Source organism: Segatella buccae ATCC 33574 (assembly GCF_000184945.1).
In the GTDB taxonomy this organism is placed as follows: Bacteria; Bacteroidota; Bacteroidia; order Bacteroidales; family Bacteroidaceae; genus Prevotella; species Prevotella buccae.
The window spans coordinates 2,118,298-2,168,328 of sequence record NZ_GL586311.1 but is presented as its reverse complement, the minus strand read 5'-3'; the positions used below and the strand labels follow the sequence as shown (position 1 = coordinate 2,168,328).

General features: G+C 47.6%; 44 protein-coding genes, 1 tRNA gene and 1 pseudogene (1 of these 46 only partly in view). 13 read left to right on the top strand and 33 right to left on the bottom strand.

Annotated elements, in window-relative coordinates; translation table 11 throughout:
- Positions 1-28: 28 nt before the first annotated feature.
- The 7 genes from HMPREF6485_RS08465 to HMPREF6485_RS08435 form a co-directional block, all read right to left on the bottom strand.
- Positions 29-796, bottom strand: a complete 768-nt coding sequence (locus tag HMPREF6485_RS08465) for a hypothetical protein (RefSeq protein ID WP_248622264.1) — start codon at positions 794-796, stop codon at positions 29-31.
- A gap of 136 nt (positions 797-932) precedes the next feature.
- Complete coding sequence (locus HMPREF6485_RS08460; RefSeq protein WP_004345973.1) at positions 933-1,511, bottom strand: hypothetical protein; 579 nt, start codon at positions 1,509-1,511, stop codon at positions 933-935.
- Positions 1,511-4,984 carry a hypothetical protein gene (locus HMPREF6485_RS08455; protein ID WP_004345972.1) on the bottom strand — a complete coding sequence of 1,158 codons (3,474 nt, stop codon included), beginning with the start codon at positions 4,982-4,984 and terminating at the stop codon, positions 1,511-1,513. The genes HMPREF6485_RS08460 and HMPREF6485_RS08455 overlap by 1 nt, the downstream gene beginning before the upstream one ends.
- 19 nt (positions 4,985-5,003) lie before the next feature.
- Entirely contained in the window at positions 5,004-6,488 is a 1,485-nt protein-coding gene (locus HMPREF6485_RS08450) for a hypothetical protein (RefSeq protein ID WP_052296818.1), read from the bottom strand.
- A 113-nt stretch (positions 6,489-6,601) separates the two neighbouring features.
- On the bottom strand, positions 6,602-7,048 hold the full coding sequence (locus HMPREF6485_RS08445; protein ID WP_004340871.1) for a hypothetical protein: 447 nt from the start codon (positions 7,046-7,048) through the stop codon (positions 6,602-6,604).
- 15 nt (positions 7,049-7,063) lie between these two features.
- Complete coding sequence (locus tag HMPREF6485_RS08440) at positions 7,064-8,419, bottom strand: hypothetical protein (RefSeq protein WP_004345969.1); 1,356 nt, start codon at positions 8,417-8,419, stop codon at positions 7,064-7,066.
- A 143-nt stretch (positions 8,420-8,562) separates the two neighbouring features.
- Positions 8,563-8,880: an MGMT family protein gene (locus HMPREF6485_RS08435; RefSeq protein ID WP_044126363.1), complete on the bottom strand. Its 318-nt coding sequence runs from the start codon at positions 8,878-8,880 to the stop codon at positions 8,563-8,565.
- A 253-nt stretch (positions 8,881-9,133) separates the two neighbouring features.
- Here HMPREF6485_RS08435 and HMPREF6485_RS08430 point away from each other — a divergent pair, with 253 nt between their 5' ends.
- Complete coding sequence (locus tag HMPREF6485_RS08430) at positions 9,134-10,024, top strand: YitT family protein (protein ID WP_004340867.1); 891 nt, start codon at positions 9,134-9,136, stop codon at positions 10,022-10,024.
- Positions 10,025-10,131: 107 nt separating this feature from the next.
- Here HMPREF6485_RS08430 and HMPREF6485_RS08425 read toward each other — a convergent pair whose 3' ends face one another.
- The 4 genes from HMPREF6485_RS08425 to HMPREF6485_RS08410 form a co-directional block, all read right to left on the bottom strand.
- Positions 10,132-10,626, bottom strand: coding sequence for a GNAT family N-acetyltransferase (locus HMPREF6485_RS08425; RefSeq protein WP_004345967.1), 495 nt, complete (start codon positions 10,624-10,626; stop codon positions 10,132-10,134).
- Between the two features lie 737 nt (positions 10,627-11,363).
- Positions 11,364-13,466 carry a tetratricopeptide repeat protein gene (locus HMPREF6485_RS08420; RefSeq protein ID WP_044125976.1) on the bottom strand — a complete coding sequence of 701 codons (2,103 nt, stop codon included), beginning with the start codon at positions 13,464-13,466 and terminating at the stop codon, positions 11,364-11,366.
- A gap of 88 nt (positions 13,467-13,554) precedes the next feature.
- Positions 13,555-14,490, bottom strand: coding sequence for an ABC transporter substrate-binding protein (locus tag HMPREF6485_RS08415; RefSeq protein ID WP_004345963.1), 936 nt, complete (start codon positions 14,488-14,490; stop codon positions 13,555-13,557).
- Entirely contained in the window at positions 14,491-14,709 is a 219-nt protein-coding gene (locus tag HMPREF6485_RS08410) for a hypothetical protein (protein ID WP_044126362.1), read from the bottom strand.
- A gap of 240 nt (positions 14,710-14,949) precedes the next feature.
- On the opposite strand from HMPREF6485_RS08410, the pseudogene HMPREF6485_RS08405 reads away from it, so the two are divergent.
- A pseudogene (locus tag HMPREF6485_RS08405) lies at positions 14,950-15,105 on the top strand (anaerobic C4-dicarboxylate transporter); the annotation flags it as partial.
- A gap of 494 nt (positions 15,106-15,599) precedes the next feature.
- Here HMPREF6485_RS08405 and HMPREF6485_RS08395 read toward each other — a convergent pair.
- Positions 15,600-16,001 carry a 2-amino-4-hydroxy-6-hydroxymethyldihydropteridine diphosphokinase gene (locus HMPREF6485_RS08395; protein WP_004340854.1) on the bottom strand — a complete coding sequence of 134 codons (402 nt, stop codon included), beginning with the start codon at positions 15,999-16,001 and terminating at the stop codon, positions 15,600-15,602.
- 175 nt (positions 16,002-16,176) lie between these two features.
- On the opposite strand from HMPREF6485_RS08395, the gene HMPREF6485_RS08390 reads away from it, so the two are divergent.
- The 3 genes from HMPREF6485_RS08390 to HMPREF6485_RS13630 are packed head-to-tail and all read left to right on the top strand — an operon-like array spanning position 16,177 to position 19,187.
- Positions 16,177-17,094: a glucosaminidase domain-containing protein gene (locus tag HMPREF6485_RS08390; protein ID WP_004345959.1), complete on the top strand. Its 918-nt coding sequence runs from the start codon at positions 16,177-16,179 to the stop codon at positions 17,092-17,094.
- Positions 17,095-17,151: 57 nt separating this feature from the next.
- Complete coding sequence (locus HMPREF6485_RS08385) at positions 17,152-18,423, top strand: M64 family metallopeptidase (protein ID WP_004345957.1); 1,272 nt, start codon at positions 17,152-17,154, stop codon at positions 18,421-18,423.
- Between the two features lie 5 nt (positions 18,424-18,428).
- Positions 18,429-19,187: a tetratricopeptide repeat protein gene (locus HMPREF6485_RS13630; protein ID WP_004345954.1), complete on the top strand. Its 759-nt coding sequence runs from the start codon at positions 18,429-18,431 to the stop codon at positions 19,185-19,187.
- On the opposite strand, the gene cdd is transcribed toward HMPREF6485_RS13630, so the two are convergent.
- Positions 19,124-19,603, bottom strand: coding sequence for a cytidine deaminase (gene cdd, locus HMPREF6485_RS08375; RefSeq protein ID WP_004345953.1), 480 nt, complete (start codon positions 19,601-19,603; stop codon positions 19,124-19,126). The genes HMPREF6485_RS13630 and cdd overlap by 64 nt on opposite strands.
- A gap of 635 nt (positions 19,604-20,238) precedes the next feature.
- Here cdd and ettA point away from each other — a divergent pair.
- Positions 20,239-21,939, top strand: a complete 1,701-nt coding sequence (gene ettA, locus HMPREF6485_RS08370) for an energy-dependent translational throttle protein EttA (RefSeq protein WP_004345951.1) — start codon at positions 20,239-20,241, stop codon at positions 21,937-21,939.
- Between the two features lie 156 nt (positions 21,940-22,095).
- Here ettA and HMPREF6485_RS08365 read toward each other — a convergent pair whose 3' ends face one another.
- The 3 genes from HMPREF6485_RS08365 to HMPREF6485_RS08355 form a co-directional block, all read right to left on the bottom strand.
- Positions 22,096-24,387: a glycosyl hydrolase 115 family protein gene (locus HMPREF6485_RS08365; protein ID WP_004345949.1), complete on the bottom strand. Its 2,292-nt coding sequence runs from the start codon at positions 24,385-24,387 to the stop codon at positions 22,096-22,098.
- A gap of 668 nt (positions 24,388-25,055) precedes the next feature.
- Positions 25,056-25,126 (bottom strand) — tRNA-Cys (locus tag HMPREF6485_RS08360).
- A gap of 144 nt (positions 25,127-25,270) precedes the next feature.
- Positions 25,271-25,963 carry a J domain-containing protein gene (locus tag HMPREF6485_RS08355; RefSeq protein WP_004345947.1) on the bottom strand — a complete coding sequence of 231 codons (693 nt, stop codon included), beginning with the start codon at positions 25,961-25,963 and terminating at the stop codon, positions 25,271-25,273.
- A gap of 121 nt (positions 25,964-26,084) precedes the next feature.
- On the opposite strand from HMPREF6485_RS08355, the gene HMPREF6485_RS08350 reads away from it, so the two are divergent.
- Together HMPREF6485_RS08350 and nudC are read left to right on the top strand one after the other, a co-directional pair.
- Positions 26,085-27,824 carry a bifunctional metallophosphatase/5'-nucleotidase gene (locus tag HMPREF6485_RS08350; protein WP_044125971.1) on the top strand — a complete coding sequence of 580 codons (1,740 nt, stop codon included), beginning with the start codon at positions 26,085-26,087 and terminating at the stop codon, positions 27,822-27,824.
- 16 nt (positions 27,825-27,840) lie between these two features.
- Positions 27,841-28,614, top strand: a complete 774-nt coding sequence (gene nudC, locus HMPREF6485_RS08345; RefSeq protein WP_004345944.1) for an NAD(+) diphosphatase — start codon at positions 27,841-27,843, stop codon at positions 28,612-28,614.
- An 83-nt stretch (positions 28,615-28,697) separates the two neighbouring features.
- On the opposite strand, the gene HMPREF6485_RS08340 is transcribed toward nudC, so the two are convergent.
- Together HMPREF6485_RS08340 and HMPREF6485_RS08335 are read right to left on the bottom strand one after the other, a co-directional pair.
- Positions 28,698-29,282, bottom strand: coding sequence for a DUF417 family protein (locus tag HMPREF6485_RS08340; protein WP_004345943.1), 585 nt, complete (start codon positions 29,280-29,282; stop codon positions 28,698-28,700).
- A gap of 607 nt (positions 29,283-29,889) precedes the next feature.
- Positions 29,890-30,639 (bottom strand): tetratricopeptide repeat protein, encoded by a 750-nt coding sequence (locus HMPREF6485_RS08335; RefSeq protein WP_004345942.1) that lies wholly within the window; start codon positions 30,637-30,639, stop codon positions 29,890-29,892.
- 70 nt (positions 30,640-30,709) lie between these two features.
- Here HMPREF6485_RS08335 and HMPREF6485_RS08330 point away from each other — a divergent pair, with 70 nt between their 5' ends.
- Positions 30,710-31,525 carry a hypothetical protein gene (locus tag HMPREF6485_RS08330; RefSeq protein WP_007412052.1) on the top strand — a complete coding sequence of 272 codons (816 nt, stop codon included), beginning with the start codon at positions 30,710-30,712 and terminating at the stop codon, positions 31,523-31,525.
- Positions 31,526-31,639: 114 nt separating this feature from the next.
- Here the strand turns inward: HMPREF6485_RS08330 and HMPREF6485_RS08325 are convergent, their stop codons facing one another.
- From HMPREF6485_RS08325 to HMPREF6485_RS08270, 12 genes are all read right to left on the bottom strand, one after another.
- Positions 31,640-32,611: a F0F1 ATP synthase subunit gamma gene (locus HMPREF6485_RS08325; protein ID WP_004340819.1), complete on the bottom strand. Its 972-nt coding sequence runs from the start codon at positions 32,609-32,611 to the stop codon at positions 31,640-31,642.
- A gap of 34 nt (positions 32,612-32,645) precedes the next feature.
- A complete protein-coding gene (atpA, locus tag HMPREF6485_RS08320) occupies positions 32,646-34,232 on the bottom strand; it encodes a F0F1 ATP synthase subunit alpha (protein WP_004340818.1) in 1,587 nt (528 codons plus the stop codon).
- Between the two features lie 5 nt (positions 34,233-34,237).
- Positions 34,238-34,774 carry a F0F1 ATP synthase subunit delta gene (locus HMPREF6485_RS08315; protein WP_004340814.1) on the bottom strand — a complete coding sequence of 179 codons (537 nt, stop codon included), beginning with the start codon at positions 34,772-34,774 and terminating at the stop codon, positions 34,238-34,240.
- Between the two features lie 10 nt (positions 34,775-34,784).
- Entirely contained in the window at positions 34,785-35,303 is a 519-nt protein-coding gene (atpF, locus tag HMPREF6485_RS08310) for a F0F1 ATP synthase subunit B (RefSeq protein ID WP_004345939.1), read from the bottom strand.
- A gap of 14 nt (positions 35,304-35,317) precedes the next feature.
- The gene (atpE, locus tag HMPREF6485_RS08305; protein WP_004340808.1) at positions 35,318-35,557 is read right to left on the bottom strand and encodes an ATP synthase F0 subunit C; all 240 of its coding nucleotides are present in this window, start codon (positions 35,555-35,557) and stop codon (positions 35,318-35,320) included.
- Positions 35,558-35,652: 95 nt separating this feature from the next.
- Positions 35,653-36,696 (bottom strand): F0F1 ATP synthase subunit A, encoded by a 1,044-nt coding sequence (atpB, locus tag HMPREF6485_RS08300; RefSeq protein ID WP_004345937.1) that lies wholly within the window; start codon positions 36,694-36,696, stop codon positions 35,653-35,655.
- A gap of 40 nt (positions 36,697-36,736) precedes the next feature.
- On the bottom strand, positions 36,737-37,129 hold the full coding sequence (locus HMPREF6485_RS08295; RefSeq protein ID WP_231294224.1) for a hypothetical protein: 393 nt from the start codon (positions 37,127-37,129) through the stop codon (positions 36,737-36,739).
- A gap of 17 nt (positions 37,130-37,146) precedes the next feature.
- Positions 37,147-37,401, bottom strand: a complete 255-nt coding sequence (atpC, locus tag HMPREF6485_RS08290) for an ATP synthase F1 subunit epsilon (protein ID WP_004345935.1) — start codon at positions 37,399-37,401, stop codon at positions 37,147-37,149.
- A 41-nt stretch (positions 37,402-37,442) separates the two neighbouring features.
- Complete coding sequence (atpD, locus tag HMPREF6485_RS08285; protein WP_004340797.1) at positions 37,443-38,969, bottom strand: F0F1 ATP synthase subunit beta; 1,527 nt, start codon at positions 38,967-38,969, stop codon at positions 37,443-37,445.
- Between the two features lie 186 nt (positions 38,970-39,155).
- Positions 39,156-40,133, bottom strand: coding sequence for a 6-phosphofructokinase (gene pfkA, locus HMPREF6485_RS08280; protein WP_004340794.1), 978 nt, complete (start codon positions 40,131-40,133; stop codon positions 39,156-39,158).
- Between the two features lie 56 nt (positions 40,134-40,189).
- Positions 40,190-41,656, bottom strand: a complete 1,467-nt coding sequence (locus HMPREF6485_RS08275) for an SLC13 family permease (RefSeq protein ID WP_004345930.1) — start codon at positions 41,654-41,656, stop codon at positions 40,190-40,192.
- A gap of 159 nt (positions 41,657-41,815) precedes the next feature.
- On the bottom strand, positions 41,816-43,312 hold the full coding sequence (locus tag HMPREF6485_RS08270) for an oligosaccharide flippase family protein (RefSeq protein ID WP_004340785.1): 1,497 nt from the start codon (positions 43,310-43,312) through the stop codon (positions 41,816-41,818).
- A 75-nt stretch (positions 43,313-43,387) separates the two neighbouring features.
- On the opposite strand from HMPREF6485_RS08270, the gene HMPREF6485_RS08265 reads away from it, so the two are divergent.
- From HMPREF6485_RS08265 to HMPREF6485_RS08255, 3 genes are read left to right on the top strand one after another with little or no spacing between them, the layout of a single operon-like run.
- Positions 43,388-44,278 carry a glycosyltransferase family 2 protein gene (locus HMPREF6485_RS08265; RefSeq protein ID WP_004345928.1) on the top strand — a complete coding sequence of 297 codons (891 nt, stop codon included), beginning with the start codon at positions 43,388-43,390 and terminating at the stop codon, positions 44,276-44,278.
- A complete protein-coding gene (locus tag HMPREF6485_RS08260; protein ID WP_004345926.1) occupies positions 44,230-45,213 on the top strand; it encodes a glycosyltransferase family 2 protein in 984 nt (327 codons plus the stop codon). Before HMPREF6485_RS08265 ends, HMPREF6485_RS08260 begins: the two co-directional genes overlap by 49 nt.
- Positions 45,210-46,310: a glycosyltransferase family protein gene (locus HMPREF6485_RS08255; RefSeq protein ID WP_004345925.1), complete on the top strand. Its 1,101-nt coding sequence runs from the start codon at positions 45,210-45,212 to the stop codon at positions 46,308-46,310. Before HMPREF6485_RS08260 ends, HMPREF6485_RS08255 begins: the two co-directional genes overlap by 4 nt.
- Positions 46,311-46,733: 423 nt before the next feature.
- On the opposite strand, the gene HMPREF6485_RS08250 is transcribed toward HMPREF6485_RS08255, so the two are convergent.
- Together HMPREF6485_RS08250 and HMPREF6485_RS08245 are read right to left on the bottom strand one after the other, a co-directional pair.
- Positions 46,734-47,282 (bottom strand): 30S ribosomal protein S16, encoded by a 549-nt coding sequence (locus tag HMPREF6485_RS08250; RefSeq protein ID WP_004345923.1) that lies wholly within the window; start codon positions 47,280-47,282, stop codon positions 46,734-46,736.
- Between the two features lie 161 nt (positions 47,283-47,443).
- Positions 47,444-48,247 (bottom strand): MBL fold metallo-hydrolase, encoded by an 804-nt coding sequence (locus tag HMPREF6485_RS08245; RefSeq protein WP_044125969.1) that lies wholly within the window; start codon positions 48,245-48,247, stop codon positions 47,444-47,446.
- Between the two features lie 153 nt (positions 48,248-48,400).
- Between HMPREF6485_RS08245 and HMPREF6485_RS13625 the strand changes: the two genes are divergently transcribed.
- Positions 48,401-48,886, top strand: a complete 486-nt coding sequence (locus HMPREF6485_RS13625) for a hypothetical protein (protein ID WP_004345918.1) — start codon at positions 48,401-48,403, stop codon at positions 48,884-48,886.
- Here the strand turns inward: HMPREF6485_RS13625 and tamL are convergent.
- Positions 48,834-50,031 carry the 3' portion of a translocation and assembly module lipoprotein TamL gene (gene tamL / locus HMPREF6485_RS08240; RefSeq protein ID WP_456154108.1) on the bottom strand. Its footprint extends 1,007 nt past the window's final position, so the window shows 1,198 of its 2,205 coding nt (coding positions 1,008-2,205); its start codon lies beyond the right edge, outside the window; the stop codon is at positions 48,834-48,836. The genes HMPREF6485_RS13625 and tamL overlap by 53 nt on opposite strands.

The following is a 50,031-nucleotide window of genomic DNA, read 5'->3' as shown; positions in this document are numbered from 1 at the left end:
TTTGGATGATTGCGGATATTCATTTTCTTTATTCTTTTATCATTCGTTGTCCGTCACCAGTGATAATCTGTTGCTTGTCAAAATCCAGTCGATAATCCTGTATTTTACCTTCCGAGAAACGGCAGTGGAGCATTCCTTCGCTATAAGACAATGTACCCGAACGCATTTTTTTGTCAACCCTTATGGTTATTTGATTTCCGCGTATCAACATGATAATACGACCATAAGGTGCTTCTCCGTACCAAATGCCTTCTACCCACGCGGGTAACTCCTCTTCTAGAACAGCTTCCTGCGCAGTTGTATCAGCATTGTCTTTTTGCCCCCTCTGTCCCTCCAAGACCGAAAGAGACAATGTTTTCGGTTCTTTGGTTGCATTATCTGTCTGGTCTTCCACTGTTTCCCTTGTCTCGACAGGTGCATCGTCTTCATCCTCCGCAGAATGACGGTTGCAACTTTTAGCTCCCCAAATCAGCAATGCCAATAAAACGAAGAAAATCAGACACCCTTTCATACAAGAGCCTTCGCTCCCTTTACGGTTGTTTGTGGGAGGAAATGAAGTTCCCTTCGGGGAAGGATTTGGAGGTGGGATAGTCCTCAAGGGAATTGCCGGAGGAACTGGAGGGGGCAATGAAATTTGGGAAGAACCATCAACCGGTGTAGACACTTCAGACCCTTCCACTACATTCATAGCAGATGGAGAGGCAAACTCCACCTCCGAAATGCTCTCTTGACTTATATACGGCTTGTCTTCCGTTCCGTGAGATAGATTGTCTCCCCGCATATAATCGTCAGGCATAACATATTTAAATGGAGTGCCACATCGGGGACAAACGCAATCCAACTCTTTCTGTCCGAGGCCAATCTCCACCTCATAGCGGAATCGGCATCGTTTACACTTCACTTCCAACATGCTTTTCATCTACATTTTATCATTATCCAAAGCGAACCGTTGCTTTTTTTATCACTCTCCACACACCATTTTCCATGACAGCACTTCCCCTTTCAAGGATCGTCACATGATGAAGAAGTCCGGTGGTATTGCCTTCTATCTTGCAAACAGGTTTCACAAACTGGCTGAGACTAATCATCGCTGTGGCCAAAGCATCCGGAGTGTCCAGCATTTCAAAAGTTGCTGTCGCCCCATCGCCTGTGACGAGTTTGTAGAGACTTTTACCTATACGCTCCTTTTTCGCCACATCGGAGAATAAACCGTCAATAGTCGGTGCACCGGCAAACAATTCTGTCTTGCCACCATGAGAACTATAAGAATGGTCATCTCCTTGTTCGTTCTGTATAGCTTCCGAAGCGTCTAGCATCATTTCTTCTTTTCTATACTGTCCGGACAAGGCACTTTCGAGTTTGTCAATACGCTCGCAACATACATCTATCTTTGCAGCAAGCGATTCCACTTGCTCTTTTAAGTCTGTATTAGCCGTTTCCAACGCTGCAATTCTCTCCAACAAGGGAGCGACACTCTCCTCTATTTGTTTTGCGACCTTACTACCAAACATCAGTTCAGATTTTCTATAAGATTATCACGAATACTGCCAATAATGGGATAAAAGAACATGGTGTCTTCAATGGCGTCACCACCATTCTTGTCTTCTTGATTTTTGTTAACAAAATTCCAACCATTCACAAGATGATGCTCCAAATCCTTATTAACCAGTTCTTTAAACAAATTCAGGCTCTTTAAATCTACCAAGAAACGATCTGTGACATGGATATCATCACACAAAGAGATGAAAAAGTTGTTGAAGCGTCTAACTTCATCCACAAGTTTGGCTCTGAGGGCATCTGACTCCATGTCGTCATAGACCAATCGTTCTTTGTCTATCATGGAATAATTCATCTTCAGGGGGTTGTCAAAATTATCCATCAATCGGTTGAGCTCAAAAACCTGCGCAGTTCCTCCATTGTCTCTGACTTGCAGCAACGCGCCCCGACATGTAATCTGCTTAGGTTCTCTCTTTTCCATAACGACGGCAAAGCCGTCAGCGTCATACTTTTTGTCATAAACACGTTCAAAAACCATTTGTGTGAGTAAATCCAGGTCACGCTGTTGTCCGACGATGTCTAAAACCTTTGCCCCTGTTCCACTGAACATTACGCTACGTGGCATTTCCAGCCGATGATGTTTCATCAAATTGGCCACATAATAGATCAGCGTGACATAGAAATAGATAAAGATGATCTTACGCGCCCCATCTTCATTCAACCGTTGGTTATATGAAAAGACATCATTGTCTTTTATCACCTTATTGTTGATCACCGAGAAGAGGAAAGCATTGATGTCTTCCGACTTCTTCTTTGATGTAATGTCATCAAGAATGCCATTCAGTTCTCCATACTTATCATCATCGGCATCGAAAAGGCGTTTGAAGTAATCGACATATTTTACCAACATGGGATTGGTATCGCCATGCGGTATTTCGGAAAAACCATCACCAAACAGCACATTGGCAGCAAAGCGAAATGATGTCAAAACCACCGGCTGCCGGGCATTACTCTCGTAAACAACCACGTCACTCGACCCACCTCCTATATCTATGGATGCGACTGTTGATGCTGCACCGCGGAATCTACTCGACCCCTTATAGAAATAATAAGGTGCCACTGATTCAGGCATTTGGATAAGATTATGATCATCGGCCGACACACCGAACACTTCTTTAAAAATCTTGGCCCAAGTCTCCTGCATTTTTCTGACCGTGCCGACCTTCATGCTCAATGGATAGAACCACACAAGACGGGTCTTCTGTAGGTCGCCATTCTCAAGCAAAACTTTAGTACGCATCAGTAAAGCGACCTCCGTGAGATAGGCCTTTACACGCTTGGCTGTGGATATATCCGTACTCCACTTCAGATTGGGAACCACCCTGTTGCCGTAGCCTATACTCTCTTTCTCATAGATGAAGGGAATGTTGGCATCACCCAATGCTATGATATTATCCACATTGCGCGCATCCATACGTTCGCATTCGCTGAGCACTGTGCGCTGCGGGAAACCGTAGTCTTCACCTATCACCTTTGGCAAGAATTCTTGCTTAATGATGACATCATACAGAATGCTTTCACCATTATATAATGTAGCCAACAGCCTGTCTTTTCCCGTGGAGTCCACTCGTATTGGTTCGGGCATTCCTTCTCCCTTCATACATTCTACATGGGTGTTGGTCGTTCCAAAGTCGACAGCAAAGGTAAACGCGTCATAACCGGGAATATATTCAGCCCACTTAGGACAAACTGTGCCCACTGCAACCTGATTGCCACGTTCATCGGTCAGCACAACATTCATGTAATCGAAATCCGTCTCCAAACGATAGTAACTGGAACCTACCCGCTTGTCATTTTTCAGAGAACGATCTCTAACGACAACCTCTTGTTCATCAAGACGTTGCAGATATCCATTCTTAAAGAACTCCAAAGATAACCGGCTGTTTTCCAATGCTCCTAAAGCCCTGTCGACCAACTGTACATTGTATTGTCCCAATCCGGGTGCTCGGACAAACGGGAACACACTTAATGCAAATGGAACTGTCACAAAGCGACCACGGTCGTTAGCAACATCATAGCTCAACTCCCCATCCGGTGACTCAATATAGGTACGCTGCAAAGTGATGTATGACCCATTTTTCTGAACGGGGATTCTGAGGACAGCCTTCACAGTATCTACACTGCCCAGCCGTCCATGAACCAATTCAAAGCGAGGACGCCCCCCTATCGTTCCCCACAAATCATTTACATTAAAGTATTTAAAGTAAAGTGGCTTCAAGGGTAATAGAAAATCGCAATTATCAACTTCTCTATTGGCAATGGTCAAATTCCCATCAAAGAAACTATCACGGTCAAGGCTGTAATCGAGCTTGATCATAGACGGTTGAAGAAAATCGTTGACTGTAAGCCACGGGTATTGATGAGTTGTTCCCGGAAGCACACGCTTCTCAACCGGTATTGCATAATCGGTCGGGCGAATCTCAATGCTATCATCCCACGCCCCCGTAACATAACGGAAAGCATCGCTCGAAGGAGCATTCAAATGATTTTGGAGCACCAGTGGCAGACAATCGTCCACCTCCCGTGAGGGCACTATTCGAAAATCACTGGCCTGAATGGCTGCTTGGATATCTTCTGCGCGTGCGCAAAAAAACGGAATACCCAAAGCTTCCACCCCGTCATCCATCCGCGAATAGTTGGATTCAAGAAAGGTCTTGGCCTTCTCTACGCTTTCTGTATCAAGTGCCGTTGGATTGCCTATTTCTTTCAAGATAATCTCTTGCAGCTGTTGCTTAAGTAGAGGGAAGCACGTGATGAGATATCTGTTCACCTCTCCACAAAGTTTCTTCAATTCGGGATAGGCGGTAAACAAAGCATAGATGTACTTGATGAACGGTTCATTGCGCTCCCAAAGCGGCCGCCATTCATCAAATATGTTGATATTCTGCTCCACCGGAATCTTATACATCCCTTCACGTGCATTGGGAGATGCCATAAATAATGTGACAGGAGAAGTGGAACCTACCACCTGATTGCCATAGACCAGAAAGAAAAGTCTGTCCATCCTATCAAAATTGAAAGCATCTTTGTCCTGCTCAAGATACATCTCAAGGGTGTCGCCGAGCAGCCGATGCTGGGGCTCTTGCTTCAAGGCTTCCAATTCTGTGGTTTTGTTCCACTCGACAATGCGCAACAAATTGTGCAACTCCCCATAATTGAAAAACAGTTGGGCTACATCGAGTGCATTGGCCACCAGCTTCTCATCCATCAGTTCGCCTTGCAGATTGGCATGGGCAGCCAAACGGGAAAAGGCGTTTTTCACCAAGTCCATTTGGGCGAAAGGTGACGGGATGGCCGTTCGGGGAGTCTGTGCAAGCCCCCCGTTGGGATCAGCTATCATCTCTATTTCATCCGCATTGTACTGACTGTTTAAGGATATCCAACCTTCTCCTGTGGTTTTCTTGTTATAGCTTAATATCTTCGACATAAATCTGATATTCTACGAATTAAACAACCCCATTGAATTTTTCATCTACCAATGTGTCCAGTGTCTCTTCCAACAGACTCAACAGTTTGAGACTTACCTTGTCACCCGCAAAGCGATTGGCTTTAGTTGCTGCTTGACTCGCCTTGTTCATGGACGAAAGAATGGATTTGTAGTCAAGTGCTGATTTGAAGAATCCCGATTTAGGGAGCATATCGACAGACACATCTGCCAACTTTTCTGCACTCAAATCAAAAGGTGCAAAACTGCGCTGATTGCCTTTGAGCTCTTTCAACCAAGTGAGATAGCCCACAAAAAAATCGTTGGTCAGTGTAGTAAAGAAACTTGTTGTCAGGAAACCATTTGTCAGTTCCGGCTTATCTTGGGTATATCCGCGGCCTATGTCCTGACGCAGTTGGTGTGTGATGTACATATAAGCCAAGTGAAACTTGAGCATTTGCTTGTTGACAAGCACGCGTGTCGGAAGTCCGAAATCTTTCAGACTGAGCTGCATCTTGTCGTTGGCCAGTCCGTATTCCTTGTATATCGGATTCTGCGCATTGCCGCCAACCGTTACAAGCCGTTCATCGGGAATGCCCATAAAGTCAAATATCGACAAAGCTCCCACGTATTCCACCACATGGGCATCGTTGCGTTGCCCGTTACCTCCAGGATCATTGAAGTAGGGATTGCTGGGTATCTCATCTCCCACATAGTAGCAGGCATTGAGTTTCGATTCCGGCCGCTCCACTCCACCCTGCCTGAGACCAGTCAGATTGTCATGGTAGTAGAATAGTGCCGACTTGGTTTTAGAGATAAAGTCAGCCCGGGATATCGGACTGTTCTCGTCTTGCTGGACATTAAAATAAGGTAATACCGTGAGCGCTCCAATGCGGGCATCGCGCAAATCTCCCCGGTTATTGATGTTGGGATTGCTGGCGGCATTGCGTATGTTCTTCACAATGATGGGGTAACCGGCCGCCCCGGTACCTCCGAAGATGGAAGAGACAACAAAAATGCGATCTTGCTTCTGAAACACATTGGAAAATTGGCGGAACTCTTCACTGTCCTTAAATTGGTTGAGTGCCACACTTCCGATGTTCGGCGAACCAACAAAGCCTATATCCATCTTGGTGTCCAGTTGATAATTGGAAAACATCATTGAACACAGCGCCTGATTACCGGTGTCAAGTGTGGAATATGAGATAAAATCCTGAAACTTCTTGGATGCGATGCTCCCCATATTAAAGAGGAAAGTGTCACTCAAATTGGAGCCTCCCGGCAGAATGTCGCTTAACGTTGACACTTTCACAGAAAAAAAGCCCCGTGTCTCATCCGGCGAATCGCCATACAGGGAACGGCGAATCTGTTTATACCAACGAAGGAGATTGTCGGTGCGCTTCAAGTCTTCATTGGCCTTATGTGGGTCGACAATAATGGGCACCACTTCCAACGGCATAGGCACCCCCTGTTCATTGAGAGGATGCACACCAGCGGCAAACTGCATGATCAGGGGCCTTAGCACCCGCGAACCGGTTCCGCCAACCAGAAAGAGAAATAATCTCATATTTGTTTTTACTTTTGATACATTTGTTGCTTCATAGGTTTACGTTTGTCCACCTATTCGGGAATAGGTGTATGGCGACAATTGCTACTCCACCAACGCATAGAGAAAGAAGCTACCACAAAAAGGACGACTTCCACCAACATGTTTACGACGGCAAACGAAAAGAGCTGATGCCCGAAATCATAGTCCATAGCCGCAAAGACACCATCGGCGTAGAAATAATTGATCGTTGGTGTCACGAGGGCAGCTACTGCCAGCATAATGAGCCAATGATACCAACGGGAAAAACTTACACTGTTGATCACATAGTAGAAAACCCCTGCTACGGCCCAGGCAACAATAGCAGTAACAACGCTCACCAGCATATAGATATTCTCATCATACATAGCTGTAGAAAATTCTCTCTCATAATACATCGCCTCAAACAGAGGAATGGCTAAAATGATGAAAAGTAGCGTGACAACAACGCCTGCAATCAATAATATTGTATTCTTTTTCATTTCACTTTGATGATGTTATTTCTCCAAAATCAGTTTTATCTTGAAATAGCAGGGTTCTCCCCATCCCGAGTTGACCGATGTCCGCCTGTAGCTGTCGTAGATGCCCCCAAGGATATATTTAAGTCCGAAAGTTGTTTTCGAGAACTTTGTTCCTGAAAGGTTTGTATCGTCGTCACTGTTGCTTTCTCCTATCCAATCAGCCAATTTATCCGGCAATGAAATGGTCACTTCCTCCTTGGAGGCTATATCAGAGACCTTCAATATAAATATGTGGGTGGCCGACAAGGCGCGGTTGCGCTCGGGCTTGGAAAGTTTGGTCTTGTCTATGGAGATGATTTTCTCAATCTTCACGCCCTTCCTGTCAATGGCATAGTTGGCCGGATTGGTCAATACCGATGCCGGAATGAACTTTCTCCCCAAGTCAACAGCCAGAGCCAAGCGGACATTCCCCGTCTCTTTGTCGGCTTCAAGCCCGGTGACGCAATTCAAGTTGTCACTGTCCGGCTTAAAACGGCCCCTGATCTCCTCATGACTCAACATGAATTCCGAATAAGGTATAAAGGCTTTGTCGCTCCCACTCCCATTTCCAAACAACTGGTAGAGATACATGTCACGATAGCCTTTGAGCCGTGTAAAGTCACAAAAAGCAGCATACCTGTCATCGGCTTCCAGTCGTTTCATAGCCTGCCGATTTCCGGCAACAATAATATAATAAGGTCTGACACCGGTATATTGCTGTCCGGAAAAGGGAGAATTGTAAGGGTAATAAGCCCCATCATAAGAGCCCTGCATCTGAACGACCAACAGCGACATGTCTCCCACGCGCTGCTTGAACACCGAACTAATCATGCCGGTGGCATCCGAAAAGATTTTCCGAGGGTTTGTCCCTTCCATCGTCTTGACCGAATAAATCATATCTGTGAACAAAACAGAAATTTCGTTCTTTTCGGTATTTTCAAGAATCGCCTGAAAAATGCGTTGAAAATCTGTATAGGAGGGGTCTCCAATACCTTTGGAAGATGCGAAAATATTATCGTCACTGATAAATTGACGGATTCCCTTGGGATACCGGTAGATGCTGTCATTGACGATATAGAGCCTGTTTGCATCTCCAGGCACACTATTCAACATCGATACAAAGGCGGCTTTGAAAGAACCGTCCCCCCGGGGGCTGTCATAGGGAGTCATCGAACCGGAACGCTCCAAATAGAAGTTCACGCGTAAGGGTTCTAATTTCTGATAACTTTGTTGACCCACCTCAACCGTTGATTCCTCCCGGGAAGTCCCATGATGGCGGCCGGCACACTGCGCAAAGCCTAAAATCACCATAAGAGCCAGTCCCGATATGACTGAATTGAAAGGTAGCTTCATGCTATTTAGACGTCTTTTAGAATATACTTAGTTGCAAAAGTACAAAAAAAATAGAACCTACCGAGGAATCTCTTATAATTTAATATAAAATACGAATTTGCAGGCAGGGGCAATACCTGTCTCTTATCGCCAATGCCTGTAAACTATCCTTCTGCCATAAAATTCCACCGACAGGCACGCATATCCACACACCCGTCAATTTTGAACGACACGCCTTCTGCCTCAAGCATCCCACGTTGTTCGTGCCAATTCGGAACTGTGCACCCACGGCTGTTCACCACTCTGTGGCAAGGCAACCGGCGTATAGCTGGTGCTTCGCCCATTATGCGCCCCACCAGTCGAGCGTGGTGAGGTCTGCCCACAAGCAGGGCAATATCACCATAGGTGACGACCTTACCCATAGGGATGGCCTCCACCACACTATACACTTCGTCACGAAAGGTTGCTATATCTGTCTTCATCGCTTGTTTTTTGATACTTTCGGAGCACTGCCCCCCTACAACAGCCGTTCTGTCTGCAAAGATGGCGCAGATGCAAGATTGCCTCCATCTTGCAGAATACAGCCTGTCTTGATGCAAAGATAAACTATTCTTCGTCAGCAGGACATATTTATCAAGATTTTTGTTTGTTTTATACAGCACTTTTTGTTAAATTTGCAATTTGAAACAAACGTTACGGATTGTCTGAACCTTTAACCCTGTTACCAAAAAGAAAATGAGACAAAAGACCAAACGCAGAGAGATACTCGACTATCTCGTTATCGCCCTATCCATGTTTATGGGTAGTGTGGGCCTTGGTGTATTCCTCTTGCCCAATCACATCACGATGGGTGGTGTGGGAGGATTGGCCTCCATTCTTTACTGGGGCTTCCACATCCCCCCACAAGTGAGTTATTTGGTACTCAATCTGATACTCCTTGCCGTTGCCCTCAAAGTGTTGGGGTGGCGTTTCTGTGTGAAAACCATCTACGCTGTAGGATGCTTCGCCATCGGCCTTTCGCTCACCCAGCACTTCATGGCGGGGCGGACCTTCTTGGCCGACGAACCGTTTATGGCAACTGTCGTGGGTGCCTTCTTTCTTGGCATCAGTTCGGGACTGGGACTTTCCTACAACGCCAGTACGGGCGGTACGGACACCATAGCGGCCATGGTGCAAAAATACCGCGACATCTCGCTGGGTAATGTCATTATGATCTGCGACACGGTCATCGTCACATCAAGCTATCTGGTGCTCAGAGATTGGGAGCCGGTGATCTACGGATATGTCTACCTCTTTATCTCTGCGCTGTTTGTCGATCGCGTGGTCAACTCGCTACGCCGCTCAGTACAGTTTTTTATCATCTCCGACAAGCATGAAGAAATAGGCCATGCCATCAATACGACCGCCGAACGAGGATGCACCGTCATCGACGGACGCGGTTTCTACTCCGGCAAGGAGATGAAACTGCTCTTCGTGCTGGCTCGGCAGAACGAATCGGCCAAAATCTTCCAACTCATCGAAGAAATTGACCCCACGGCCTTTGTATCGCAGAGTGCGGTGATCGGGGTTTACGGATTAGGGTTCGACCGCTTTAAAGTGAAACGCAAAAACACTCGCTCCACTTAATCCGTTCCACACCATCATGTCGGTTTCATCGGCATGTTTGTGGCTGTGTCCGGTGTGTCGATATTTCCTTGCTGTCTATTTCCGGATGGTGCTTTTGCCTCGTCATTTTATCCTAACCACTGAAAGGCCAATCGCTCGGAACCGTCAGACAGGTATATGATGCCACAATAAGTAAATCCATGCCTGTCAAGCAGACGACGCATGATGGCATTGTCGCGATGTGTATCTACCCGCAAATTATCGCTTTGCGACTTGCAAAAGTCAATGATGGCGGCAAACACCCCATGTGCAGTGCTGTCGGAAGCCACACGATGAAGCACATAATAGGCTCTGTCTTCATCTATCCAGCGACCACCGGTGATATGGGCGTATGTTGGTTCAGGCCCTGGCACCAAGGCAAAGGTCCCCACGGTGCATCCCTCTTCTTCACAAAGATAGCTTGTGCCATGCTCTATATCACGCTCGAAAGTCTGCTTCGCCGGATAGTTTTCCGGCCATTGGTCGGGATTTCCCGTTGTCTGCATAATCCGACGCGCATCGTCGCGCAATCGTAAAATGGTGCTGAGGTCTTCCTTCCGGGCCTTTCTAATTGTTATTTTCATATAAAAGTCTTGAGTTAGGATATATACCGAGCACTTGCTGTGTATCTTGCAAAGATAGTGAAAAAACGGATAAAAAGATACTCTCGTACATCTTTTTTGTCGAATTTTCTTCAGGTAATACCGGTCTTTTATAAGTTTGTAAGGGGGAGAATAAAGAACGAAAAAACAGGGTGGTGACTCGTTAACGGCTCATTTCCGCCCTGCAAAAAAGAACATTTTGTACCTTTAGCCATATATGAAGCCCCTATTGCCAAATCTGAAAATCCTAATTTTGCATAACTTTGCTTCCAAGAAAGCGAAAGCCGAATAACATTATCACCAACAGACAAAAATATTTCAATCGTGTACCGTGAAACTTACAGCAAACAACATGAAGACTTGTAAGAGTCTCGCAGCAACAAAACCTTATCAACACATCTAACAGTATATCGCTTAAAAAAGACGAGATAATAACACAACTCAGGGTTTTGTGCCACATATTCTCCGCACAAAGACTGGCACACCTCTCCCCTTCATTGGGGAGAGGCGGAGTTTTTAACCATACTTGGAAGTTCAGGAAAGCCCTTTTTCCCGCCCCCGTCTTTTCGTCCTAATACTGAATTTAAAAAGGGGTGGAATGCTTGATTAGCACTGCATTCAACCCCTTCTGTTTGAAGTAAAACTTTAAGCCGAGTCAATATCCTTCTACGTATGATCTCTATGATGCTATCCGGAATAGTAAAAGAAAACTGGTGAAATCAATCTGCGTCCACCAATTCGAGCATAAGTTCGCAATCTGTCTCCACAATGCCGAGCTTTTTCAAGTAAGGAAAATCTTGTTTGAATTCCCGTTCCAAATGGTGAAGGCCGCATTCCTCTGCATAACTGCGGAACAGTCTGACAGCCTCCTGAATATTGTTGTCCAACCAATGGCAGTATCCACAGTTGAGATGATCGCCGGGTATCGGGGACTCGAGTTTGCCATATTCTGCGATGGCTTCGGCGGTTTTGCCCTGTAAAAGATAGCCCCAAGCCAATACGCGCCTTACATCGGCATCATTTGGGTATTCATATTCCAAACGGAAAATGTCTTTCATGGCCTGCTCCACTTCCCCACTCTTGAGGCGGGCTATAGAGTAATTGAGTAGCAGACCGCGACCGGGAGGCGTTTCCAATAAAAGCAACAGTTGGTTATAAACGGTAGCGGCACCGGTATTGTCGCCTTCCATGAGCAGGGCCTTGCCCAATAGCCGCAGGGCCTTGGTGTCAGTGGGATCCACATTGAGCGCGCGGCGCAGACAGACAATAGCCGAGGCATAGTCCTCACAACGCAACGCGCCACTCGCACAAAGCAGCTGGTAGTTCTTGTCTGTGTCGCTCCCATAAGTGGAAAGCAAATTGTCAAATTCCTCAAAGCGTTCGCGTTTCAAAAGGAAATGGGCCAAATCTCCCTTTTTATCGTCAATAGCCGTACCCTTGAAGGCCGCATTCATGAAAAAGAACGAGGGGCCGACACCGTCATAACGGCTATCAAAAGGATTGGATAGCTCATTATGTTGGTTGTAAAGACGAAAGAAACGGTAAAGGTCTTGCAGATACATCAAACGTACAAAAGCCGGGCGGGCAGCATCTTCGGGATGCACAGATTCATGACCGACAAACATGGCATCACCATCAAGCATTTCTTTCACGCTGTCGGGCATTTTATCGTAGACATTGACCATGGCCAGCACAAAGGAATATTTGTCGCTATCGCAAAAGGGAGAGGCCGTGAGCATGGTGCGGAAAAATCCTTTGTCTTTGATTTTGTCGCTCACATGGGCGAGATCGGGATGTTCCTGATAGAATGGTACAAACCAATTCATCATGGTGTAGAAAAAGCCGAACTTCTTCATTTGCGAAAAGCCGCCAAAGTAGATATCGCTCCCCTGCTTCTGCATGTCAAGCATCCGATGGAAATGTTTCTCCATGTCTTCCATGGCTTTTTCCTCGGCCTCGGGATGCAGAATGTCGTTGAGCGTGTCATCTTCCTTCTCTGTGATTCCAAACCGGGTGATGTTGAGATGGCTGTTTTTCACAAGATCGGGCATGATATCACGTTGGATGGTACGGGTGTCTTTCTCTGCATCTTGGCAGTAGAATACCTGTATTTGCAGTTCGAGCAACTCGCGACACACCTCGGAACTGGATGTAAGCTCATCGACAATCGCCTGGCCGGCAGGAAAATCTACCCTATTGGAATATAAGGTGAAAGCCCATCCCACAAGCGCACGTTGCCGCACTTGGAGGTCGGTCGACCGACGGTAGAGTTCTACCAGTAACCGCCATTTGTTGATATCGTAGACTGCCATGCACGAAAGCGTAATGGCACTCGTCATCACTTGTGCGTCCATACTCTCTACTGTCGGTGAAAGCAGCAGCTCCAGAAAAGCCTCCCTTTCGGCATTGCTCCACTGCGGAGCTACCACCAATGTGGCAAACACGGCTTTCATCAGCTCGTGGTGCTGACGGTATATTTCAGTCGAGCGGACGGCTTTCTGTTCTTCAGGAAGCAGTGTGAGCATGGTACGCTCCCCCACAAAGGTTTCCAAACGTTCGCGCATGGTCTCAACACTCAGTTGTTCGCGCTCGGTAAGCAATGCCAAACTACGATAGACAGAGTTGTCGTGGCAGAGATGGCGCATCGTCATATCGCCCAAACAACGGAAAGCACGGCCGACAAACTTGGCAAACACTTCGTCGCGTTTCTCGTCGCGCACCCCTTTCATCATATAGTCGAGCATGAGCCGATAGTCACGTTCGAGTGCATCAAGATTGCCGTTGTCGCGCAGCCAGGAGCATTCGTCACGACGGTTACGCATCAGCCGAATAGCATCATTTAATTTGTGATGAGATATCTTATGATGGATTTCATCCAAGTTTTGAGAAGTTATGGGCATGGGGTGAAATTTATAAGTATTTGCGGGCTATCAGAATGTCGCGCTCCCGAGGCGCAGCGGCGTGCCGGAAGCGCAGGACAGGCAAAGCCTTGAGAGTCTTTTCGTTGGCATTGCAATATTTGCCAACAAGCGCAGCATAGTGTTGCAGGCCGTTTTTATTGATGCTGTCTACAGCCATGTTGTAGCCTTTGATGAAGCGGTTGAGTTGGTCACGCCGACGAGGCTGGGTGAGTTCACGGCTCCGAAAAGCGAACACACCGAAACGCAGTTGCTTGTCGCGGCTGTCCATGAGCACGGGATGCCCCATCGTACGGGCCGTGGTGGCCTGTGGTTCGGGGAGCAACATGGCATCCATCTCATTGTTGAGCAACATGTGGAGACGCACATCAAGGTCGTTTATCTGAACGCGGTAGACATCATATTTGGGTTTTACACTATCTATTGCCATCGTGGCCAAAGCCTCAGTGGCCGAGTAGCGAGTGATGGCTATCATCTTGTCGCTCAACTGTTTCAGTTCTTTGATACGAGCGAGACGGTTGGTGATGAGCTGCCAATAGGCATCTGTGGCTATAGGATAGCGCAAGGAGATGCCTTGGCGTTGCAGACGCTCGGCCCGTACAAGGTCGGTCACAGTGCCTTCCACGCTTCCACCGATAACAGCCGTGTCACAATCCATCTGCGCGCGGAACATACGAAGTCTCACCGACACGCCAAGTGTATCGAAGATTCCTGCCTCGCGGGCCACGAAAAGCGGCAGACAGTCAAGCGTAGGCATCACCGCCACCTTGAAGGCGGCGCGGTTGATGCTGTCGAGACGAGCCCGTTCGGCTTTTCCCATGCGCCGGCGCTCCTCATAGGAGTTGCCACCTCCACACGCAACGAGGCTTGCAACAACCAACACTACAACTACCAGGACATGCAGAGCAGACGTAAAATGATTTTTCATTCAGACTGCCTGATAGCCTTTGGTGCTGTTGTGTGCCAGAAGATCCTTCAAATTCATCTCCCGATAGTCGTTTTTCCGCTTCTCGGCCTCAATGATAGCACTTTCTTCTGCTTCCTCTTCCGAATGGGTGAAAGTAAACATGCGGGTCTTTAATTCGGCTACAGCCCATCCTGTGAGTGCGACTGCAATAAACAGGATAAATACCACTTGAACTGACATAAACTTATTTTTTATTACCTTTATATTATCATATATAATTATGTGGAAAGCGGTAATCATCCAAGACAGATGGCCGGATGCATGTTTCAGACATGCGTCTTGCCGCTTTTTACATATAGTCTTATCAGTGCAAAGGTAGGCAGAATTTTGGGAACAACAAAATAATCAATTAAAACTTTTTCTCCCGTGTGCGCCAACATGGCAACAGCTCTTCAAAAAGCCAGCCATCCTTCGGACATTGCGACGGTAAATTTCGACCGATCAGGCACTACCGTGATTGGCAAATACCTGCTCAACCACTCATTCATGCTCCCCGGACTGGTACATGTGGTAGTGGCAACAATAGCGGGTTACGGCATATCCTCGCTCTATCATTTCGCCTTCGGTCTGTATTGAGACGGGGATTGTCAATTCTGCAAGAGCTCGGGCATGAAGAATAATATTAACAAAATCACCTCCGCCGGAACTCTCCAGCCAGAATGAAAAGTAGGCTTTAAACCACTGAAAAAACTTGCTGACATTCTCGTTCGGGCCCTCCGGACTCGCAAAAGAGCCACAGTTGGGATGTGAAAGGGCCACAGTTGCGCTGCAACTGTGGCCCTTTTACCAGCTCGGTGGGGCCCTTTCAGGCCCGTTTTTGGGATCAAATCGGTGTCAATAAAATTCAGGTAGCTGATTGTCAGCACTTTAAAAATGTCGCCAAATTCGCCTGTATGCACAGAGCGGAGTTGCTTGTCGCAAATATTGCAAGCAGAGAGTCTGAAAACGGACAAATAGTTTGACAACTGTTATCAGGAAACCTCCCACTTCAACATTACTTGGGCCGCTACCGCCGTGTAGCCCTTTATTTCTTCAAAGAGCATCCCACAGATGGTCGTTTGCAGGATTTTTCAATCATGGGGATGCGCTTGCTCCTCCTTCAGCAGGGCGAGCAATGTGTGGATATAAGGCCGCTGCCAATCACACTCATGATATCGTGTGTCACCATAGAGCAGTATATCAATATCCATACTCACCACTCCTTGCTTGCTGTCAACTTCCATACGACCGCACTCCCGCTCTATTTCCTTTAGTATTCGTTCCACAGCAGCCAAACTCTGATGTGTCATAGTCGTGGCCAACCGATTGAGATATTTGTCTGGAAGGGGATTGTCGATTGGGTCTGTCCATACGGTCGGGGTGAATACGATACCGCCAAAAAAGTGGCGCAGCAAGCCTTCGGCCTTGTTCATATTGCTCTGCTGACTGAAATTGCTTCCCAAAGCTATTAGTAATCGTCGTTTTTCTTCCATTGCGAACGCATGTCTATTGATACTGCAAATATAACAATAAACCTGCTGACAGCCACTCCCAACTGATTGATTTTAGCATTTTTAAAGGACGCGGATTGCAAAAATGCGTTAAACGCTATCTTTATTGGAGAAATATTGCTAATTTTGTCACTCGAATATTCGTTTTATATCCTGAATGAAGAAAATACTTTTTTTCTGCTTTCTTTCCATGACCGTCATGGCGGCTTCGGCCCAGATGAGGTGGAATGAGGCCTATCAAACATACATTTACCAATATAAGGATCTGGCCATTGAGGAGATGCTCCGTTATCGTATTCCTGCCAGTATCACGCTGGCACAGGGACTTCTTGAGAGCGGGGCGGGACGAAGTGACCTCGTGAGACAGGGAAACAACCACTTCGGCATCAAGTGCCACGACTGGACAGGGCCCACACAATATCACGATGATGACGAAAGGGGGGAATGTTTCCGGGTGTATGCCGATGCCAAGCAGAGCTATGAAGACCACAGCAAGTTCTTGGCCCGGCAGACGCGTTACAGCCGACTCTTCCAACTTTCACTCACCGACTATCGCGGCTGGGCCTACGGACTGAAGGCTTGCGGCTATGCCACCAATCCCAATTATGCCAACAAACTGATTGAGATTATCGAACTGTATAGGCTTTATGAATTCGACCGCGCCACGAGCTATGACCGCTTCATGGCCTCACACAGTGGTACCGACAAACCGGTGAACCGAAGGGGGACGCTCCATCCTATCCATATATTCAATGACAATTACTATCTGCTGGCGCGCGATGGCGACACGTTCCGCAGTATAGGTAAGGAAGTGGACATTAGCTATCGCAAACTGGCCCGTTATAATGAGCGCGATAAGTATGACAGACTGGTTAGAGGGGATATTGTGTTCTTGAAGAAGAAACGTAAAAAGGCTCCTAAGCAGTTCAAGAACCGGCCACATGTCGTACAGCCAGGGGAAAGCATGTACTCCATTTCCCAAAAATACGGTATGCGGCTCAAGAGTCTCTATAAGCTCAACGAGCTCTCGCCCGACTATCAGATACGTCCCGGAGCAATACTTCGGGTGAGGTAGACGGGATGTTACACACTTGCCCACCACACTTGAAATACGTTTCAAAATACAAAGAATATGATAAAAATTGTTCTGACCGTCTTTGTTTCGGTATTGACTTTCCATGCTTCCGCCCAGTCATTTGAAGAATATTTCGAGCACAACACATTGCGCATCGACTACATTTTTGCAGGTAACAAAGACCATCAACTCATTGCCGTGGATGAGCTTAAGAAGATGAACGGATGGTATGGCAAGAGCCGGCGATTGGGAGAAGTGCCTGTAGAGGGAAACGGACAAATTATCGTGTGCGATCACCGCTCCGGAAAGGTTATTTATCGTAATTCGTTCTCTACCCTATTCCAAGAGTGGCTATCCTATCCCGAGGCTGAAACCACAAACAGGTCGTTTGAGAACGTATTTCTTGTGCCCATGCCCAAAGACACGGTAGATGTAACACTCAAGTTGATGGACAACCGCCGCCGTGTGGTGACTTCACTCACACACCAAGTTGTGCCCACCGACATACTGATACGGAAAGTGGGAAACCATCCCACTCCCTACCGCACATTGCAGCAGTCTGCCGACACTTCGCACTGCATACACATTGCTTTTGTAGCCGAAGGCTACCGGCCGGAAGAGATGGACAAGTTTGTCGGTGATGCCCGTCGGGCTACCGACGCGCTCTTCGAACACGAACCTTTCAAGGCGACCCGCGACCGTTTCAATGTGGTGGCAGTGATGTCTCCCTCTGAGGAGTCAGGACCCAGTGAGCCGTCGAAAGGGATATGGAAGAATACGGCACTACATTCGAATTTCGATACATTTTACAGTAATCGCTATCTCACTACACTCCACCTCAAAGACCTGCACGACAAGTTAGCCGGAACGCCATACGAACACATCATTGTGTTGGTGAACACGGCTGAATATGGTGGAGGTGGCATTCTCAATTCTTATAATCTCTCCATGACCGACAATCCTTGGTTCCGTCCGGTAGTGGTGCATGAATTCGGTCACTCGTTTGCAGGATTGGGCGATGAATATGCCTACGAGGCCGAACAGATACCGATGTATCCTCACAATGTGGAACCGTGGGAACCGAACTTGACGACACTTGCTGATTTTAAAGGTAAATGGGAAAACCTCATAGACAAGAAGACTCCCGTTCCCACTCCTGCAACGGGCAAGTATAAGAATAAGGTGGGTGTATATGAAGGGGCAGGCTACAGTCTTAAAGGTGTGTATCGCGGTATGCAAGACTGTCGTATGCGTACCAACCAATATCCGGAGTTCTGCCCCGTATGCCAGCAGGCAATCCACCGATTGATTGACTTCTACACCAGATAATCACCTTGAGTAAGCGTCTGCTTTCATTTCTTTTCCTGCTCATGGCGTTGTTTCCGGCCTGCAGGTTGTTCGCCCAACGCTCACAGGATGTCGAACAGTTGGGGCGTGCTATCGAGTATTTTTCTTCGGCTAAATACCATGAGGCATTGCTCATCTTGGATCGCTTGAACAAGCAATACACGCTCAATCCACGTTATTTGGCCTATCTTGGTGTATGTCACTATTATGAATGGAACTATGCCGAAGCCATCCAATACCTCGACAAAGCCATTCCGCAGCTTTCGGCTTTCTCCCCTCATGAGCGTTCGTTTTACTATTGGAGCAATGCCGAGAGCCACTTCTTGCTCGGGCGATACGATGAAGCCATACCGCTCTATGAGAAAATGCTTAACTTGTGCTATGAAAATGAGAAAGCGGATGCTTTCTATCGGCTGGGCTTTTGCCACATGTTTGCCGAGGATTGGCAAAAAGCCTGCGACAATTATAAGCAGGCTGCCCATTATTATACCTACTATCGACCGGAAGAACGGGCCCGGTTGGTACAAATAAACAATATGATTGCCGGTTGTGAAAAGCACATTCCACAACCTACAATTCCTTCTCTATCGGCCGAAGTTGCCGACACCACAGCGACAAAAATCGTGGCATCTTCCACTACTTCGGCACATACCGTTAGCCGCAAGATGCTGTATGAGGCCGTTCAGCGCATGTTGGCATCAACAAAACTGAATGGCATCAAGTCTTTCACCGAATCGAAACAATAGATACCCCGTGTGCCATAAAGGAAGACTCTGACGGGGTGTTTATATCTGTCTTCCACCTCAAGCATTACCTGTCGGCAAGCTCCACAAGGCGTGATGGGGTCTTCAAGCAGACCTTTGTTGTTCTTGGCCGCTATGGCAATGGCTGTTATGGCTTGTTCGGGGCATTGCGACTGAGCGGCAAAGATGGCCGAACGCTCTGCACAGAGACTTGATGGGAAGGCCGCATTCTCCTGATTAGCACCTATCATCATCTTTCCATTATCAAAAAGCAGGGCCGCTCCCACGTGGAAGTGGCTGTAATTGGCATAACTGTTGGCTGTAGCGGAAATAGCTTTCTGTACCAGTTCCTGTTCCTGACCGTCCAACTCGTCGAGTTGGCAAAATCGGTATTCTATCTCGAGTTTCAAGTTTTTCATACGGCTTTTATGTTGATTGACAGATGCAAATATAGCAAAAAGTTTTTACTTGCGTGCATAATTATCCTAAAAAATGTTCTAACACCCCTAAAACAGCTCCTTAAAGGGACAAAAAGAAGGTTCTTAGGGCATTTAGAAAATGAGATATTACCACACTCAACGATTTTCTTCCATCATGTGTTTCTACGCCACCAGTAACGTTGCCAACACCCTCCATGGGGCATATTAGGCTTTCTCACTCTGAAATGAGATGTCATTCGGCCTAAGTGGGCTTTAAAAGTGCATCTTTTGCTTTCTCGTTTTGGCCGAATGGCGATGTGCTGATACTACAAATGTTTATCCAAACAATAGAGTTCAAATAGTAGTATCGGGGGTCCTTTGAAACTTTTAATGCTTCTGACTATAATATACTTTCTGAACAAAGAAGGGGGCTGCGGGAGAAGAAGGAGCGACACTCTGAACAGATAGTATCGCCTATGATTTATGTCAGTTTCCGACAAGCATCCGATAGGCAAAGAAAACTTTTTTGTTTTCTCAAGAAAATGTCGTATCTTTGCGCTTGAAATGGGTCGGCGGCAGTATGCCGGTATGCCGGTTCGTTGATTTTTTTTAACCCTAAACCATTATTCAAACCAATGGCAACAGTTGACGACAAGAAAGTTATTTTCTCGATGGTGGGCGTGTCGAAAATCATCCCACAAAACCAAAAACAAATACTCAAGGACATTTATCTCTCTTTCTTCTATGGTGCCAAGATCGGTATCATAGGTCTGAATGGAAGCGGAAAGTCTACGCTGATGAAGATCATCGCCGGACTGGAACAGCCCACACGCGGTGATGTGGTGTGGAGTCCGGGCTACAGCGTGGGCTATCTGCCGCAAGACCCGCCACTCGACGAGACAAAGACTGTGAAAGAAAACGTGCAGGAAGGGGTGAAACATGTCTACGACGCATTGCATGAATATGATGAAATCAACGTGAAATTCGGACTGGAAGAATATTACAGCGATGCCGACAAAATGGATAAACTGATGCAGCGGCAAGCCGAAGTGCAAAACATCATCGACGCTACCGATGCATGGAACATGGACTCGAAGCTCGAAAGGGCCATGGCGGCTCTGCGATGTCCGGAGGGAGACCGGTCGGTGACGCATCTCTCAGGGGGTGAGCGGCGTCGGGTGGCACTGTGCAGACTGCTGTTACAGAAGCCCGATGTACTGTTGCTCGACGAGCCTACCAACCATCTCGACGCCGAGAGTATAGACTGGCTCGAACAGCACTTGCAGCAGTATGAGGGCACGGTGATTGCCGTGACTCACGACCGCTATTTCCTTGACGACGTGAGCGAGTGGATTCTTGAACTGGATCGCGGCGAAGGCATCCCTTGGAAAGGCAACTACTCATCGTGGCTGGAGCAGAAGACTAAACGTATGGAGCAGGAGGAAAAGACGGCCTCGAAGCGACGCAAGACGCTGGAGCGAGAGCTCGACTGGGTGCGCATGGCTCCGAAGGCGCGACAGGCCAAAGGCAAGGCGCGCCTCAACTCCTACGAGCAGATGCTTGGAGAGGAGCAAAAGGCACGCGAGGAGAAATTGGAAATATTCATTCCCAACGGCCCGCGGTTGGGCAACAAGGTGATTGAAGCTACTCATGTGAAAAAAGCATACGGCGACAAGATACTCTTCAATGACCTCAACTTTGCCTTACCACCCAATGGCATTGTGGGCGTAATAGGCCCCAACGGGGCTGGCAAGACCACTCTCTTCCGACTCATCATGGGATTGGAGCAGCCCGACAGCGGTTCGTTTGAACTGGGTGAAACTGTAAAAGTGGCCTACATGGATCAGCAACATGCGAGCATTGATGCCCAAAAGAGCGTCTACGATGTGGTGTCGGAGGGTAACGAACTGATGCGCATGGGCGGACGCGACATCAACGCAAGGGCCTATCTTTCGCGCTTCAACTTTTCGGGCACTGACCAGAGCAAACTCTGTGGGGTGCTTTCGGGTGGTGAGCGCAACCGGCTGCAGTTGGCCCTATCCTTGAAACAGGAGGGCAATGTATTGTTGCTCGACGAGCCCACCAACGACATCGATGTGAACACGCTGCGTGCTTTGGAAGAAGGTCTGGAGTCGTTTGCCGGCTGTGCCGTAGTCATCAGCCACGACCGCTGGTTCCTCGACCGCATCTGCACCCACATTTTAGCTTTTGAAGGCAACGGCGAGGTGTTCTTCTTCGAGGGTGGCTACTCCGACTACGAAATCAACAAGGCCCGCCGGTTGGGTCTCGGAGACGAAATCAAGAAAGGCCGCTACCGTAAGCTGATGGCCGATTAACCATTGTTATCACACCACTTATCACACAACCGGGGCAGCACTTCATGGGAAGTGCTGCCCCGGTTGCTATTATGTTCTACCCATCAAATCAACCAAGACTCATATCTCCCTATACAGCAAGAAGTCATATCATTATCACCTAACATCTAACAACCATCACCTGTCACCTAACATCACCTCATCGATAACCACTCCATCGTCAAGTGCGGTAAGTATCAGTTGGTGCGCAGCCTGTCGTTTGAGTGGCAGAATGAAGCGGCGGACAGCCCGGTTGCACAGCACATTCGTCTTCCACTCCTCGCTGCGACCCTGCGTCGCATAGTCGGTGACGGGCGATTCCGTGCCATCCAACGAGAGGCGAAAACGGATGGACTTTCCTGTTAACGGGTGGACGGGCAACAGACTGACTTCGACCGATACCGAATCGATGCCTGTCGCGTGGAAAGAGAACAAGACGGACTTTCCCTTCCCTACCTGCACGGCTTTCCCTTCATAGCCCAATCCCTCGCATAGGGTGAAATCGCCTCCTGCGCATTCGCTGCCGTTCCACCGATAGAGATAAGCGCGCTCTTGCGGCATCGGAGTTTCGGCACGGGTGTGTGCCACCGGATTGAACACTGGCAAACGCCGCGGTTGACAGTCCATCATGCGCTGCCATTTCCCGCCACGCAGCGCATTGTAGGCTTGTGTCAGTCGGACGATGCTGTCGTGGGCAGCATCGCTTTTCTCCCATCCGCACAACCCGTGCCGTGCCTGCTGGGCATAGAGCATCTTTTTGTTCATCTCGGCCGCTGCCAGAACGGGATATTTCACCAACTGGAAATATTCGTCCCGTGCGTCTTCCCTGATTTCTCCGGCCAACGCTTCTGCGGCATTCTCTATGGTTTGATAGTCGGACAGCCGGCGGGTGATATAGTCGTTGCTCCACGGCAGATCACGCACGGTGTTCCAATAGGTGCGGTCAGGCTCCTCCGTACGCGTACCTCCCATAAACTCCGGCTTGCGGATATAGGCTAACCGGTAGTGCTCCCACATCACAGGCAGCAGCTGCGCACCGGCCTTGTCGCCGAACTCCCGCCGCAGAAAACTGCCGAGATGGGCGCTGGGGCCCTGCCGGCGGACCGCCTCCATGCTCCATGCCATGTCCATAAAGAGTTCTGTCTGATACTCACAAGGCTTGATGTCGCCCACATTCAATATCCATATCTTCCTGATGCCGCGGTCGTAGGCCGTCGTCATCTGTTGGTAGAGCAAGGCGGGCGAAAACGTGCCCAGCCACAGGTAGTCGTGGGGGCGGCCCCAATAGCTCACATGATAGTAGATACCGTTGCCGCCCTTGCGCCGCTGTTCGGTCTCGGTCGGGAAGTGGCGGATGTAGCCATAGTTGTCGTCGCACCACATCAGGCACACATCTTCGGGCACCTGCAAACCGGCATTATACACATCAAGCACCTCCTTATAGGGGATGAAGACTTGTGGGACTTTCGTCACATCTCTGTTCACATACCGGCCCAACAGTTGCCGCTGGTCGACAAACACCCGTTCTAAGACCGTTTTCTGTTCACCGATTGTCTTGGCCCCGTTCATGGCTCCATCGTGCAGGCCTCGCATTCCGATGGTATAGAGCGTCGGCTGTCCGGCCACCTCCCTCACCCTGCTTTCCCAAAAGTGGCATACGTTGTCACGGTTGGTCACATAGTTGTATTCGCCCACACCGCGTCGCGGCCATTCACCGGCCGTACTCGAAGCCATCGGTTCGCAATGGGAACCACCGATGTAAATGCCGTATTCCTTGGCCGTCTCTCGGTTGCCTTCCGTCAGGAAGAACGGTTGCGTGCACTCGTGCATGGCAGGCCAATAGGTGTTAGCCCGCAGACGTAGCAACAATTCAAATATCCGAGCATTGGTCTTCGGGCCTATGCGTCCCTTCACCCACGGTTCGTAAGTCTGACTCGCCCACGGCATCAGCCCCCAGTCTTCGTCATTGATGAAGATTCCGCGAAACTCCACATCCGGAGCCTGTTCATTGACATACCCATCGGGAAGTTTAAAGGCCGACAATTTTGCCGGAGTGGCATCGGCCCACCATTCCCACGGAGAGACGCCCAACAGCCGGGAGACCTCCAACAGGCCGTATGCCACCCCGTGGGCATCGCTGCCCGTGATACGAAGGGTGTCGCCCGAAACCTGCAACCGAAATGCCTCCTTACGGTTGTTCAGCGCCCGCCCATCCTGGCGGACAATGATGCTTCCCTCTTTCCCGATACAGACCTTCGCCGACAACACCTTTGCCATGTCGCCGGTCAGCATTCGCAGTGCCGATTTCACCACCGGCTCTGTCCGCCCTGTATCGCAACTTACGGTCACCGTCTGTCCACTTTTCAATTCAAAGGCCCCAGCCCTCACCGTCAACAAAGCCACCACAATGCTCCATACAATTTTCTTCATACATATTTCAACTTTCTATTTTCACTATTCTGCCATATCCATATTCTCATCAGAAACACCGATGGTAGCAGAACACGAACGGCCAACGAATGCAATATTACGAATAATATTTGTAAAAACTCTGCTGAAGTATAGAAAAAAATCAAGCAACTCTGCACCTTCTGTCCAATATCACTCCATCTCACTTTCCTCATTTACCAGTGATAACATTATAAGTAAATAATGTTAAATCCGTGACATTTTCGCAATTCATGACAACAAGATTCGTGCTTTTTGTTTATTTTTGCGGTACAGGGCTATCAACTATATACTTAATCAATGGAGGACGGACTATGAAACAGAGAAATGAATTCGAGTTTGAGGCTCAGAACCTCGAATACGAAAATGTGTACAATGAAGAATCAGATCGTGACAGGATTCAACTGATTTCGTCCATTTGGTATTCATAAGGTGTAAAAATCTTAATCACTATAAAGAAAAGGCAGCAAATATTTGTTGCCTTTTCTTATAGACAAGATGAGTGTTTGGTGTAGATTAAGTGAATGTGTGTGACCATGTCTTGGCCCAGTTATAACATTGTTGTGTTTTTAACATACTCTGGCTCAGTTAAATTCCGATTTGAGGAATCCCAAAAGAGTGGCCCGTCATAATGACGAACCACTCTTTAGAGGTGTCTAGCGGAGTCGAACCGCTCTACACGGTTTTGCAGACCGTTACCTAACCGCTCGGTTAAGACACCCTGTCGTGCTTTTGCGATTGCAAAGATAAAACTTTTATTTTATTCTGCCAAATTTTGCATACGATATTTTCTCGCTTCATTCAAAATAAGCCCATAAGCAAAAAGGACATCTCACACGAAACGCAGGTCGGCCGGCTCACGACTTTAAGCGTTTTGCATTTGGCGTAAGAGTTCTTGTTGCCGCTCGGACAAATGAGTAGGCAGATTGACGTGGTATGTAAGTATCAGGTCACCGCTTCCTCCACCCACACGAGGCCTACCTTTGCCCCGCAAACGAACTTTCGTTCCATTTTGTGTGTAAGGTTTCACCTTCAGTTTCAATTTTGTTCCGGTAGAGAGCTGGATTACGACCTCTCCACCAAGCAAAGCCGTGTACATATCAATATTCACCGAAGCCTCTGTATCGCATGAATCCTCGCCTCCACCAAAGCCGGCTGTTCCCTGTCCTCTTGCACCGAACCTGCTGAAGCCACCGGATCCACCTCCGAAAAGATCTTGGAAGAAACTGGAGAAACCACCGCCACCACTGCTAAAAGTGCTGAAATCGAATCCTTCAAAAGGATTTCCTCCACCAGAACCACCGTGAGCCCCACTCTGTCCAAAGGCTTCGGCATTGCGCCATTGTTCGCCATATTTGTCATACTGTGCGCGTTTCTGTGGATCAGAAAGCACATCGTAAGCCTCATTCAGGGCCTGAAACTTAGCCTTTGCCTTCGGATCATTGGGATGCAAATCGGGATGAAACTGCTTGGCCCGCTTACGATAAGCTGACCGTATGTCCTTTTGCGGAATATCTTTGCTAACGCCTAAAATTTTATAATAGTCAATAAATGCCATAACAACACCTTTTTAAGAATTTTACTCTTTTGCATTACAACTGTCTGCATTAAAAAAGACAACAAAAAGTGTGCCGATATCCGTAAAAAATAGTAACTTTGCGGATATAAAATATCAACTTATGAAGAAAATCATGTTGGTGCTCATGGCAGCACTCCCTTTTCAATCTATGGCAACTACACAACAAAACATTGAACTGAGAATCATACAGACGAGCGATGTTCACGGTTGTTTTTTTCCTTACGACTTCATTGAACGGAAGCCGAAAGAAGGTACAATGGCCCGAGTTATAACCTATGTAGACTCTTTGAGGAATATCTATGGAGACCGTTTACTGCTATTGGACAACGGCGATATCCTACAAGGACAACCGACCTGCTATTACAGCAACTTCGTGAATCCACAGCAACCCAACATCGCCGCAAGTGTCATCAACTATATGAAATATGATGCCCAGACCATCGGAAACCATGACGTGGAAACCGGGCATGCCGTCTATGACAAGTGGATAAAGGAAACGAAATGTCCGATGCTGGGGGCAAACGTGACACACACACACACCAACACTCCTTACCTTAAACCATACGCCATATTCAATCGTGCAGGTGTCAAAATAGCCGTACTCGGCATGCTGACCCCTGCCATACCTAACTGGCTGAACAAGAGTCTATGGAGTGGGCTCAGATTTGAAGAAATGGTCTCTTGCGCAAAAAAATGGATGGCCATCATCCAACGAGACGAAAAACCGGATATTGTCATAGGGCTGTTCCACAGCGGTAAAGATGGGGGAATACACACAGAACAATACGATGAAGATGCGTCTATCAAGGTGGCACGGGAAGTTCCAGGCTTTGATTTAGTGCTGTATGGGCACGACCACACATTGCACAGCGACGTGATACGCAACGTGGCCGGGAAAGATGTTGTGTGCTTGGATCCCTCATGCAACGCGCTGTTTGTAAGTGATACACAAATAACTATTAGCCGGGACAGCAAAGGCACACACACCAAGGTCAATGGAAAGCTGGTGGACATCAGAGGTGAGAAGGTGGATAAGGCCTTTGTGAAGCACTTCGACAAGGAGGTGAAAGAGGTCAGGAGGTTTGTCGATCGCAAAATAGGACGGTTCCAAAATGCGATATATACGCGTGACTGCTATTTTGGCAGTGCCGCCTTCACCGACTTCATACACGACCTGCAACTAAGTATCACAGGGGCAGACGTTTCCTTCAACGCCCCCTTGAGTTTTGACACAGCGATTCCGGCAGGTGACGTACATATAAGCGACATGTTCAATCTCTACAAATACGAAAACCAGATATACGTGCTGAAAATGACGGGAGATGAAATCCGCAAGCATCTGGAAATGAGCTATGACCTATGGGTAAACACCATGAAGTCACCGGACGACCACATCATGCTCCTCAACGAAGAAGCACGCAAAGACAAACAGCGGTTCGGATTCAAGAACCTTGCCTTCAATTTCGACAGCGCAGCGGGCATTGACTATGAAGTGGATGTCACCAAACCCGACGGACAGAAAGTGCATATCCTCAGGATGAGCAACGGCGAACCGTTTGATCTCAAAAAGACCTATCGGGTGGCCATGAACAGCTATCGGGGAAACGGTGGAGGAGAACTTTTGACCAAGGGGGCCGGAATTGCAAAGGAGGAGTTGCCCAAACGCATTGTCTTTGAAAGCGAAAGGGATCAACGCTACTATCTGACAAAGGAAATAGAAAAAGCAAAGGTCATGAACCCGCAGGCACACAACAACTGGCGGTTCGTTCCTGAAGCATGGACCAAACAGGCCATCGAGCGCGACCGCAAACTGCTTTTCCCCCACTCCAAACAACAATAACGGAAGGGACTGAAAAATGAAAAGACTTTGGTTTGTATTCTGCGGCATGGACTTACTGCTAGAGAGACTACCGGACGATACCTACTCCATACCCTATTCGGAAGAAGCACCTGTAGAATTAAAAAGTTCCATCCATGTTATGTCTGTCGCGCCATTGGATGACGGGACACCGGTCAGCACACTCTATATAGACACTCCCGTCACAAATGACGCCCGGTATCAAATGTGCGGGTTAAGAGCATCCTTCTACCGACTTTCGGAAATCCTATATCTCAAGGCCGGGAAATGCCACGAGCTCCTTTATTGGGACCGAAACACGCAATATTGTGGGGTGTGCGGGGCACCAATGGAGATGAAGACCGACATCTCCAAACGATGCACCAACTGCGGAAAAGAGGTGTGGCCACAACTGGCTACCGCAATCATTGTGCTCATTCATAGAGGTGAAGAGGTGCTATTGGTTCATGCCCGCAACTTCAAAGGAGACTTTTATGGACTCGTAGCGGGATTTGTAGAGACCGGAGAAAACCTTGAGGAAGCGGTGAGGCGAGAGGTGATGGAGGAAACGGGCCTTACAATCAAGAACATCAGATATTTTGGTTCGCAGCCATGGCCCTATCCTTGCGGGCTCATGGTGGGCTTCAATGCCGACTACGAAAGTGGCGAAGTGCGCTTGCAGAGGGAGGAACTGAACAAAGGCGCATGGTTCACCAAAGACCATTTGCCTACTATTCCCGAGAAACTGAGCATCGCAAGGATGATATTGGATGACTGGCTGGAGAACTCATAATGCCATCTTTACCTTAAAACAAAAGGACCAAACGGGAGGATTTTCCAATCCCGTTTGGTCCTTTTTCTTTTGCTTGCCCAAATCTAATTACGCGTTTTCAACTGCTCCAGCAGCCGCCGGGCGGAATCGGACAACAATGTCACGGCCCCGGCCAAGATGACCGTATCCTTGATGACCAGCCGTCCGGCTCCGGACAATAGTGGAAATCCATGTTCGCCACTTCCTAGATCCGGTACCCAGCATTCGGGCGTTGTGACAAGAAACGACAGAGTGCCAATGGTCATGATTATCGCCAAAAGGTCTCCAAATATACCGATTTTGGGAGTAAAGATGCCCAAGAACACCAAGATTCCAATACTCATGATGAGAATGCCAAGGCCATACGAGAATACATAGGTGCGGTTGGTCTCGTGCCACGCCCTGTTTTTGGGCACCAATTCGCCCTCTTTGTTCTTGTAGTCTTTATATTCCGGAGCCTCTTTGGCATAGAAGAAACTCATGAAAGGACTGTTAGCCACAAAAGGCACAATACCGTCGGCCTCATAATGAGTGAATTTAAGACCGCCAATCCATACAAACACAACAAGGATGGCAATACGGATGAGCTTGAGTCCCAAGCCCTTTAAGTTTGCTGCAAATGACAGCAAGGTAATGATCTGATCTTTCATATTTTGATGCTAAATTTAATTTCGCCCATTCTATTCAGGGCGGTCAATTGATGAAAACTTTAATTATCACTAATCGCAAAATGCCAATGCACACGCGTTATGAGGTGCAAAAATAGTTAATAACATCATAAAACAAGAATTGGAACCCCATAAAAATCATCAAAGAGGACAAAAATACCATAAAGAAGGTAGATGGTCAATGCAAAAACCTTTCTCCCTCAAACCTTGCAACCGGAAATGGGAAAAGGGATCCGAGAGGCAGACTCCAGCCTCTTCGAAACAAACAGATCCCACCTTCGGAAAAACTTGGCGAGATATCGAGGCTTTGTCCGACAACTCATGCCATAATAATAACATCACCGAATGCACATCATCGGAATGGTGCGGAGCTTTTGCACGCGCCGCGCATGATTGTCGAACGGATGGTGCAAGGCCTCCGCACGGGGCGTGCAAGGGCTATGCACCACTACCAAATAGGCTTGATGCCATTTCCCATAAGTCTAAAGACACCATTCACAATGGGCACACAGCCGTTCGGCAACATTATGCTGACAGATTCACTACGTGCTTAGAGCTATACCAACACTACCGGTAAATAAATGCTCTGTCATTTAAGCGACTTAATTCTGTCCAACAAACTACGTAGCGACGAGCGCGAGACGCCAAGCGCAACCAGTCTGTTGATATCTGAAAGAGCCGACTCTTTTCTGCCAAGCAAAATCAACAAGTCACAATGGTTAAGCAGATAGTCGACATTATCCGCGTCAAGTTCCAATGCCTTGGAGAAATCATATTCTGCCAACTCCGGCATATTCCGTTCTTTCTCTATACCTGCACGGGCAGCATAGACAATGGCACTATCGGGAAACTGCTCCACCAATGAGTTTATTCCATCATAGGCTTCCGTGAGACGCCCGTCTTTCTGATTGAGCAGGGCCAAACCTAATTGGGCTTCCAAGTTACCGGGAACGAGGGTTAGCAAATTGGTATAATCAAGTCGGGCAAACTTAAAACGATGCAGCTTCTCATTGACAAAAGCACGATAAAAGAGGCCCGCAACATTTGTTGGATTCAGGAAAAGCACCTTGTCCAAATCGTCTTTGGCATAATCCCATTGTTCGAGTTCGATATTCCATGCCACTTTCTTCAACCGCAAGTCTATGCTGTCCGGATTGTAAGCCAACATCTCTGTTGCCTTGGCCAATGAATCGCGAAGATGCACATGTGCATCGGAACCGTCCACCTGTCCTTTTAAAGAAGAGGAGCTAAAAAACAGCACGATAAAGAGCAATTTCTCAAATAACTTTTCCATGCGTGCAAAGATATAAAAAAAGGAGTTTCCGATGAATTTTTTCATGCAAAAGTTTGCGAATTTAGAATTTGTTATTTACTTTTGCAACAACGAGGAAATAACATACAAGCTATATATGAAGAAAGAAAAATCATTAACTCTTAAGACATTGAATAAGAGCAATATTTGGGATGTTCAGGAAAACGACATCTTCCGAATGTGGGAAGCGGCAGAGAAAGACGCTGATTTGAAAGATAACCAACGTCATTACATGGACGTTATTAAGAGTGCTTTTGATTTGGAAATCGTAAAAATCGATAAGCCTGAGGTCATTAAAAAATATGAAGAACGCGGTTTTAAAATTGGTTCTTTTAAGATCGATGATGCCAACAAAGATAAATGGGCGATTAAGAAACGTCCCATCATGCGGGTAACCGACCTCACCTACGAGAACATCCACCACATATCCGCACGCAAACTCATCGAAGTGCTCGAACGCAACTTCGGTGGAGGCTGGGACAGCCTAAGCCAAAGTTTACAAGACATTATTACGAGTGGCTTTGACATCAGCACCACAACGCTTCCGAAAGACAGACTCCATAAGGCCGGAGGACTCTACCAGAAAAAGGTGGATGATGGATTCGAGGTGTTGGAAGTGCCTAAAGGCACATGGGTTGAAGCCATCTTTGCCAAAGAAAAGCCTGAAGTAGAGAAGACAAAGATCAAGTTTGATGACGAGGATGAACTTGATCAGCTTGACGAGCTGGCAGAACAAGAGGATGACGATGAAGATGTTCCCGAGATAGAAGATCACTACAATGATGTGGACGAAGAGGATGATGCTTTCGACGAAGACAAACTCACGGAGGAAAGCTACAGAACCACCTTTGACACCAATCCCGAAGACCTCAGCCTTGAGGCAGAAGATGTAGCCGATGACGATAACTATTGATTTGGCAAACGGAATAATGAAACGAACCACAATATACAAAAATCCCGATAGGCAAAACCTATCGGGATTTTTTATTTGTGTACTTAAACTTCTCTGACAGGGAAAGGCTATTGGTCAGTTATTGACAGAGCCACCGACTATATCAAGCAATTCGTTTGTAATGGCCTGCTGGCGACTCTTGTTATACTGCAAGTTCAAGTCGCGCAACAATTCGTTCGCATTGTCGGTAGCTGTTTGCATAGCCACCATACGTGCCGCATGTTCGCTTGCCTGACTATCAAGCAATGCCGTGTAGACCATGTGGTGCAACAGCTTGGGGATAAGCGATTGCAGTACGGTCTCCATATCTGGCTCAACAATAAAGTTGTCATTAAGCGGAACCGCCTCTTTAACCCCTTTTCCCTGTCGTGCTTGTTTCTTGCGAAGATATTCCTGAGCCTTGGCTGTAGTGACATTGGAAGTCAGATCCCTGTCATTTTCCGCTCCAAGAGTTTCTGTTGAAAGATCGATCGGAAGAAAAGTCTTACTGGTCAATATTTGAGTTCCGGCACTCTTGAAATGGTGGTAAATCAAGTCTACTTTGTCAAGTTCACCAGAAAGAAACTTTTCTTCAAGTTCCCTTGCTATGGCAGCACATTGGGCAGAATTGGGCTTATCGGCCAGTTCCACAAAGTCGCCTCCCGATTTCAAGCCGAGTTTCTGGACCTTCTCAGCCACCTTGCGACCAATAGGATATACCACAATTTCTCCAACGCCTTGAGCCTTGTAATCATCAATAGCCTGCTGCATCATCTTCAGAATATTGGCATTGAATCCGCCACAGAGCGAGCTGTTGGAACTAAAAACGACCAATGCAACACGTTTGATCTCAGGATGAGACATCTCCAACGGACTCTGTGCATCAGGTGTCGACACAAGAAAACTCTTCAGGATATGCTCCAACAAAGTTTCGTATGGCAACATATTCTGAATGGCAACTTGTGCATGATGAAGCTTACTCGAAGCAACCATCTTCATGGCACTCGTAATCTTACGAGTGCTGTTGACACTGGAGATACGCGTCTTAATCTCTTTTAATGATGGCATAATATTTATTTATGATTAGCAAACCGGGAGATAATCATGATTTGAACTGTCCGACAACGTTGGCCATTGTATCTTCGATGACCTTGATGACCTCATCAGTCAGCCCTCCGCCTCCTAAAACATCAAGTGCATTTTGATGGGTGGAACGCATGGTGTCCAAGAACTGCGACTGACATTCTCGCACTTTATCCACGGGAACATCGTGCATCAACCCATGCACGCCACAATAGAGAATCGCAATCTGCTCTCCTACGGGCATCGGTGAATATTGAGGTTGAATAAGCAACTGATTGTTCTTGCGGCCACGATCAAGGGTCATGGCCGTCACGGCATCCATATCACTTGAGAACTTGGAGAACGCCTCAAGTTCACGATATTGAGCTTGGTCGATCTTCAATGTGCCTGCAACCTTCTTCATGCTCTTGATTTGTGCGGAACCACCCACACGGGATACAGAGATGCCGACATTGATGGCAGGACGGAAACCTTGGTTGAAAAGATTGGTTTCCAAATAAATCTGCCCGTCGGTAATGGAAATGACATTCGTGGGAATATACGCAGAAACATCACCGGCCTGTGTCTCAATGATTGGAAGCGCCGTAAGAGAGCCACCACCACGCACATGACCTTTCATGCACTCGGGCAAATCGTTCATCTGCTCTGCCACTTCCTGCTGGTCGTTGATGCGGGCAGCTCGTTCCAACAAGCGGGAATGAAGATAGAACACATCACCGGGATAGGCCTCACGACCGGAAGGACGACGGAGAATCAAAGACACTTCACGATAAGCCACAGCCTGTTTGCTCAAGTCATCATAAACAACAAGAGCCGACAGACCGCGATCTCGGAAATACTCCCCTATGGCAGCACCGGCAAATGGTGCGTAATATTGCATGGCAGCAGGGTCTGCAGCCGTAGCACTTACGATGATGGTATAAGGAAGCGCTCCATGCTCCTTCAATGTCTGCACGAGTGTGGCTACAGTCGAAGCCTTCTGGCCGATAGCCACATAGATGCAATATACCGGATTGCCGGCCTCATAGAAACTCTTCTGATTGATAATGGCATCAACCGCAATAGCCGTCTTGCCGGTCTGGCGGTCACCAATGATAAGCTCACGCTGGCCACGGCCGATAGGTATCATCGAGTCGACAGCCTTCAATCCCGTTTGGAGTGGCTCCTTCACCGGCTGACGATAGATTACGCCGGGGGCTTTACGATCGAGGGGCATCTCAAACGCGCCGGTAAGATCAATATCGCCTAGTCCGTCAATAGCCTGTCCCAATGGATTTACCACGCGGCCAAGGAAATTGTCATTGACCTGAATGGAAGCAATGCGATGGGTGCGCTTTACGGATTGTCCCTCCTTGATTCCGGCTGTAGGCCCGAGGAGAATGCAACCGACATTGTCTTCCTCCAAGTTCATCACAATAGCCATGGTGCCGTTTTCAAACTCAAGAAGTTCATTGGCTTCTGCATTGCGAAGACCATAAATACGCGCTACACCATCGCTGACGGTAAGCACTGTACCGACTTCATCAAACTGATCGTCACCATTGATTTGTCGGAGTTGCTGGAGCAACACCTCAGACACTTCGCTTGGTTTTATTTTATCTGACATTTTATTTATTTTTTAAGTTCTGTGAGGATACGACGAAGTTTAGACTTCACACTGGCATCCATGCGGTATGTATCGTATTCCAAGATGAACCCACCAATGATCTCAGGATCCACTTCAGCATGAAACTCTACAGTCCCCTGCGTGTTGTCCTCCACCAATCGTATCACTTTCTGCTCTGTTGCAGTATCAACTGTAGAGGCGGTGACAAGTCTGCTGCTGGTGATATTGTTATGTTTCCTATAAAGAGTAATATACGATGCAGCCATGAATTGCAAGGCTTTCTCCCTTCCCTCTTTCAAAACAAGCGCGATGAATCTCTTTGTAAGTTGATTCACGTTGTTTCCGCAGGCTGTTTCAAGCACAGTCTGCTTCGCTTCTTTAGATAGCATGGGATTGTCTATCGTAAATCTCAGTTCAGGCACATTGACATAGCTCTCCGCCAAAGACTGCATACTTTGATAGAGCTCATATTCCTGCTTTTCAGCAATAGCACTTTTAAGCAGGGCACGGGCATATCGAACTGATATTACACCTAAATCCATAGCTTACAAGTTAATCTTTATTCTTTTTTACAGAAACCTCATCCAGCAGCCGGTCAACCATATCCATTTGCTTGTCATCGGAGGACAACTTCTCACGAAGAATCTTTTCAGCTATCTGGACACTCAGCTCTGCCACCTGCATACGGATATCACGAATGGCGTTCTGCTTCTCGCTCTCGATCTGCCGCTTGGCATCAGAGAGAAGCCGGGCACTCTCTTCGCGTGCCTTTTCCTGCGCATTCTCAACGATGGCGTCGCGGGTGCCGGCAGCCTCCTTCATTATTTGAGCCTGCTTCTCACGTGCCTCCTTCAACATGGATTCACCTTCCTGCTTGATATTCTCAAGACGCTCTGAGGCCTCATGTGCCTTGCGCAGACTTTCGTCAATATACTTCTTGCGCTCCTCCACCATATTGATGATGGCGGGAAAACCAAATTTTGCAAGTACACCAAAGACCACCAAAAACGCCAAAAGCATCCAAAACAAGAGGCCAAGGTCAGGCGTCAATATTGATGGCAAATTCTCCATTAGCTACTTTCTTATTAAATGATAAATGCACAAGCGGCTATGGCGAAAAGCGCACAACCTTCAACAAAAGCAGAAGTCAGGATCATGTTGGTCATAATCTTACCGGACGCTTCCGGTTGGCGTGCAATAGCATCCATGGCCTGTCCGCCAATCTTACCAATACCCAAACCTGCACCGATAGTTGCAATACCTGCACCGAGACCGCAGCCCAGCTGTGCCAGACCTTCAGCAGCCAATAATGTTGAAATCATCATAATCTAAATTTTATTCGTTATTGATTTTATTTGTTTAAATTCTTGTTTTTTGAAATAATGAATCAGACTCATCTAACATCTTTTTACTCACCCAACTATTCTGCTCCCTCCTCTTTATGAGCAAGTCCGATGAACACTGCACTAAGAAGCGTGAACACATAAGCTTGTACGAAAGCGACTAGGAGTTCGAGGCAATTCATGAAAAGCAGCATGATGATGCTGAAAGCATTAAGTCCGATACCATAACCTACACCAATTGACCAACCGAGAAAAATCACACATGTGAAACTCAATATAACTGCATGACCGGCCATCATATTGGCGAAAAGACGAATCATCAAGGCAAAAGGTTTTGTGAATACCCCAAACAGTTCTATGACAGGCATTAGTGGTATGGGGACCTTGAGGAACACCGGAACGTGCGGCCAAAATATATCCTTCCAATATTCCTTATTGCCGAAAAGATTGATCGCAATCATGGTACACAGAGCTAAAAACAACGTGACATTGATATTGCCTGTCACATTAGCCCCTCCGGGAAAGACGGGAATCAGTCCGATCAGATTACATGCGAGGATAAAGAAAAACACGGTAAGCAGATAAGGAGCATACTTCCGATATTGGCTTTCACCCACAGATGATTTGATGACATCATCATGAATGGTCATAACAATCATTTCCACTGCACCGACAAATCCACTTGGGGCCTCGCTTGTCTCGTCTCGCCGCTTATACCAACGGGCACATGAAAGGAATACTGTGATAAGAACAAGCACGACAATCCATATTTGTGCTACAGCTTTGGTAATGCTTAAATCAAGTGGGCGGACACAACTTCCGTCAGACATTCTCTCATATATCTTACCATGATGAGCACCATCAAAATAAAATCCCTGAGGCAAACTATGAACAGTACAGAAATGCCACTCGCCAGTAGCAGAACTCCGCACGATAATAGGCAACGGAAGACTGAGATGCCTACCTTCGTAAGATGCAATATGCCATTCGTATGAATCGGACAAATGCTCAAGCACTATCTCGGGAATATTCAGTTCGCCCTCCTCTTTATTGTCTGCATAAAGCTGCAAAGGCAATAGTGCAACCATCAGCAGGAGAAGTATCGACTTTATCTGTTTCATTATCTATTATTCTATTAACATACGGTGAAAGCCCACTTTGTTATATTTTCCGCTTGAGGGCAAAGAAGAATGCGTGATGAATCAGCAACATGAGGTAAAATGCGATGAACACCAAAAAGAAGACATACATCTCTCCCCTTTCCGAGAAGAGGTAATAGACAAACAATACCGCTATCGCCAAAAGCATACGAAACCCAGAAACCGCCATGAAGAATGTCGGTAAGCCATCCGGTGATTTCTTGGCTACACGCCTCCAAAGTAAAGCCTCTATATTCTCGACCATAAGTGAAAAGGCAACAGACACGATAAGCGGTGTAAGCAATTCATTCAAAAACCACACTCGCATGACGATCAATGTCAATAGTGCCAGGCTCACCGTCAAGAAAAGACCTTGCTTTACATAACGCCAGCGAAGTTTGTCAATATCAGTCATTGTGATGTCCAACATTCTCACAGAACATTATAAACCTCCACGCATAAACTTATCTCATCTTTCTGAACCTCTACAAATCCTCCGGAAATATCAAGTTCGACTTTTCCTTCACGAGGAATGGAATAGGTAACAGTGCCCTTCTCCAGCGATGAAATGATGGGGGCATGACTTGTCAGTATCTCAAACTCACCAAGAGTTCCCGGCACCGTCACGCTTTCCACTTCACCATTGAAAAGGATCTTTTCCGGAGATATAATCTTAAGTTTCAGCATAAGAACTTTTCATTAGGATTACGACCAAAGGAACTGCAATTTTACGCCTGTACGGCGGCAAGGAGTTTCTTAGCCTTTTCCTTGGCATCTTCAATAGTACCTACATTGAGGAAAGCCTGTTCAGGCAGGTCGTCCACCTCTCCATTAAGGATAGCATTGAATCCTTTAATCGTCTCTTCGATAGGCACCATCACACCGTGCAAACCTGTAAACTGCTCGGCAACGGCAAAAGGCTGAGACAGGAAACGCTGTACCCGACGGGCACGGTTAACTGTCAACTTGTCCTCATCAGAGAGTTCGTCCATACCAAGGATTGCGATAATATCCTGCAACTCATTGTAACGCTGCAACAGTTGCTTCACCCGTTGCGCACATTCGTAATGTTCCTTACCCACAATCAGAGGATCAAGTATTCGGGATGTACTACCCAGAGGATCCACAGCCGGATAGATGCCAAGTTCCGCTATCTTACGAGAAAGTTCCGTGGTGGCATCCAAATGGGTGAAAGTCGTTGCAGGGGCAGGATCGGTCAAGTCATCGGCCGGCACATACACAGCTTGTACGGAAGTGATGGAGCCTTTCTTGGTAGAGGTGATGCGTTCCTGCATGGAACCCATTTCAGAAGCCAATGTAGGTTGATAACCCACAGCAGAGGGCATACGGCCCAAGAGTGCTGACACCTCAGAACCAGCCTGAGTGAAACGGAAGATATTGTCGATAAAGAACATGATATCAGCCGCCTCTCCGTCTTTGCCTCCATGATCACGAAATTCTTCAGCTACGGTAAGTCCCGAAAGCGCAACAGAAGCACGTGCGCCCGGCGGTTCATTCATCTGTCCATAGACAAGTGTAGCCTGACTCTTGGAAAGTTCTTCCGGATCTACAAGTGACAGATCCCACTTTCCTTCATCCATCGCCTTTCTGAACTTCTCACCGTATTTGATTACACCGGACTCAAGCATATCGCGAATGAGATCATTTCCCTCACGCGTGCGCTCTCCTACTCCGGCAAACACAGAATAACCGTTATGTCCCTTTGCGATATTGTTGATCAGCTCCATGATGAGCACGGTCTTGCCCACACCGGCACCGCCAAAGAGTCCAATCTTACCACCTTTCATGTAGGGTTCAAGCAAATCGATCACCTTAATGCCCGTAGCAAGCATCTCCTTATGAGTGGAAAGTTCATCAAACTTCGGAGCTTCCCGGTGAATGGGGTATGCGCCCTCCATGTCCAACTGTTTCATGCCGTCGATAGGTTGGCCGATGACATTCATCATGCGCCCCTTAATCTGTTCGCCAGCCGGCATCCTTATCGGACTCCCCGTAGGTGTGACTTCCAAATCACGCTGCAGGCCGTCTGTATTGTCCATAGCCACGCAGCGCACAGTGTCTTCACCGATATGCTGTTGCACCTCAATGATGAGTTCACGACCGTCGGGGCGCTTTACTTTAAGAGCTTCATAAATCTTTGGGAGCACTTTCTCAGAATCCATGCCCTTGGTATCGAAATAGACGTCAACAACAGGACCGATAATCTGTGAAATGCGTCCGTTAATTTGTGACATAGGCTGTATTTTTAATTATTTGATTTTTGTTTGTCGTTATTGATGCCGCTGCGATTTACCAGTCAACAATTCGTAAACGCAAATTTAAAAAATATTTTCAGAAACTACAAAATAAAATAAAGTTTAGTATGCTAATATATCTTTATTTAACAGCTTTTAAACTTCGCTTCCGGCATAGCTTCCGCATCAGATGCTAAGTTCATCAAGCACCTTGATAAGTTTGCGGTCGAAAGGCTTATCGCTCCTGATGGCTTCCGAAAGCGGCACATAAACGACCTCGTTATTGCGCACGCCCACCATGATGTTGCGTTGTCCTTGGATAATGGCCTCAATGGCCCCTACCCCCGTTCGACTGGCGAGGATACGATCACGGGCCGTCGGACGGCCGCCACGCTGAAGATGGCCGAGGATAGATACTCGCACATCATATTCGGGAAACTCCTTGCGTACACGGTCGGCATAATACAACGCGCCACACTTCGGACTTTCAGACACAATCACGATACAACTCTTCTTCGATTTACGGATGCCACGCTGCATGAACTGTGCCAACTGGTCGACATCCGTGGAGTCTTCCGGTATGATGGCCGCCTCAGCCCCACTGGCTATTGCCGAATTCTGGGCGAGGAAACCGGCATCACGCCCCATCACTTCGACGAAGAAGATGCGCTCATGGCTTTGCGCTGTGTCTCTTATGCGATCCACGCAATCCACGATGGTGTTCATAGTTGTGTCATATCCAATGGTATTATCAGTGCCGTAGAGGTCATTATCTATAGTACCGGGAAGTCCGATGCAGCAGAAATCAAATTCTTGTGCGAAGTTCATTGCTCCGGTGAGCGACCCGTTACCTCCAATGACTATCAGCGCATCAATTTCTTCTTTTACCAAATTGTCGTATGCCTTCTGCTTGCCCTCATCGGTCATAAATTCTTTGGAACGCGCAGTTTTGAGTATCGTGCCGCCGGTCCCTATAATGCCGCTCACATTCTCCGTCGTAAACGGTCTGATGTCATCGGCAATCAGTCCGTCATAGCCACGATAAACAGCTTTGATATTAAAACCATTGTAAATTCCAGCCCGTGTCACAGCACGAATTGCAGCATTCATTCCCGGTGCGTCACCGCCGGAGGTCATTATACCAATCGTCTTAATCTTTCCCATGATCTTATACACCTTAATTCATATTATTATTTCAACAAGTTTTTCTTTTACTCTCATCAGGAAGCTATGGCCTGCCCGCTACCTAACACCTGGAAGCCGGCATTGGAGAGCCATAAAATCAACAAGCCGAGCAGTCCGCCCACAAGGGCTTTCCATCCCACATTGCGAAAATACCAGCCTACGTGCATCCGCTCCATCTTCATCAAAGCTAATCCGCCCATAGATCCTACCGTCAACACATTGCCTCCGGCCATGACACAATAGGCAATCACTTTCCAATACGCCCCGTTCAGAACAAAGTGTTCGGAATAGCCATTCAGAACATCATGCAACACAGGCTCATTCAGTGTGTGCAGCGAAAACATGCTCATGGCCGTTGCAAAGTTGTCAAGCACAGTGCTGATCAACCCTGCGATGACGCCAAGAACCCACACGTTATGGCATTCGGAATCGATCCATACAGCCAATCTGTCGATGGCTCCGGTCTCTTTCACCACGCCCAAGGCCAACATCATTCCCATTACAAAAAGCATCATCTGAATGGAACCATATTGAAGCAGCCGTGGGGCACGACGATAAATCATTTCATCAGAATTGATCAGCTTGCGATTAAAAATCTCATTAACCACCCACAGCACCGCCAACACACACAGGGCCCCGAGAAAGGGACTGAGTTTAGTGATGTTGTGGAAAGTCGGTATAAACCAAAGCCCCCCTATACCCACAAAGAGCATCAGCAGGCGTTGCCACACGTTGAGCCGAGTGTTATCGCCCCGATAGGGCATCGTGATCCATTCCGTATCTATCCGTTCGGGGAGCATACGTCCCAACAACCATGTCGGAAACAGCCACGCCAGCAGGCACGGAACCAAAAGTGACATTGAGAAATTGGTTGCAGTCACGGCTCCCATATTCCACAACACCAGCCCTTCAGGATTGCCTATCACAGTCAATGCGCCGCCACAATTGGCTGCAAGCAATATGGCCGAACCATAAATCATGCGTTGCCGGCGATTGGGAATAATGCGATGCATGATGATAAGCATCATCACGGTCGTGGTGAGATTGTCAAGATTAGCCGAAAAGACAAATGTTACAACAGACAATGTCCAAAGCATCCGGTTACGGTTACGGGTGCGCAACAGTTGGGCGATGAAATCAAAACATCCGTTGTTGCTCAATATTTCCACAATAGTCATCGTCGCCAGTAGAAACAGTACAACCTCTGCCGCCTTTCCCACCCACGGGATGAATACATTTTGTGCAACAAACTGTTTGACGATGGAACTGACAAGCGGAGCCATACCGTTTTCATTCAAAGGTGTCCCTGACACCTTTGAATAAAACTCGTTGTAGGCCTCGGAATAGCGACCGGCTACAAAATCGGCACCATAGCAGATGTAGAGCACCCACCCCACTGCGGCCACAAAGATAGCAACGGCAGCCTTGTTCACGCTCGTCACATTCTCCGTAGCGATGAGAATATAGCCGAGAATCAGTATGGTGACGATGAGCAGTGTCATAAACAAAAACTAAAATCTTTCCGCAAAGTTACTAAATTATATGAAACTTGCAAGTTTTCGTCCGTTTTTTTGCTATGATTTTATAAAGAAATAAAGATTTGCCACAAAAGCGACAACCCTTTTCCCCACTACCTGCCTCGCTTCATGCAACAGCACATCTCACTTGCGGGCGAATCTCTTTTTGAACTTGTTCAACAGACTTTCCCACAAACGTGCCTTGCTTTGAAAAATCTGGATAGAAACGGCCAAACTGACAAAAAACAGAAGAAGCCCGATAACCCAATAGAAAACACCGTCGGTGACCAGTGCTGTGAAATAGGCGGCAAGTCCCAAGGGCATCTGCACCAGCGAGTACACCACCACATTGCGGGAAAGGACATACTGATATTTATAGCGGGCATAGTATACCACCAACGCAAGGTTGAGCAATCCGGTGACGACCAATGCTATACCCGTACCGGCCAATCCCAGCCAATGATAGCCCGCCACCACCAAGACAACCATCACCACATAATAGATGGCGTCGAGCAACAAATGGGCCTTGGCATCGTTTTTAGCCAATGGCAAATATTCTATCGGAAGCGTCACTGCACGGAAATACATGGCAAGAATAGTGATTTTCATCATGCCCATGACCGGAAGAAACTTATCGCTGTAAAGCATGGGCAACAGAATGGGGACACCCACAATGAAAAGGATGAGAAGGGGGGACACCAATAGAAGTGATACCTCTATCTGCCGATTGACAACCAAGTTCAGCTTTTCTCCCGTACCTTCAACTGCAGAGAGCCGGGGATAATAGTCTGTCCCCATGGCCGAAAACACCATGTCGGCATAAGTGATGGTCAACATGTAACCGGCGTTGTAGAGTCCCACAACGGCCAAGTCGCCGGAAGTGTTAAGAAACGAACGTATGAGAAACTCGGCACCACTTGCAAAGATACCGGCAGCGACAAAAGCCACTCCCAACTTAACCATGCCGGAGCCTTCACCCAACCGCTTGAAGTCAAATGGCCGGCAGAGCGGATAACGGCGAACAGAGTAGGCAATGGCCAACAGCATCTGCATCAAGGCAATGATGAGCAATGAGGGGACAATGGCTGCCATACGCCAAAAATAATAGAGGGGAATCGTGAGCAGCAACATGCCCAAAATATTATAAACAGACATTACAGCCAATCCCCGCAACTGTCTGGTAGCCTTTAATATGGCAGTTTCACCTCCGGCAATAGCAGCCATCCCAACAACAGGTGAAAGCAGCATAATGTCGAACGTGTGGGAATCATTTTCAAAAGCCCATCTGCTCAGCAGAGGACTTAAAATGAGACAGAGCAAGATTCCTCCCAAAGCTGTCAGCAGGCTCCAAGTTCTGACCAACTTCACCGTGTGCCTGACACGCAGTGTGTCACCGGTCTCGTAGGCTTCAGAAAGTTCTCTGACTGCACTCATGGAAAGTCCGAGGTTGGAGGCCTCGGAAACAAGGTGGGTGGTTGACACAAAAAGCGAAATAAGCCCCATGCCCTCAGGACCGAGAAGCAGTGCAACCAACTTGTTGCGCACCACTCCTATCAGAATATGCAGGGTTTGCACTCCTCCAAAAACTCCCGTATATTTAAGGATGTGTGAATAACTGTCTTTCTTTTCCGCTTTTTCCATTATAAAAACAACGTACAAACCTATATTTTATTGCCTTCCCATCGACTTGTCAGAAAAAAACGCTATCTTTGCCTTATGAAGCTGTCTGTCGTGATACCGGTATTTCGAGTAGAGAACACCTTGCGCCGCTGTGTGGAGAGTGTGCTCACGCAATCATATACCGACTTGCAAGTGATACTCGTAGACGACGGTTCGCCTGACAGCTGTCCGATTTTGTGTGACCGGCTTGCCGCGTCAGACGCCCGTATTCAAGTCGTCCACCAAGAGAATAGAGGACTAAGTGATGCGCGAAACAGTGGCATACAAATAGCTGACGGAGAGTATATTACCTTTATCGACAGTGATGATTATCTGTCTCCGGACACGTATAAGCTGCTTATGGATACCTTGCTCCGCAACCCGGTCATCGACATGATAGAATATCCCGTTGTGGAGCACGAAGGGAAAGGGACAGAAACAAAACTGTTGACTTTCACCCCCGAGGTTTTCACCGACATGCACCGCTATTGGCTGGAGGCGAAAGCCTACACACACACATACGCTTGGAACAAGATTTACCGCCGAAGACTCTTTTCGACCGTTCGCTATCCACAAGGCCGGGTGTTTGAAGACGTGTTCACCCTCCCACTCATTCTGGCCCGATGCCGAACGGTGGCCGTCACCGACCAAGGACTTTATCACTACACGGACAACCCGATGGGAATCACCTCGCAAGCCAAAGGCAACGAACTCAGAGACTTGTTGGAGGCTCATCTACCTATTATAAATAAGGTGTGCAATGCCGATTATTATGCGCATGTGCTCAATATCCAAATGGATGTCTACGAACTCACGGGAGATCCTCCCCTGTTTCCCCTCATGCCTTATCGAGAAACCTTCAAACTAAAACTACTTCACTACTTAGGAATACACCGCTTATGCCAACTCAACAAGTTCATTCACAAGATATACAGACACCGCTCGTAAGCTTCATTGTCACCACATTCAATCTTCCTACGGCCTATCTCAAAGAATGTCTGGAAAGTATCACGGCGCTCTCACTCGCCAAGAGCGAACGGGAAATCATCGTGGTGGACGATGGATCAGACATCTCTCCCATCAACGAACTGCTCGAACTGCGGGAGCACATCGTGTATATCAGACAGGAGAACCAAGGAGTGTCGGAGGCCCGTAACACAGGCATTAGGGCGGCACAGGGAAAATTCATCCAGTTTGTCGACGGAGACGACTATCTTTTCCAAGCTCCCTATGAGCATTGTCTTGACCTTGTGCGCTATCACGAACCTGATGTCGTGATGCTTGAACTGTCGACCAACCGAAACAGCAAGGCGACATTTGACTATTCCGGACCTATGGACGGAGCCACCTTCATGCGTCATCACAATATCAATGGAGCCATTTGGGGCTACATCTTCAAGCGAGAGCTTCTCATCGACCTGCGTTTCACATCACGTGTGGCTTATGGGGAAGACGAGGAATTCACACCACAACTGTTGCTACGCGCCGAACGGTTGTTCACGACTGATGCCAAAGCCTATTTCTATCGCCAACATGCGGCATCGGCTCTGCACAAAACCGGTAACAGAAGCAAGCTGACCCGACTGCACGACAACCTGCAAGTGATTGAACATCTCCGCTATCTGGCCGACCGTATGCCGCACGGCGACCGCGAAGCACTGACCCGGCGAGTGGCCCAACTGACCATGGACTATATTTACAATGTCATCACTCTGACCAAGAGCAGGAAATATTTGGAAAAGAGTATCGGCGAATTGTCGGACAAGGGCCTGTTCCCATTGCCGGAGCAGAGCTACACGGGAAAATACACCTTGTTCAGAAAACTGACCCAGACACCCCTCCGACGGATACTATTGTTCACCCTCCTCAGCCGAACAAGATGAAAATTCTGCTCATAGGCGAATACAGTAACGTGCATTGGACGCTGGCCCGGGGGCTGCGTATGCTCGGCCACGAAGTGACAGTGCTTTCAAACGGTGACTTTTGGAAGGATTATCCGCGAGACATCAACCTTGTACGGGTGCCCTCGAAGTGGGGAGGCATCAAATATCTTGCCAGACTCTTGTCGCTACTGCCCCGACTGCGGGGCTACGATGTGGTACAACTCATCAATCCGATGTTTCTGGAACTGAAAGCAGAACGAATCTTTCCCATCTATAAATACCTTCGAAAACACAACAAGAAGATATTTCTAGGGGCTTTCGGTATGGACTATTATTGGGTGAAGACCTGCTGCGAGGAGATGCCGTTGCGTTATAGCGACTTCAACATCGGCAACAGGCTGCGTGCCAATACCGATGCCCTGAAAGAGCGGAAAGATTGGCTCGGGACGGCCAAACAGCGGCTCAACGAAATGATTGCCCACGACTGTGACGGCATCATAGCCGGTCTGTATGAATATTGGGTGTGCTATCAGCCTCTGTTTCCCGACAAAACCGTCTTCATTCCCTACCCTATCGATGTCTCGCGACAACAGACAGCCCCAATATCCGAGTATTCCGGAAAAGTGAAAGGGTTTATCGGCATCAGCAAACGGCGCAGCGAATATAAAGGTACCGACATCATGCTAAAGGCTGCCCAAGATGTGCAGCGGAAATATCCCGACATACTTGAGCTCACCGTGGCTGAAGGCATCCCGTTCAACGACTACGTGAAACTGATGAACGGCAGCGACTTCATCCTTGACCAGCTATACAGTTACACCCCTTCCATGAATCCTCTGGAAGCCATGTCAAAAGGTATAATATGCATTGGTGGCGGAGAACCGGAAAACTATGAGATGCTACACGAAGACACCTTGCGGCCGATTATCAATGTGGATCCGACTTATGAAAGTGTCTACCATGAAGTAGAGGCCTTGGTGCTCCATCCCGAGCGCATTCGGGAACTCAAACAACAAAGTATGGAGTATGTGCGCAAACATCATGATTACATCAAGGTGGCGCGCCAATACGAGGCTTTCTATTTGTCCAAACCTTAAAGGCCCCATATAGTAAGAAGTAAATCGAACCCAAGAAAAGCCCTTACAAAGGCTGAGACTTCAAAAGTATAGTACCGACATTTCAGTCCACCGAAATACTAAAAATTACAGCTTTCATTCGTCAAATAGCCCAAACGATAAAGCAAAAGGGCCACACGCAGCGTGTCATTTGGGCCTTTTCGCAAGGTTGGAAAGCCTCCTTTAAGGGGATGGAAGTTACTTAGGGAATGGTTGGAGACGTAGGCATGAAAAAAGGGAAGCACATGCGCACTCCCCTTGCTGTTGCAAAGATACGACACGAAATGTCCAAAAGCAAATCTATAGAGAATTATATTGACACAATGGCACATAAAAAGCCGGAAACCATGGTCGTAATCTCGACTGTTGGTTTCCGGCTTCTTATGTGTCGTAAATTTCTGAAGACTATGCTTCGGCAGGAGCAGCAGCCTCTTCGGCGGGTGCTTCAGCAGGAGCCTCTGTTGCAGCCTCGGCCTCAGCCTTAGCAGCAGCTTCGGCAGCCTTCTTGTCGGCCACCTTCTTGGCGATGGCTTCATTTACTTTCTTTTCAGCTTCGAGCTCTTTGGCGGCAGCCTCTTTCTTGGCCTTTACACCAGCCTCTCGAACAGCATTGTTGGCACTGTCCTTACCTTGCTTCCAAGCATCAAACTTGGTCTGGGCGGCAGCCTCATCGAATGCGCCTTTCTTGACACCACCACGGAGGTGCTTCATCAAATAAACGCCTTCACCCTTGAGGATGTTGCGAACGGTGTCTGTGGGCTGTGCGCCTACTTCCACCCAATAAAGAGCACGATCGAAATTCAAATCTACGGTAGCAGGATTGGTGTTGGGATTGTAAGTACCAATCTTCTCAGTAAATTTACCATCACGTGGTGCACGAGCGTCAGCGATAACAATGCGGTAGAAGGCATAGCCCTTACGGCCGCCACGCTGCAATCTGATTTTTGTTGCCATTTTCTTAAATAACTTTTTTAATTAGGTTTGAATTTTATGCCATTAACTCGTAACAGCGGCTGCAAAATTACGCTTTTTATTTGATTTACGCAAGTTTTTACCTACAAACCGACTCCGTTTATACTTTTTTACGGCTTTGCAAGGTTTCACGCATGTCATTCTTACTTCAAATCGTAAATGCCGCTCGGTGTTGTACGCTTCAATACATCCACATCAAATTCCTCTCCAATGACAATGCCGTGATCGCGCAACACTTGGTCTACCGTTTTGCGGGCCAGCTCGGGATGATTATTGTCGGCACTCAAGTGGCAGAGCCACACGTGGCGGAGATTGGGGGTGGCATGTTCGGCCAAGGCCATGGCACACTCCGCATTGCTCAAATGCCCTATCGGTCCGGCTATACGCTGCTTGAGGTATTGAGGATAACGACCTTGTGCCAACATCTCTTTGTCGTGGTTGGCCTCGATCACGAGATAGTTGCTCTCTTCGATGACCTGAAGCATCTCATCGGTCAGATGTCCGACATCGGTCATCAAACTGAACACAACACCTTCACACTCTATCTTATAGCCCACATTGTCGGCACTATCGTGGGGAACACCGAAAGGCGTCACATGAAATTCGCCCAATGTAAAAGAAGTGGCCTTTTCTATAACATGTACAAAAGCGGGGTTGATTTTTTGCCGTACACAATAGTTGCGTTCGATGCCCTCATGCACTTTGCGGGTGGTGAAGACTGGCAACCGAAAGTCACGACAGACGCTCCCCACCGACTTGACATGGTCGGCATGGTCATGGGTAATCAATATGTGATGCACGCTATCTAAGCGTTTTCCATAATCATGGAAATGTTTTTTAAGGGTCCGAAGCCCTACTCCTACATCTATTAAAAGGGCATCCGTGTCGGTAAAGAGATAATAGCAGTTGCCGCTACTCCCACTCCCGAAGGATATAAATCTTAGCATGTCAAGTTCGTATTTTATGCGAAAGCAATGCAAACGGAGAAAATTAAGTTACTTCCAAGCCTCCGAGTGCAGCTTACTTTATGCAAAAGTAACAAAAAAGATTAGCCTGCCAAACTTTTTTATTACCTTTGTGGCAAATTTAAAGATTTTAATATGAATTTTCGTTTGATCAAAAGCCTGGCCTCCGGATGGCTGATGATGGTGACAATCATAGCACTATCCTCGTGCCGGCATGTAGCATTCGGTGCAGAGTCGGACATTGAAGCAACTGTCGATTCCTTTGCCTGCGACTACTTCAACTGGCATTTTGAAGAGGCTGCCCGGCATTGCACGCCCGAGTCGGAACGCTGGTTACGCTATGCTGCATCGAATGTGCATCAGGCAGACATAGACCTTTTGACCCATCAGGAAGAAAGTGCGCAACATGAAATTTTAGAAATCAACATGGATGAAAATGACACAACGGCAACGGCCCACCTGACAGTGAGAAACTATCTGCACATGGACACCATCGGAACGAAAGGGCATTTCGTGAATCAAGCCGACTTTGTGCTGAATCTGGTACGGAGAAACGGCAGGTGGCTGGTTAGAATGGGAGGCCTACCGCGAAGTGGAAAGAGAAATCGCGACCGAAGTTAGGATGGAATATCGCATAATGCTCTTGCTGACTTTGATAGGCAGGGGTGATGGCACGCATACCCATATCCAACCGTAAGACGAAATAGTCGAAATTAAGCCGGAATCCCAAACCGTAGGCTACAGCAATTTGCTGATAGAACTTATTGAACTTGAATTGCCCACCCGGCTGCTCTGCATAGTTGCGCAGTGTCCAAACATTGCCGGCATCAACAAACAAAGCACCATGGAGTTTCCAGAAAAGGAAGGTGCGCAGCTCGGCATTCAAATCCAATTTCATGTCTCCGGTCTGGTTGATAAAGTCAATACGACCGTCACTCCCCTTGAATTTTCCCGGTCCTAATTCTCGTACACTCCATCCGCGCACAGAGTTGGCACCGCCGGAGAAATAACGCTTTTCAAAAGGCAATATCTTGCTGTTGCCATAAGGATAGGCGATGCCTATATCTCCATGCAAGGCAAGCATATTGTTCTCATCAAACTTTATCAAACGGGTATAATCGAAATCAAATTTGACATACTGCGCGTATGCTATATTAAATAAGGTGTATTGTCCCTCATCATTGCGCTTGAAACGGCCCATACGAGCCACCACATTAAGCAGGTTGCCTGAAGTCTCCACATTGGCCCGGAAAGCATTGGTGCCGTTATTGTAAGTCAAGCCGAAGCCTGTCTTGAGAATAAAGAGATCTTCGTAGTTGTAACGGAGAATGGCATTGCGGTTGCTCACACTATCAAGATAGTCATGCTTGAACGTAGGGGATATCCAAGGCATGTAAACATAATTAAGATCGAGCAGGTCGAGACGCCAATTGAGGTGATGATGAGGCTCACTCCAACGATAACGCCAACCTGCAGAAAAGACTCGGCGATGAAACTCCGGGCGGTTCTGGAGATCCCAACTCAATGACACCTCGGACGTGGCTGTCTGACGACGCGTGAAACTCCGCGAGAGGAAGGGAGCCAAGAAGCGTGGAAAGGTCAGTTTACCTTCAACGGAATACTCCTGATAATTCTGGTCTTGATAACCGTCAAGACCCGTTATCGCTTCAAAAGCGGCGCGAAAACTTACACTGAAAAGTTCACTCCCCCTGAACAGGTTGCGATTGGTGTAGGTCAGCGTGGCTGCAGCTCCAAGGTCGCCTGCT

Coding starts and splice junctions, on each gene's coding strand:
- HMPREF6485_RS08445 (WP_004340871.1), bottom strand. CDS start 7,048: ATGAAAAAGAATACAATATTATTGATTGCAGGCGTTGTTGTCACGCTA.
- atpE (WP_004340808.1), bottom strand. CDS start 35,557: ATGATGATTTCAACATTATTGGCTGCTGAAGGTCTGGCACAGCTGGGC.
- ettA (WP_004345951.1), top strand. CDS start 20,239: ATGGCAACAGTTGACGACAAGAAAGTTATTTTCTCGATGGTGGGCGTG.
- atpC (WP_004345935.1), bottom strand. CDS start 37,401: ATGCTGAAACTTAAGATTATATCTCCGGAAAAGATCCTTTTCAATGGT.
- HMPREF6485_RS08455 (WP_004345972.1), bottom strand. CDS start 4,984: ATGTCGAAGATATTAAGCTATAACAAGAAAACCACAGGAGAAGGTTGG.
- HMPREF6485_RS08410 (WP_044126362.1), bottom strand. CDS start 14,709: ATGTCAGTTCAAGTGGTATTTATCCTGTTTATTGCAGTCGCACTCACA.
- HMPREF6485_RS08265 (WP_004345928.1), top strand. CDS start 43,388: ATGAAGCTGTCTGTCGTGATACCGGTATTTCGAGTAGAGAACACCTTG.
- HMPREF6485_RS08450 (WP_052296818.1), bottom strand. CDS start 6,488: ATGCAGTTTGCCGCTGGTGTGCATCCTCTCAATGAACAGGGGGTGCCT.
- HMPREF6485_RS08440 (WP_004345969.1), bottom strand. CDS start 8,419: ATGAAGCTACCTTTCAATTCAGTCATATCGGGACTGGCTCTTATGGTG.
- atpD (WP_004340797.1), bottom strand. CDS start 38,969: ATGTCACAAATTAACGGACGCATTTCACAGATTATCGGTCCTGTTGTT.
- HMPREF6485_RS13625 (WP_004345918.1), top strand. CDS start 48,401: ATGAATTTTCGTTTGATCAAAAGCCTGGCCTCCGGATGGCTGATGATG.
- HMPREF6485_RS08365 (WP_004345949.1), bottom strand. CDS start 24,387: ATGAAGAAAATTGTATGGAGCATTGTGGTGGCTTTGTTGACGGTGAGG.
- HMPREF6485_RS08395 (WP_004340854.1), bottom strand. CDS start 16,001: ATGGAAGAAAAACGACGATTACTAATAGCTTTGGGAAGCAATTTCAGT.
- HMPREF6485_RS08275 (WP_004345930.1), bottom strand. CDS start 41,656: ATGACACTGCTCATCGTCACCATACTGATTCTCGGCTATATTCTCATC.
- HMPREF6485_RS08340 (WP_004345943.1), bottom strand. CDS start 29,282: ATGAAAGATCAGATCATTACCTTGCTGTCATTTGCAGCAAACTTAAAG.
- cdd (WP_004345953.1), bottom strand. CDS start 19,603: ATGAAAAACTTGAAACTCGAGATAGAATACCGATTTTGCCAACTCGAC.
- HMPREF6485_RS08250 (WP_004345923.1), bottom strand. CDS start 47,282: ATGGCAACAAAAATCAGATTGCAGCGTGGCGGCCGTAAGGGCTATGCC.
- atpF (WP_004345939.1), bottom strand. CDS start 35,303: ATGGAGAATTTGCCATCAATATTGACGCCTGACCTTGGCCTCTTGTTT.
- HMPREF6485_RS08460 (WP_004345973.1), bottom strand. CDS start 1,511: ATGTTTGGTAGTAAGGTCGCAAAACAAATAGAGGAGAGTGTCGCTCCC.
- HMPREF6485_RS08350 (WP_044125971.1), top strand. CDS start 26,085: ATGAAGAAAATCATGTTGGTGCTCATGGCAGCACTCCCTTTTCAATCT.
- nudC (WP_004345944.1), top strand. CDS start 27,841: ATGAAAAGACTTTGGTTTGTATTCTGCGGCATGGACTTACTGCTAGAG.
- HMPREF6485_RS08465 (WP_248622264.1), bottom strand. CDS start 796: ATGCCTGACGATTATATGCGGGGAGACAATCTATCTCACGGAACGGAA.
- pfkA (WP_004340794.1), bottom strand. CDS start 40,133: ATGGGAAAGATTAAGACGATTGGTATAATGACCTCCGGCGGTGACGCA.
- HMPREF6485_RS08330 (WP_007412052.1), top strand. CDS start 30,710: ATGAAGAAAGAAAAATCATTAACTCTTAAGACATTGAATAAGAGCAAT.
- HMPREF6485_RS08315 (WP_004340814.1), bottom strand. CDS start 34,774: ATGGATTTAGGTGTAATATCAGTTCGATATGCCCGTGCCCTGCTTAAA.
- HMPREF6485_RS08245 (WP_044125969.1), bottom strand. CDS start 48,247: ATGCTAAGATTTATATCCTTCGGGAGTGGGAGTAGCGGCAACTGCTAT.
- HMPREF6485_RS08335 (WP_004345942.1), bottom strand. CDS start 30,639: ATGAAAAAATTCATCGGAAACTCCTTTTTTTATATCTTTGCACGCATG.
- HMPREF6485_RS08385 (WP_004345957.1), top strand. CDS start 17,152: ATGATAAAAATTGTTCTGACCGTCTTTGTTTCGGTATTGACTTTCCAT.
- HMPREF6485_RS08355 (WP_004345947.1), bottom strand. CDS start 25,963: ATGGCATTTATTGACTATTATAAAATTTTAGGCGTTAGCAAAGATATT.
- HMPREF6485_RS08420 (WP_044125976.1), bottom strand. CDS start 13,466: ATGCGTAACCGTCGTGACGAATGCTCCTGGCTGCGCGACAACGGCAAT.
- HMPREF6485_RS08430 (WP_004340867.1), top strand. CDS start 9,134: ATGAGACAAAAGACCAAACGCAGAGAGATACTCGACTATCTCGTTATC.
- HMPREF6485_RS08255 (WP_004345925.1), top strand. CDS start 45,210: ATGAAAATTCTGCTCATAGGCGAATACAGTAACGTGCATTGGACGCTG.
- HMPREF6485_RS08260 (WP_004345926.1), top strand. CDS start 44,230: ATGCCAACTCAACAAGTTCATTCACAAGATATACAGACACCGCTCGTA.
- HMPREF6485_RS08295 (WP_231294224.1), bottom strand. CDS start 37,129: ATGACTGATATTGACAAACTTCGCTGGCGTTATGTAAAGCAAGGTCTT.
- HMPREF6485_RS08270 (WP_004340785.1), bottom strand. CDS start 43,312: ATGGAAAAAGCGGAAAAGAAAGACAGTTATTCACACATCCTTAAATAT.
- HMPREF6485_RS08390 (WP_004345959.1), top strand. CDS start 16,177: ATGAAGAAAATACTTTTTTTCTGCTTTCTTTCCATGACCGTCATGGCG.
- atpB (WP_004345937.1), bottom strand. CDS start 36,696: ATGAAACAGATAAAGTCGATACTTCTCCTGCTGATGGTTGCACTATTG.
- HMPREF6485_RS08325 (WP_004340819.1), bottom strand. CDS start 32,611: ATGCCATCATTAAAAGAGATTAAGACGCGTATCTCCAGTGTCAACAGC.
- atpA (WP_004340818.1), bottom strand. CDS start 34,232: ATGTCAGATAAAATAAAACCAAGCGAAGTGTCTGAGGTGTTGCTCCAG.
- HMPREF6485_RS08425 (WP_004345967.1), bottom strand. CDS start 10,626: ATGAAAATAACAATTAGAAAGGCCCGGAAGGAAGACCTCAGCACCATT.
- HMPREF6485_RS08435 (WP_044126363.1), bottom strand. CDS start 8,880: ATGAAGACAGATATAGCAACCTTTCGTGACGAAGTGTATAGTGTGGTG.
- HMPREF6485_RS08415 (WP_004345963.1), bottom strand. CDS start 14,490: ATGAAAAATCATTTTACGTCTGCTCTGCATGTCCTGGTAGTTGTAGTG.